General features: G+C 70.5%; 58 protein-coding genes (2 of these 58 running past the window's edge). 22 read left to right on the top strand and 36 right to left on the bottom strand.

Annotation, left to right across the window (positions count from 1 at the left end):
* Window positions 1-455, bottom strand: the 5' portion of a protein-coding gene (locus ABEA24_RS38725) for an intradiol ring-cleavage dioxygenase (protein ID WP_345437891.1). The gene continues 442 nt to the left of window position 1, outside the view; only the first 455 of its 897 coding nucleotides appear in the window; it begins with the start codon at window positions 453-455; the stop codon falls past the left edge of the window.
* A 203-nt stretch (window positions 456-658) separates the two neighbouring features.
* Here ABEA24_RS38725 and ABEA24_RS38720 point away from each other — a divergent pair, with 203 nt between their 5' ends.
* Window positions 659-1000, top strand: a complete 342-nt coding sequence (locus ABEA24_RS38720) for a YciI family protein (RefSeq protein WP_345437889.1) — start codon at window positions 659-661, stop codon at window positions 998-1000.
* Between the two features lies 1 nt (window position 1001).
* A complete protein-coding gene (locus ABEA24_RS38715) occupies window positions 1002-2216 on the top strand; it encodes an RNA polymerase sigma factor (protein WP_345437887.1) in 1215 nt (404 codons plus the stop codon).
* A 44-nt stretch (window positions 2217-2260) separates the two neighbouring features.
* On the opposite strand, the gene ABEA24_RS38710 is transcribed toward ABEA24_RS38715, so the two are convergent.
* Window positions 2261-3208 carry a LysR family transcriptional regulator gene (locus ABEA24_RS38710; RefSeq protein ID WP_345437885.1) on the bottom strand — a complete coding sequence of 316 codons (948 nt, stop codon included), beginning with the start codon at window positions 3206-3208 and terminating at the stop codon, window positions 2261-2263.
* A gap of 80 nt (window positions 3209-3288) precedes the next feature.
* Between ABEA24_RS38710 and ABEA24_RS38705 the strand changes: the two genes are divergently transcribed.
* Genes ABEA24_RS38705 through ABEA24_RS38695 form a run of 3 tightly spaced genes read left to right on the top strand, consistent with a single transcriptional unit; the run spans window position 3289 to window position 5370 of the window.
* Complete coding sequence (locus tag ABEA24_RS38705) at window positions 3289-4215, top strand: DMT family transporter (RefSeq protein WP_345437883.1); 927 nt, start codon at window positions 3289-3291, stop codon at window positions 4213-4215.
* 52 nt (window positions 4216-4267) lie between these two features.
* Complete coding sequence (gene nucS / locus ABEA24_RS38700) at window positions 4268-4927, top strand: endonuclease NucS (RefSeq protein WP_345437881.1); 660 nt, start codon at window positions 4268-4270, stop codon at window positions 4925-4927.
* A 47-nt stretch (window positions 4928-4974) separates the two neighbouring features.
* Window positions 4975-5370, top strand: coding sequence for a DUF3224 domain-containing protein (locus ABEA24_RS38695; protein ID WP_345437879.1), 396 nt, complete (start codon window positions 4975-4977; stop codon window positions 5368-5370).
* Between the two features lie 8 nt (window positions 5371-5378).
* Here the strand turns inward: ABEA24_RS38695 and ABEA24_RS38690 are convergent, their stop codons facing one another.
* Entirely contained in the window at window positions 5379-5933 is a 555-nt protein-coding gene (locus ABEA24_RS38690) for an SDR family NAD(P)-dependent oxidoreductase (protein ID WP_345438103.1), read from the bottom strand.
* Window positions 5930-6808: an oxygenase MpaB family protein gene (locus ABEA24_RS38685; RefSeq protein ID WP_345437877.1), complete on the bottom strand. Its 879-nt coding sequence runs from the start codon at window positions 6806-6808 to the stop codon at window positions 5930-5932. The genes ABEA24_RS38690 and ABEA24_RS38685 overlap by 4 nt, the downstream gene beginning before the upstream one ends.
* A 107-nt stretch (window positions 6809-6915) precedes the next feature.
* Between ABEA24_RS38685 and ABEA24_RS38680 the strand changes: the two genes are divergently transcribed.
* From ABEA24_RS38680 to ABEA24_RS38655, 6 genes are all read left to right on the top strand, one after another.
* On the top strand, window positions 6916-7491 hold the full coding sequence (locus tag ABEA24_RS38680) for a TetR/AcrR family transcriptional regulator (RefSeq protein ID WP_345437875.1): 576 nt from the start codon (window positions 6916-6918) through the stop codon (window positions 7489-7491).
* Window positions 7492-8289 carry a site-2 protease family protein gene (locus tag ABEA24_RS38675; RefSeq protein ID WP_345437873.1) on the top strand — a complete coding sequence of 266 codons (798 nt, stop codon included), beginning with the start codon at window positions 7492-7494 and terminating at the stop codon, window positions 8287-8289.
* Between the two features lie 85 nt (window positions 8290-8374).
* Window positions 8375-9220: an ABC transporter ATP-binding protein gene (locus ABEA24_RS38670; RefSeq protein WP_345437871.1), complete on the top strand. Its 846-nt coding sequence runs from the start codon at window positions 8375-8377 to the stop codon at window positions 9218-9220.
* Complete coding sequence (locus tag ABEA24_RS38665; protein WP_345437869.1) at window positions 9217-10029, top strand: ABC transporter permease; 813 nt, start codon at window positions 9217-9219, stop codon at window positions 10027-10029. The genes ABEA24_RS38670 and ABEA24_RS38665 overlap by 4 nt, the downstream gene beginning before the upstream one ends.
* Window positions 9987-11186 (top strand): sensor histidine kinase, encoded by a 1200-nt coding sequence (locus ABEA24_RS38660; protein WP_345437867.1) that lies wholly within the window; start codon window positions 9987-9989, stop codon window positions 11184-11186. The genes ABEA24_RS38665 and ABEA24_RS38660 overlap by 43 nt, the downstream gene beginning before the upstream one ends.
* On the top strand, window positions 11183-11809 hold the full coding sequence (locus tag ABEA24_RS38655; RefSeq protein ID WP_345437865.1) for a response regulator: 627 nt from the start codon (window positions 11183-11185) through the stop codon (window positions 11807-11809). The genes ABEA24_RS38660 and ABEA24_RS38655 overlap by 4 nt, the downstream gene beginning before the upstream one ends.
* A 14-nt stretch (window positions 11810-11823) precedes the next feature.
* On the opposite strand, the gene ABEA24_RS38650 is transcribed toward ABEA24_RS38655, so the two are convergent.
* Together ABEA24_RS38650 and ABEA24_RS38645 are read right to left on the bottom strand one after the other, a co-directional pair.
* Complete coding sequence (locus tag ABEA24_RS38650; RefSeq protein WP_345437863.1) at window positions 11824-12750, bottom strand: pyridoxamine 5'-phosphate oxidase family protein; 927 nt, start codon at window positions 12748-12750, stop codon at window positions 11824-11826.
* A 71-nt stretch (window positions 12751-12821) separates the two neighbouring features.
* Window positions 12822-13283 carry a VOC family protein gene (locus ABEA24_RS38645; protein ID WP_345437861.1) on the bottom strand — a complete coding sequence of 154 codons (462 nt, stop codon included), beginning with the start codon at window positions 13281-13283 and terminating at the stop codon, window positions 12822-12824.
* A 129-nt stretch (window positions 13284-13412) separates the two neighbouring features.
* On the opposite strand from ABEA24_RS38645, the gene ABEA24_RS38640 reads away from it, so the two are divergent.
* Together ABEA24_RS38640 and ABEA24_RS38635 are read left to right on the top strand one after the other, a co-directional pair.
* Window positions 13413-14012: a CGNR zinc finger domain-containing protein gene (locus ABEA24_RS38640; protein ID WP_345437859.1), complete on the top strand. Its 600-nt coding sequence runs from the start codon at window positions 13413-13415 to the stop codon at window positions 14010-14012.
* A 116-nt stretch (window positions 14013-14128) separates the two neighbouring features.
* Window positions 14129-15631 (top strand): aldehyde dehydrogenase family protein, encoded by a 1503-nt coding sequence (locus ABEA24_RS38635; RefSeq protein WP_345437857.1) that lies wholly within the window; start codon window positions 14129-14131, stop codon window positions 15629-15631.
* 113 nt (window positions 15632-15744) lie between these two features.
* On the opposite strand, the gene manD is transcribed toward ABEA24_RS38635, so the two are convergent.
* The 5 genes from manD to ABEA24_RS38610 form a co-directional block, all read right to left on the bottom strand.
* Window positions 15745-16953, bottom strand: a complete 1209-nt coding sequence (gene manD / locus ABEA24_RS38630; protein ID WP_345437855.1) for a D-mannonate dehydratase ManD — start codon at window positions 16951-16953, stop codon at window positions 15745-15747.
* On the bottom strand, window positions 16950-17936 hold the full coding sequence (locus ABEA24_RS38625) for a zinc-dependent alcohol dehydrogenase (RefSeq protein ID WP_345437853.1): 987 nt from the start codon (window positions 17934-17936) through the stop codon (window positions 16950-16952). Before ABEA24_RS38625 ends, manD begins: the two co-directional genes overlap by 4 nt.
* A 106-nt stretch (window positions 17937-18042) precedes the next feature.
* Complete coding sequence (locus ABEA24_RS38620; protein WP_345438101.1) at window positions 18043-19434, bottom strand: mannitol dehydrogenase family protein; 1392 nt, start codon at window positions 19432-19434, stop codon at window positions 18043-18045.
* A 47-nt stretch (window positions 19435-19481) separates the two neighbouring features.
* Window positions 19482-20912 carry an MFS transporter gene (locus ABEA24_RS38615; protein ID WP_345437851.1) on the bottom strand — a complete coding sequence of 477 codons (1431 nt, stop codon included), beginning with the start codon at window positions 20910-20912 and terminating at the stop codon, window positions 19482-19484.
* A 605-nt stretch (window positions 20913-21517) separates the two neighbouring features.
* Complete coding sequence (locus tag ABEA24_RS38610; protein ID WP_425551290.1) at window positions 21518-23104, bottom strand: GMC family oxidoreductase; 1587 nt, start codon at window positions 23102-23104, stop codon at window positions 21518-21520.
* Window positions 23105-23302: 198 nt separating this feature from the next.
* Here ABEA24_RS38610 and ABEA24_RS38605 point away from each other — a divergent pair, with 198 nt between their 5' ends.
* Window positions 23303-24802 (top strand): M20/M25/M40 family metallo-hydrolase, encoded by a 1500-nt coding sequence (locus ABEA24_RS38605; protein WP_345437847.1) that lies wholly within the window; start codon window positions 23303-23305, stop codon window positions 24800-24802.
* 78 nt (window positions 24803-24880) lie between these two features.
* Here the strand turns inward: ABEA24_RS38605 and ABEA24_RS38600 are convergent, their stop codons facing one another.
* A complete protein-coding gene (locus ABEA24_RS38600; protein ID WP_345437845.1) occupies window positions 24881-25759 on the bottom strand; it encodes a phage baseplate protein in 879 nt (292 codons plus the stop codon).
* A 238-nt stretch (window positions 25760-25997) separates the two neighbouring features.
* On the opposite strand from ABEA24_RS38600, the gene ABEA24_RS38595 reads away from it, so the two are divergent.
* Window positions 25998-26591: a cob(I)yrinic acid a,c-diamide adenosyltransferase gene (locus ABEA24_RS38595; RefSeq protein WP_345437843.1), complete on the top strand. Its 594-nt coding sequence runs from the start codon at window positions 25998-26000 to the stop codon at window positions 26589-26591.
* Between the two features lie 54 nt (window positions 26592-26645).
* Here ABEA24_RS38595 and ABEA24_RS38590 read toward each other — a convergent pair whose 3' ends face one another.
* The 12 genes from ABEA24_RS38590 to ABEA24_RS38535 form a co-directional block, all read right to left on the bottom strand.
* Window positions 26646-27086, bottom strand: a complete 441-nt coding sequence (locus tag ABEA24_RS38590) for a DUF2550 domain-containing protein (RefSeq protein WP_345437841.1) — start codon at window positions 27084-27086, stop codon at window positions 26646-26648.
* 33 nt (window positions 27087-27119) lie between these two features.
* Complete coding sequence (locus ABEA24_RS38585) at window positions 27120-27509, bottom strand: F0F1 ATP synthase subunit epsilon (RefSeq protein WP_345437839.1); 390 nt, start codon at window positions 27507-27509, stop codon at window positions 27120-27122.
* 27 nt (window positions 27510-27536) lie between these two features.
* Window positions 27537-28967, bottom strand: a complete 1431-nt coding sequence (gene atpD / locus ABEA24_RS38580; protein WP_345437837.1) for a F0F1 ATP synthase subunit beta — start codon at window positions 28965-28967, stop codon at window positions 27537-27539.
* 8 nt (window positions 28968-28975) lie between these two features.
* A complete protein-coding gene (locus tag ABEA24_RS38575; protein ID WP_345437835.1) occupies window positions 28976-29896 on the bottom strand; it encodes a F0F1 ATP synthase subunit gamma in 921 nt (306 codons plus the stop codon).
* Between the two features lie 3 nt (window positions 29897-29899).
* Complete coding sequence (atpA, locus tag ABEA24_RS38570; protein ID WP_345437833.1) at window positions 29900-31537, bottom strand: F0F1 ATP synthase subunit alpha; 1638 nt, start codon at window positions 31535-31537, stop codon at window positions 29900-29902.
* A gap of 37 nt (window positions 31538-31574) precedes the next feature.
* Complete coding sequence (locus ABEA24_RS38565) at window positions 31575-32390, bottom strand: F0F1 ATP synthase subunit delta (RefSeq protein ID WP_345437831.1); 816 nt, start codon at window positions 32388-32390, stop codon at window positions 31575-31577.
* Between the two features lie 3 nt (window positions 32391-32393).
* Window positions 32394-32954 carry a F0F1 ATP synthase subunit B gene (locus ABEA24_RS38560; RefSeq protein WP_345438099.1) on the bottom strand — a complete coding sequence of 187 codons (561 nt, stop codon included), beginning with the start codon at window positions 32952-32954 and terminating at the stop codon, window positions 32394-32396.
* Between the two features lie 35 nt (window positions 32955-32989).
* Window positions 32990-33238: an ATP synthase F0 subunit C gene (atpE, locus tag ABEA24_RS38555; protein WP_345437829.1), complete on the bottom strand. Its 249-nt coding sequence runs from the start codon at window positions 33236-33238 to the stop codon at window positions 32990-32992.
* Window positions 33239-33305: 67 nt separating this feature from the next.
* Window positions 33306-34094, bottom strand: a complete 789-nt coding sequence (gene atpB, locus ABEA24_RS38550) for a F0F1 ATP synthase subunit A (protein ID WP_345437827.1) — start codon at window positions 34092-34094, stop codon at window positions 33306-33308.
* An 82-nt stretch (window positions 34095-34176) separates the two neighbouring features.
* Complete coding sequence (locus ABEA24_RS38545) at window positions 34177-34395, bottom strand: hypothetical protein (protein WP_345437825.1); 219 nt, start codon at window positions 34393-34395, stop codon at window positions 34177-34179.
* Between the two features lie 60 nt (window positions 34396-34455).
* The gene (locus ABEA24_RS38540) at window positions 34456-34884 is read right to left on the bottom strand and encodes a Cg1360 family ATP-synthase-associated protein (RefSeq protein ID WP_345437823.1); all 429 of its coding nucleotides are present in this window, start codon (window positions 34882-34884) and stop codon (window positions 34456-34458) included.
* Between the two features lie 108 nt (window positions 34885-34992).
* Window positions 34993-36138 carry a glycosyltransferase family 4 protein gene (locus tag ABEA24_RS38535; protein ID WP_345437820.1) on the bottom strand — a complete coding sequence of 382 codons (1146 nt, stop codon included), beginning with the start codon at window positions 36136-36138 and terminating at the stop codon, window positions 34993-34995.
* A 960-nt stretch (window positions 36139-37098) separates the two neighbouring features.
* Here ABEA24_RS38535 and ABEA24_RS38530 point away from each other — a divergent pair.
* Window positions 37099-37617, top strand: coding sequence for a hypothetical protein (locus ABEA24_RS38530; RefSeq protein ID WP_345437818.1), 519 nt, complete (start codon window positions 37099-37101; stop codon window positions 37615-37617).
* A 131-nt stretch (window positions 37618-37748) separates the two neighbouring features.
* Entirely contained in the window at window positions 37749-38159 is a 411-nt protein-coding gene (locus ABEA24_RS38525; RefSeq protein ID WP_345437816.1) for a hypothetical protein, read from the top strand.
* A gap of 414 nt (window positions 38160-38573) precedes the next feature.
* Here the strand turns inward: ABEA24_RS38525 and ABEA24_RS38520 are convergent, their stop codons facing one another.
* The 5 genes from ABEA24_RS38520 to ABEA24_RS38500 all read right to left on the bottom strand — a co-directional run bounded on the left by ABEA24_RS38520 (window position 38574) and on the right by ABEA24_RS38500 (window position 42829).
* Entirely contained in the window at window positions 38574-39395 is an 822-nt protein-coding gene (locus ABEA24_RS38520) for an L-threonylcarbamoyladenylate synthase (RefSeq protein ID WP_345437815.1), read from the bottom strand.
* Between the two features lie 46 nt (window positions 39396-39441).
* Window positions 39442-40305, bottom strand: a complete 864-nt coding sequence (prmC, locus tag ABEA24_RS38515) for a peptide chain release factor N(5)-glutamine methyltransferase (protein ID WP_345437813.1) — start codon at window positions 40303-40305, stop codon at window positions 39442-39444.
* A complete protein-coding gene (gene prfA, locus ABEA24_RS38510) occupies window positions 40302-41357 on the bottom strand; it encodes a peptide chain release factor 1 (protein ID WP_345437811.1) in 1056 nt (351 codons plus the stop codon). Before prfA ends, prmC begins: the two co-directional genes overlap by 4 nt.
* 84 nt (window positions 41358-41441) lie before the next feature.
* Complete coding sequence (rpmE, locus tag ABEA24_RS38505) at window positions 41442-41669, bottom strand: 50S ribosomal protein L31 (RefSeq protein WP_345360043.1); 228 nt, start codon at window positions 41667-41669, stop codon at window positions 41442-41444.
* A gap of 125 nt (window positions 41670-41794) precedes the next feature.
* Complete coding sequence (locus tag ABEA24_RS38500) at window positions 41795-42829, bottom strand: fatty acid desaturase family protein (protein WP_345437809.1); 1035 nt, start codon at window positions 42827-42829, stop codon at window positions 41795-41797.
* A 222-nt stretch (window positions 42830-43051) separates the two neighbouring features.
* On the opposite strand from ABEA24_RS38500, the gene ABEA24_RS38495 reads away from it, so the two are divergent.
* Window positions 43052-44314 carry a sensor histidine kinase gene (locus tag ABEA24_RS38495; RefSeq protein ID WP_345437807.1) on the top strand — a complete coding sequence of 421 codons (1263 nt, stop codon included), beginning with the start codon at window positions 43052-43054 and terminating at the stop codon, window positions 44312-44314.
* Window positions 44315-44339: 25 nt separating this feature from the next.
* Window positions 44340-44987, top strand: a complete 648-nt coding sequence (locus ABEA24_RS38490) for a LuxR C-terminal-related transcriptional regulator (RefSeq protein WP_345437805.1) — start codon at window positions 44340-44342, stop codon at window positions 44985-44987.
* A gap of 20 nt (window positions 44988-45007) precedes the next feature.
* On the opposite strand, the gene ABEA24_RS38485 is transcribed toward ABEA24_RS38490, so the two are convergent.
* The 6 genes from ABEA24_RS38485 to thrC form a co-directional block, all read right to left on the bottom strand.
* Complete coding sequence (locus ABEA24_RS38485) at window positions 45008-47833, bottom strand: DUF4429 domain-containing protein (protein ID WP_345437803.1); 2826 nt, start codon at window positions 47831-47833, stop codon at window positions 45008-45010.
* 110 nt (window positions 47834-47943) lie between these two features.
* Complete coding sequence (locus tag ABEA24_RS38480; protein ID WP_345437801.1) at window positions 47944-48591, bottom strand: response regulator; 648 nt, start codon at window positions 48589-48591, stop codon at window positions 47944-47946.
* Window positions 48592-48639: 48 nt separating this feature from the next.
* A complete protein-coding gene (locus ABEA24_RS38475; RefSeq protein WP_345437799.1) occupies window positions 48640-49938 on the bottom strand; it encodes a sensor histidine kinase in 1299 nt (432 codons plus the stop codon).
* Between the two features lie 261 nt (window positions 49939-50199).
* The gene (gene rho / locus ABEA24_RS38470; RefSeq protein ID WP_345437797.1) at window positions 50200-52146 is read right to left on the bottom strand and encodes a transcription termination factor Rho; all 1947 of its coding nucleotides are present in this window, start codon (window positions 52144-52146) and stop codon (window positions 50200-50202) included.
* Window positions 52147-52482: 336 nt separating this feature from the next.
* Complete coding sequence (gene thrB / locus ABEA24_RS38465; RefSeq protein ID WP_345437795.1) at window positions 52483-53397, bottom strand: homoserine kinase; 915 nt, start codon at window positions 53395-53397, stop codon at window positions 52483-52485.
* 20 nt (window positions 53398-53417) lie between these two features.
* Window positions 53418-54458: a threonine synthase gene (gene thrC, locus ABEA24_RS38460; RefSeq protein WP_345437793.1), complete on the bottom strand. Its 1041-nt coding sequence runs from the start codon at window positions 54456-54458 to the stop codon at window positions 53418-53420.
* Window positions 54459-54568: 110 nt separating this feature from the next.
* On the opposite strand from thrC, the gene ABEA24_RS38455 reads away from it, so the two are divergent.
* The 3 genes from ABEA24_RS38455 to ABEA24_RS38445 are packed head-to-tail and all read left to right on the top strand — an operon-like array spanning window position 54569 to window position 56357.
* Window positions 54569-55213: a hypothetical protein gene (locus ABEA24_RS38455; RefSeq protein ID WP_345437791.1), complete on the top strand. Its 645-nt coding sequence runs from the start codon at window positions 54569-54571 to the stop codon at window positions 55211-55213.
* The gene (locus tag ABEA24_RS38450; protein WP_345437789.1) at window positions 55210-55848 is read left to right on the top strand and encodes a hypothetical protein; all 639 of its coding nucleotides are present in this window, start codon (window positions 55210-55212) and stop codon (window positions 55846-55848) included. The genes ABEA24_RS38455 and ABEA24_RS38450 overlap by 4 nt, the downstream gene beginning before the upstream one ends.
* Entirely contained in the window at window positions 55845-56357 is a 513-nt protein-coding gene (locus ABEA24_RS38445) for a hypothetical protein (RefSeq protein ID WP_345437787.1), read from the top strand. Before ABEA24_RS38450 ends, ABEA24_RS38445 begins: the two co-directional genes overlap by 4 nt.
* Here the strand turns inward: ABEA24_RS38445 and ABEA24_RS38440 are convergent.
* Window positions 56290-56656, bottom strand: partial view of a hypothetical protein gene (locus ABEA24_RS38440; protein ID WP_345437785.1) — the end only. Its footprint extends 923 nt past the window's final position; 367 of the gene's 1290 nt are visible here — the last part of the coding sequence; its start codon lies beyond the right edge, outside the window; the stop codon is at window positions 56290-56292. The genes ABEA24_RS38445 and ABEA24_RS38440 overlap by 68 nt on opposite strands.

Raw genomic sequence — 56656 nt, 5'->3', positions numbered from 1 at the left:
GGCGGCGTCGGCGTGCCGGTGGGCGGGGTGCCGCCGCCGGGACCTCCAGGGCCGCCGCCGTTCGCGCCGCCGACGCCCATGGCCGTGTAGCCGGAGTACTCGCCGAGGGCGTCGCAGTGCCAGATGTCCAGCGCGGCCCTCGGGATGGGCGCGCAGGTGGTCGCGTCGACGACGGTGGCGCGCAGGATGAGGGGCACGCCGTCCTTGTGCTCGGTGATGTCGCGGCGGAAGAGGTCGTAGTCGAGGTAGTAGGGGCCCTCGACCATCTCCGGCGCCAGCACGCAGGCCGGCTTCGGACCGGTGGGTCCGTGGGTGGTGGAGGCGCCGGCCGCCGCGCGGCCCAGCGCGACGATTCCGGCCGCTCCGAGGCCCGCGCCGCCGAGGGCGGTCAGCGCGGCGCGGCGGTTCACCGCTCCGGATTCGGGCGACTGCGTGTGGTCTTCGCGTTCGGTCATGCGTTCGCCACCTTGGGTTGACAACGGCTATGACGATCAGTCGTCCCCCGTGTCGAGCGACGCTAGCCGTGCCCCATGAAGATTGGATGAGAACGATCTGAGAACCGTGAGATGTTCGACGCCGCCGTCTGTCGATCCAGCCGGAGGTCATTCGTATAGAGGGTGAGAGCCGGCAGAGGGCCGGTCCGGAAGAGGAGCCCGCGATGAAGCAGTACCTGCTCAGTGTCTACCAGCCCGAGGGAGAGCCCCCGGCCGACCTGGACCGGATCATGCGTGAGGTCGAGGCCTGGCAGCAGGAGATGAAGGCCGCCGGCGCGTGGGTCTTCACCGGACGCCTGCACGCTCCGAGCACGGCCACGGTCGTACGGCTCCGCGACGACGAGGTGCTCACGACCGACGGCCCGTTCGCCGAGGGCAAGGAGTACGTCGGCGGCTTCACGGTCGTCCGGGCGGCCGACCTCGACGCCGCGCTCGAATGGGCAGCGGCCTTCACCCGCATCGCCTCCCTTCCGGTGGAGGTGCGGCCGATGCTGGGCGAGGACTGAGGTGTCCGCCACCGCGCAGGTCGAACAGATCTTCCGCGAGGAGTACGGCCGCGCGGTGGCCGTCCTGGTCCGCGGCTTCGGCGACATCGACCTCGCCGAGGAGGCGGTCCAGGACGCCTTCGCCGAGGCGCTGCGGCGCTGGCCGTCGGCGGGGCCGCCCCCGAGCCCGGCGGGGTGGATCATCACCACCGCCCGCAACCGCGCGATCGACCGGCTGCGCCGTGAGGCGTCCCGTACGGACCGGCACGCGCAGGCCGCGCTGCTGCGGACCGCCGACGAACCGGCCGAGGAGGGCCCGGTGCGCGACGACCGGCTACGCCTGATCTTCACCTGCTGTCACCCCGCGCTGGCACCCGCCGTACGGGTCGCGCTGACGCTCCGGCTCCTGGGCGGGCTGACCACCGCGGAGATCGCCCGGGCGTTCCTCGTGCCCGAGCCGACGATGGCCCAGCGCCTGGTCCGGGCCAAGGGCAAGATCCGCGACGCGCGCATCCCGTACCGCATCCCGAAGGAGGCGGACCTGCCGGATCGCCTGCGGGCCGTGCTGGCCGTCATCTACCTGATCTTCAACGAGGGGTACGTGGCCGGCTCGGGCGACCGGCTGATCCGCGCGGAGCTGTGCGCGGAGGCGATCCGCCTCGGGCGGCTGCTGGCCGAGCTGATGCCCGACGAGCCGGAGGTGACGGGCCTGCTCGCGCTGATGCTGCTGGTCGAGTCGCGGCGGGCGGCGCGGACCGGCCCGGACGGTTCGCTGGTCCCGCTGGCCGAGCAGGACCGGAGCCGGTGGGACCGCGAGCTGATCGCCGAAGGGCAGGCCCTCGTCCGGCGATGTCTCCGGCGCGACCGGCCGGGGCCGTACCAGATCCAGGCCGCGATCAACGCGGTGCACAGCGACGCGCCGGACGCGGCCGCCACGGACTGGCGGCAGATCCTGGAGCTGTACGACCTGCACCTCGCGCTCGCCCCGAGCCCGGTCGTGGCCCTGAACCGCGCCGTGGCCGTGGCCGAGGTGGAGGGTCCCGGGCCTGCGCTCGCCCTCGTCGACGGCCTGGACCTCGACCGGCACCACCTGTACCACGCCATCCGGGCCGACCTCCTGCGGCGTCTCGGCCGAACCGCCGAGGCGGCCCTGGCGTACGAGGCGGCGATCGCCCGCACCGAGAACACGGCCGAACGCGACCATCTACGACGCCGCCATGCGGCGCTCGGCCGGTGACGACGGAGATCGAACGGCGCGGGAGATCGACGGCGTCGAGCAGCTCACCCGTTACGAGGACCGAACTCGACATCCGGCTGCGGTGCGTGGGGGTCTCGGCTCTGGATGGCGGCGGCGACGCGGCGCAACTCGGCGAGGACGGTCTGGACGGCCTTTCGTGCGGTGCGCTCGGGGCGGTGGAGGACATCGATATGGCGTTCGGCGTGTACACCGCTCAGCGGCCTCAGGACGACCGCGGGGTGCGGACGCGACGTCCAGCGGGGCATCAGGGCCAGGCCGCCGCCGGCGGCCACGGCCTCGGCGACCACTGAGAATTCGTTGATGCGGTGGACGACGTCGAGTCGGCGGTTGGCGACGGCGCCGATGGCCTCGATGGTGGCCATCAGCGGGAAGCCGTCGTGAACGGTGATCCAGGGCTGATCGGCCACGTCGCGCGGGAACAGCTGCCGCTTCGAAGCCAGCGGGTGGTCGGTCGGCAGCGCGACGTCGAGCGGCTCACGCAGTAGCGTCGCAGCGGTCACGGTGCGCGGCCACGCCGGAGCATGGTCGAGCCGGTGAGCGAGCACAAGATCGTAGTCCCGGGTGAGACGGGGAAAGCGGTCCTGCGCCACGTCCTCGTCGGCCAGAGTCACGCGGGGACGCTCCGGCCCGGCGAGACCGTGCAGCAGGAGCGGGAAGAACACCGCGGCCGCGCTGTGGAAAGCCGCGACCGACACGTCACCGTCTGGTCGCTCGGCGAAGTCGGTGACGGTGTGGCGCGCCCGGGCGAGGGCGGTCTCCACCTCGATCGCCGCACCCGCCAGGGCCTGCCCGGCGTCGGTGAGCACCATACGTCGCCCAGCGCGTTCGGTGAGCGGGACGGGGCTCGAGCGTTGCAGCAACCGTAGCTGCTGTGAAATCGCCGAGGGCGTCACGTGCATGGCCTCGGCGACCGCGCTCACGCTGCCCAGCTCTCCCAGTTCACGCAGGATCCGCAACTGCCGTACGTCCACTCCGTAAGTGTAGGTCAGCTAAAGGTTCGTTTCAGAAGTTGGTGGTTGGCTTCATCGTCCTGGTCGTGCACCGTGGGGACGTGCCTGATGCTCGCCGTACCGACGTCGTCCTTCTGCTCGTCGCGCTCGTCTGGGGTTCCAGCTACCTGGCGGCGAAGACAGCCGCCACCGCCATCCCCGTCCTGGCGCTCCTCTTCGCCCGGTATGCGATTTCTGCACTCGCCTGTGCCGTGGTGGTCGCATCTCGTCGCGGATTCCGCCGCTGGACCCGTGCGGAGACCCGCGCCGGGACACTGCTGGGAGTCACCCAGGCCGCCGTTCTCGTGCTGGAGACCTACGGGGTTGCGCACACCAGCGCCGCCAACGCCGGGCTGATCATCAGCCTGACCATCGTGCTGACGCCGTTGCTGGACCGTGCCGGCGGCCGCGGCAGGCCGCCCCTGCGGTTCTTCGTCGCCGCCGGCGTCTGCGCCCTGGCCATCGGGCTTCTCATGTCCGGCCGCGAACTGCACACCCCACGGGTCGGCGATGCGCTGATGCTCGCCGCCGCGGTGGTGCGGGCGGGACACGTCGCGCTCGTCGGGCGGCTCACCGCGGTCCGCTCCATGGATCCGCTGCACCTGACGACCGCCCAGACCGTCGTCGGCTCGGCGCTGTTCTCGGCACCCGCCATCGCCGGCCTGCCGGAGCTGGTCGGCAGCAGTGCCACCACCTGGGCCCAGCTGATCTATCTCGCCCTGTTCTGCAGCGTATTCGCCTTCCTGGCCCAGACCTGGGCGGTGCAACGCACTTCTGCCAGCCGGGCGAGCCTTCTCCTGGGCACCGAACCGATCTGGGCCGTGATGGCCGGGATCAGTCTTGGTGGCGAGCGGCTCACCATCATGGCCGCCCTCGGTGCCGCGCTCATGGTCGCCGGAACCTACTGGGGCCAGGCCATCGAACGTGCCCACCGCACCACCGTGAAAGAGGACACCCCCTGCCCGGCAACGGCGCTCACCAGCACCTGACATCATCCTTAAGGGCCACGGCCGGCACGCGCTGCGGCTAAGGTGGGCGACCGTGCGCCTCGTCATCGCCCGTTGCAGCGTCGACTACGTCGGCAAGCTCACCGCCCACCTGCCCCTGGCCACACGGCTGGTCCTGATGAAGGCCGACGGCAGTGTCTCGATCCACGCCGACGACCGCGCGTTCAAACCGCTCAACTGGATGAACCCGCCGTGCAGCGTCAAGGAGGAAGAGGGCCGCTGGACGGTCACGCACGGCAAGTCGGGCGAGCAGCTGATCCTGACGATCGAGGAGATCCTGCACGACTCCAGCCACGAGCTGGGCGTCGACCCGGGACTGCAGAAGGACGGCGTCGAGGCCCACCTGCAGGAGCTGCTGGCCGAGCACATCACGACGCTGGGCGAGGGCTGGAAGCTCGTCCGCCGGGAGTACCCCACCGCGATCGGCCCGGTCGACATCCTGTGCCGGGACGATACGAGCGCGACCGTCGCCGTCGAGATCAAACGGCGCGGGGAGATCGACGGCGTCGAGCAGCTCACCCGCTACCTCGAGCTGCTGAACCGCGATCCGCTCCTGGCGCCCGTCCGCGGGATCTTCGCCGCGCAGGAGATCAAGCCGCAGGCGCGGGTGCTCGCCGAGGACCGCGGCATCGGCTGCGTCACCCTGGACTACGACGCGCTGCGCGGCATCGAGCGGGACGGCACGCTCTTCTAGCGGAGTACCTGACAGAAGGTGGCAGCCTTCGCCGCCATGCTGGTCGCATGAGCAAGCGAGCAGAAGGCACCTTCACCCTCGACGTCTGGGACGCGGAGAAGCCGTACGACGAGCGCGACGGGATCACGTTCACGCGGGTCCACGTCGACAAGACGTTCAGTGGCGGTCTCGCCGGCACCAGCAACGCCGAGCTGATCACTGTTGTCACCGAGAACCCCGCCGCGTACGTCGGGATCGAACGGTTCCAGGGCACGCTGGACGGGCGCACGGGCGGGTTCGTGCTCCAGCACAACGCGGGCGGCGAGGACGGCAAGCCGTGGCTAACCTGGAAGATCGTAGAGACGAGCGGCACCGGCGACCTCGAGGGGATCAAGGGCGAGGGCCAGATCATCATCCACGAGGACGGCGGTCACTCCTACACGCTCGACTACGAGCTGGACTGAGGACGCTGTCAGCGCTTCTCGCGCTGGCCCTCGGCGAGCGCACGGGTGAGTTTGTCCGCGCCGCCCCGCCGCTGAATCCTGGCGAACAGGCTCGGAGCCAAGGCACCCAGCGTCACCCCGACGCGGACGGGCAGCGGGGCGACGTCGGCCTCGCCGCGGTCCTGTTCGATGACACGGGCCACCGCGCGGGCGACGTCGCCGGGCGAGCTGGTGCCCACGCCCGGCGGCAGCTCCACCCCGGCGTCGGCGAACATCCCGGCCTCCCGGATGAATCCCGGGTAGATCACCGAGACGCCGACGCCGTGCGGGTGCAGGTCCTCGCGGAGGCCGAGGGCGAGACCCCGCAGCCCGAACTTGGTCGCGTGGTACAGCGCCGTGCCTCCGAACGCGACCTTGCCCGCGATCGACGACATGAAGACCAGGTGCCCGCGCCCGCGCGAGGTCATCTGCTCGGCCGCCAGGCGGGCCATGACGATCGGCACGCGCAGGTTGACGTCCAGGGCACGGTCGATCTCCTCAATGGAGAAGTCGGTGAGAGGCCCGGCGGCATCGTGCCACGTCAGAGCGTTGTTTCCACGGATGTCGCGGCGCAGCGCGCCCGTGCCTCGTCGATCATCCGGTACCGCACGCCGTACCGGAGCGTGCGGATGAGGGCGTGGCCCGCGATCCGGGTCGCGTGCGGAAAGGGCGGGCGCCCGCCGAGGAGGGTGAGCGCCCAGTCCGGGAGCAGATCGGTCGCGACGCGGGCGAGGAGCGCGCTGGAGATCCGGGTCGCGGGGCTCGCCCCCTTCGGCCGGCGCAGGAACGCGACCGCCTGCAGCACCTCCTCGCTGACGGTCAGGCGGGGCCGCACGGCCGCGAAGTAGTCCTCCGCCTCGGCGAGCGTACGGGGCGAGTCGGGCGCGCCGAGCATCTCGTTGATCACGGCGTACTCGGCGAAGTACCGGTCGAGGTCGCGGCCTCGCAGCGGGCGCGGGTGGTACGCGACGTGGGCGCGGGCGGCGGAGTACGCCTGGGTGATCCCGACCCAGACGATGTCGTCCGGGTCGGTCGCGGAGAAGGTCCGGCCGTCGGGCATCGCGCCCTGGACCCGCTGGTGCATCGCCCGGACCGTGCCGGCGAGCCGTTCCGCGACGGGCGTCGAGCCGTACGTCATGCCGAGCACGAACGACGCGGTGAAGCCGAGCCGTTTGATCGGGTCCTGGAGGTAGTCGGAGAAGCGGTTCGTGCCGTGGGTGACGGGCTCGTTGAGCGTGCCGAGGATGAGCCCGGAGACACCGCCGAGGACGCCGGAGACGTCGCCGTGGACGTGCCAGATGGCCGAGTCCGGCCCGAACAGCCCGGGGTCGCCGGGCGGGTCGGTGTACTGCTCGCCCGGCAGGTGGGCGGCGGCCATCATCGCCCAGAACGCCTCGTCGATGGACGTACGCGGATTCATCCGGCCTCCGGGTGGTTCAGGGTGCGGCGACCACGTTACGCCGTTTGCGACAAGACGCAATGTTTGTCTCATGTGTCGCGTCTCACGGGACCGGTACCCTGCGAGGCATGCCGCAGGCCACCACCGACGTCCGGGAGCGGATCGTCAACGCCGCCGAGCACTGCTTCGCGCGGTACGGCGTCGGCAAGACGACCATCGAGGACATCGCGGCGGCGGCGGGGCTGTCCCGAGCGACCGTCTACCGCAGCTTCGGCGGTGGGCGCGACGAGGTGATCCTCGCCGTGCTCCTCCGCGACCTGCGCCGCTTCCTCGATCGGCTGGCCGCCCGGCTCGCCACGCAGGCCTCGGTCTCCGACGGCGTCGTCGAAGGGGTCGTCGACGCGGTCGCGTTCGTGCGCGGCGAGCCGCGGGTGGCGGCCCTGCTCACCCCGGAGGCCGCCGGTCACACCCAGACCGCCATCGCCGGGGCCGCCGAGCACGTCCTGCGCCTGTGTGCCGACCGCGTGCGGCCGTACTTCGCGATGGCCCAGCGTGAGGGTCTGCTCCGCGCGGACATCACGGTGGAAGGCGCGGTGGAGTTCCTCTTCCGGATCATCTCCTCGATGATCGCCCTCCCCCGCGACGGGGACCCCCGGGAGTTCCTGCGCACCTATGTCGTCCCCGCCCTCGTAGAGAGCAGATAGATGTCCGATGTAAGCGCGGTGCGGTCCTCCGTGCGGCCCAGCCCAGCGTTCCTCTTCGTCCTCGGCCTGTTCGCGCTGTCCGGCCTGGCGGTCTGGCGGTACGGCATCAGCCCGGACCGGACCGCCCGGCTGTTCCTGTTCCTGTTCGTCGTCAGCGGCTGGATCGTGTCGCTGTGCCTGCACGAGTTCGGGCACGCGTTCTTCGCCTGGCGGTCCGGCGACCGGAGCGTCGCGACCAACGGCTACCTGACGCTGAACCCGCTGAAGTACGGCGACATCACGCTGAGCTTCCTGCTGCCGGTGCTGTTCGTGCTGCTCGGCGGGATCGGCCTGCCGGGCGGCGCCGTCTACATCGACCGCGGGGCGATCCCCGGGAAGATCCGGCACAGCCTCATCTCGGCGGCCGGGCCGATCGCCAATCTCCTGTTCGCGATCATCCTTGGCGTCGTCATCACCAACCTGGCCAAGGACCCGGCGCACCTGCTGTTCTGGACCGGCGCGGCGTTCCTGGCGTTCCTGCAGGTCACCGCGGCCGTGCTCAACCTGCTGCCGGTGCCCGGCCTGGACGGCTTCGGGATCGTCGAGCCGTACCTGCCGCGCCGCTGGGTCGCGCAGGCGGACCGGGTCGGCGGCTACGCGTTCATGGCGCTGCTCGCCCTGCTGTGGATCCCCGCGGTCAACGAGCAGTTCTTCTCCCTCGTCTATCACCTCACGGACCTGTTCGGCATCGACCAGGACCTCGTCTCGGTCGGGCACGGGCTGTTCCGGTTCTGGCAGAGCGTCAGCTTCGGAGGCTGACGATTCCGGTGTCCACCGATCGGTGGACACAGGAATCACCGGACCGCCGATCCCGGACAGGCCCCGCCGCCACGACGCTGGAGGCATGAACGATACGGCGGTGCGGGTCCGCGGCCTGCGCAAGCGATACGGCGACGTCGACGCGGTGAACGGCGTCGACCTGGACATCTTCCGCGGCGAGGTGTTCGCCCTGCTCGGCCCGAACGGAGCGGGCAAGAGCACCACGGTCGAGATCCTGGAAGGGCACCGGCGGCGGACGGGCGGCGACGTCTCCGTCCTCGGGGCCGACCCCGGGAAGCCGACGCGGGAGTGGCGCGCCCGGCTGGGCATCGTGCTGCAGACCTCGAACGAGCAGCCGGAGCTGAGCGTCCGGGAGATCGTCCGGCACTTCGCGGGCTACTACCCCCGGCCCCGGGACGTCGACGAGGTGATCGAGGCGGTCGGCCTCACGGAGAAGGCCGGGGCGCGCCTCGCGCAGCTGTCCGGCGGCCAGCGCCGGCGGGTCGACGTCGCGCTCGGCATCATCGGCGGCCCCGAGCTGCTGTTCCTCGACGAGCCGACGACCGGGTTCGACCCGGACGCGCGCCGGCAGTTCTGGAGACTCATCGAAGGTCTCGCAGGCGGCGGCACGACCATCCTGCTGACCACCCACTACCTGGACGAGGCGGAGGCGCTCGCGGACCGGGTCGGCGTCATCACCGGCGGCCGGGTCCTCGAGGTCGGCTCGCCGATGGAGCTCGGTGGCCGCGCGACCGCCACGGCGCGCGTGAGCTGGCTCGGGCCCGAGGGGCGGCAGTCCCTCGAGACGGACTCCCCCACGCAGGTCGTCGCCGAGCTGAGCCAGAAGTTCGACGGTGAGGTGCCGGAACTGACCGTCGCCCGTCCCACCCTCGAGGACATCTACCTCACGATGATCGGAGAAGGCCGATGACCACCGCCGCCCTGCCGTCCCCCGTGCGGATCGGGCTGTCCCGCGGAGTGCTGGAACTGAAGGCCTTCTTCCGGGAGAGATCGGCCGTGGTCTTCACGGTCGCGATGCCGATGATCCTCATGCTGATCTTCGGCACCATCTTCAAGGGCAAGGTCCACGATACGAACGTGGACTTCCGGCAGTACTTCGCGGCCGGGATCATCGCGAGCGGCATCATGTCGACGACGTTCGTGAGCCTGGGCGTGGCCATCGCCCAGGAGCGCGACGACGGAACCCTCAAGCGGCTGTACGGCACGCCGCTGCCCAAGGCGGCGTACTTCATCGGCAAGGCCGTTCTGGCGCTGGCACTGTCGGTGCTGGAGACCGCCGTCCTGTTCGTTCTCGGGAATGTCCTGTTCGGCCTGAAGCCCCCGAGCACGCCGGAGCGCTGGCTCACCTTCGCCTGGGTCTTCGTGGCCGGGGTCGTCGTCTGCACCCTGCTCGGCATCGCGGTGAGCAGCGTCCCGCGCTCGGGCCGCGGCGCCGCGGCCGTGCTCAACATGCCCTACCTCGTCCTGCAGTTCATCTCCGGCGTGTACTTCCCCTTCGACGGACTGCCGTCGGGTGTGCAGCAGGCAGGCGCGCTCTTCCCACTCAAGTGGATGAGCCAGGGCCTGCGGTCGGCACTGCTCCCGGACACACTGCTGCCCGCCGAGCCCGCCCACTCCTGGGAGCACGGCCGTACCGGGCTGGTGCTGGCCGCCTGGGCCGTTGCAGGCTTGGCCCTGTGCCTGACGACCTTCCGCTGGAAACGGCGCCGCGACGGATGAAGACCAAGGACGCGTGGGACTGGGGCCTGGGCCGATGGGAGGCGTACTTCGGCCTGGTCCTGGTCTCGACGGCGATGTACGCGCTTGTCGGGGAGCCCTGGGGCCGGGGTGTGGTCGCCACCGCCCTCCTGCTCGCCATGGTGCCCTGGTACGTCTTCCTGGGCCGCCGGCTCATCGGGCGCGACCGGACCGACGCCGCCGTCTACGTTTACATCGCCGGCCTGATCCTGCTCTGTGACGCGGCCATTCTGGCCGCGCCGCAGAGCTCGCTCGTGCTGTTCGCGGCCTCCCCGCAGTGCTTCATGCTCGTGCGGTGGCAGTACAGCCTGGTCGCGCTGGTGCTGCTCAACGCGGTCCCGGCGATTCGCTTCCTCGGGAGCGACCCCGACACCGGGGCGATCGTGTCGTTCGCGGTGTGGACGGCGGTCGTGATCGGGTTCTCGATGTTCTTCGGCATCTGGATCGACCGCATCATCGATCAGAGCCGCGAACGCCGGGAACTCATCCAGCAGCTGGAGACCACGCGGGCGGAGCTGGCCGAGGTCAGCCGGGAGGCCGGCGTGATGGCCGAGCGGGAGCGGATGGCCGCGGAGATCCACGACACGCTCGCGCAGGGCTTCACGAGCATCCTGATGCTGCTGCAGGCGGCCGACGCGTACATCGGACGCGACCCGGAGTCGGCGCGGCGGCAGGTCGGCCTGGCGGCGCGCACCGCGCGGGAGAACCTCGCCGAGGCCCGCGCGCTGGTGGCCGCCCTGCCGCCCGCGCCGCTCGGGGGTTCGTCGCTCGACGAGGCCGTGGGACGCCTGACGGAGCGGCTCCGCGAGGAGCTGGGGGTGGCGGCGGACTACACGCTGACCGGGGAGCGGCGACGGCTGAGCGCCGGCGCGGAGGTCGTGCTGCTGCGCGTCGCCCAGGAGAGCCTGGCGAACGTCCGCAAGCACGCGAAGGCCGACCGGGTGGAGGTCGGCCTGGCGTACGCGGCGGAGTCGGTGCGCCTGGAGATACGCGATGATGGCGTCGGTTTCACTCCCGGCGCGTCGCACGGGTTCGGGCTGCACGGCATGCGCGAGCGCGTCGGCCAGGTCGGCGGATCCCTCGACGTACGGAGCGAGCCCGGAGCGGGAACGGCCGTCGTGGTGGAGGTGCCGGCGTGATCAAGGTGTTGCTGGTCGACGACCACCCGGTCGTCCGCGAGGGGCTGCGCGGCATGCTGTCGGCCGAGGACGACCTGACGGTCGTGGCCGAGGCCGGGGGCGCGGCCGAGGCGGTCGCGGCGGTGCGGGCGCACGAGCCGGACGTCGTGCTGATGGACCTGCGCATGCCGGGCGGCGACGGTGTCGAGGCGACCGCGCGGGTGCTCGTCCAGCGGCCGCAGACCCGCGTCGTGGTGCTGACGACGTACGACACGGACGCCGACATCCTGCGCGCCGTCGAGGCGGGCGCCGCGGGCTACCTGCTCAAGGACGCGTCGCGGCACGACCTCGCCCAGGCCGTACGCGCGGCGGCGCGCGGCGAGACCGTCCTCGCCCCGTCGGTGGCCGCCAAGCTCGTGTCGCGGATGCGCTCACCGGTCGAGCTGTCCCGGCGGGAGATCGACGTGCTGCGGCTCGTCGCCCGCGGCCGCACGAACGCCGAGATCGGCAAGGAGCTGCTCATCAGCGAGGCGACGGTCAAGACCCACCTGCTGCGGGCGTTCGGCAAACTGGGCGTCTCGGACCGGACCGCCGCCGTGACCGCGGCCATCGAACGCGGCATCCTCCCCTCCCCCGGGCGGTGACCTCAGGCCGGGCCTCATCCGCGGGGAAGTGTGGCGGACACCGTACCGACGGGAGGGTTGGCACGTGAGAACTCCGGGTCGCCCCAGCGAAGCGGAACCGCCGCCGCCACCTCGATGACGTCGGTGACGGCCAGGTCGACCAGCCGCTGCGCGCCGGACGTCGCCGCCACGCGCTCCGGATCCCATTCCGTACGGGCCGTGCCGGAGACGTACAGGAGCGTGCCGGTCGTGAAGTCGGGGAAGAGCAGCCCGGCGGCGGGGTTGACGTCGAGGTTGCCCAACGTCATGAACATCGCGTTGCCCACGTAGTCCGGCCAGCGCAGGCGCGTCGGGGAAAGCACCTGAACGAAGCCGGGATCCCCGCCGCGGTGCGAGGCGTCGGCGTGGCCCTGGTCGTCGGCGGTGGCCACGAAGAAGGTGTCGGCGGCGGAGATCCGACGCCGCTGGTCCGGGGTGAGCTCGCTCCCGTGGACGGCCGTGGGCCGGGCGGCCTCCCCGCGGGCGTCGAGGAGATGGCGGCGCTGGATGTACTTGGGGCAGTTGGCGTACACCTGGTCGGCCGTGATCCGCAGTCCGTCCGCGTCCGGGACGGACACGCCGTTGACCCGCATGCGGCGCCGCCGGGCCGGGTCGATCGCGATCGTTCCCACCGTGGCCGCGTCGCCGAGCGCCCCGGCCAGCGGATCCCACGGCTCGGGCCGGGCGGCGACCCGCACGGTGGCGGGTCCGGCGGCGTGCACGAAGCCGGGTGGGCCGGTGAGCAGCGAGGCCCACACGTGTCCGGCCTCGTCGGCGGCCCCGATGACGATCATGGGCTGCTCGGCGAGGAACGCGGCCGCCACCACCGGGATCTGCGCGCGTACGGCGCGTCCCCCGTGGTCGGCCTGGTCGGCGAGGCCGGCTCGGACCTGCACGGCGCGTTCTCCACGATGCCAGGTCATCGGACATCTCCCTTCGACGGTGGTCCGGCTCGGCGAGGCGGCCGCCGCACCGGACGGCGGCCGCCGGTTTCTTAGAAGAACCCGCAGGTCGGAGCGGATCCGTTGGGCGTGGTGCCGCCGTCGGCGCCGGTCGGCGCGTAGATCTCCAGCCGGATTCCGTCGGGGTCCTCGAAGAAGATGCCGCCGGACGTCGCGCCTTCGGAGTGCGGCACGACCCCGTCGTAGGCGAAGACGGCCGACAGCGCGCGCAGCCGGTCCTCCGCCGCCCGGACCTCCTCGACCGACTCCACCTGGAAGGACAGGTGGTGCAGGCCCGGACGGCCGGTCGCGAACCGGCCGTCGCTCTGCTGCCACAGCGTGACCAGGAGGCGTCCTTCGCTGGTCAGAAATGCGAAACGCCGGCCCGGCTCGGCGCCCTGGGCACCCACCTCGAAGCCGAAGACCTGGGTGTAGAAGGCGATCGAGCGGTCCAGGTCGCTGACGTTGAGCCCCACGTGACCGGTCTGAAGAGCCGGCGAGACGGCGGTGGGCATGGCGGAACCTCCTGGAGAGAAGCGATCTTCTAACGGAAAAGCTTCAGTTTGACGTTAGGAGGCTACCCATAGAATCTAACGGAGGCAACGTCGGATTCCGTTAGAAGTGCCGGTGCGGAGGAGGTACGGGTGAACGAGCTGCTGGCGCTCGAGCTGACCCGGACGATCCGGATGACCCAGGACGGGCCGGCCGACACGATCGCGACGCCGGAGGGCCTCGCCACGTGGATTCGCGAGCACGCCCCGGAGCTGTCCGACGATCTACGGCAGGAGGAGCCGGTCGCCGACGAGGACCTGCGGCGACGTGTCGTCGCGGTACGCTCCGCCGTACGCGCCCTGTTCGCCCGCGCCGTTGCGCCCTCCCGCCCCAGCGCCGCCGACGCCGGACGCCTCCCCGATCCCGATGACGCCCTGGCGCTGCTCAACGAGGTCGCCGCCCTCGCCCCGGTCACGCCCCGTCTCGACTGGCCGGTCGGCGAAGCGCCGCTGGTCCGGCAGGTGCCCTCGGCACCCGACCCGGGCGACCGGCTGCTCGCGGCCCTCGCCCGCGCGGCCATCGGCCTGCTCGGCGGACCGCTGCGCGCGCAGCTGCGCACGTGCCTGGCTCCCCGCTGCGTGCTGTATTTCGTCAAGGAGCACGGCCGGCAGGAATGGTGCTCGACCGCCTGCGGCAACCGGGCGCGGGCCGCCCGTCACTACGAGCGTCACCGCGCCGGCCGCGTCCGCTGAGAGCATCCGGCGCACGACGCGGTCGCGGTTCTGGCAGCGTTCCGCGCCATTCCCACGCGGCGCGTGAGCGATAGATTACGGGGAAACCGAACCTCGTTATGGACCGGGTGACGCCGATGACCGCGACTGCGAACGAGAAGACCGCCGAGACGTTCCGATCCCTCAACCCGGCGACCGGCGAGCTCGTCGGCGAGCATCCCGTCCACGACGAGGCCGCGGTGAACGCTGCCATCGAGCGCGCCCGGACGGCGCAGATCTGGTGGGCGGGCCTCGGCTGGAAGGAGCGCAAGGTCCGGCTCCTGAACATCAAGGGCGCCCTGACCCGCGCGCTGAACCGCGTGGCGACCGCCATCCACCAGGAGACCGGCAAGCCGGTGGCGGACGCCCAGCTCGAGACGGTGCTGGCGATCACGCACCTGGACTGGGCCGCGCGCAACGCCCAGAAGGTCCTCGGCCCGCGCGGCGTCTTCCCCGGCATCGTCGCCGTCAACCAGAAGTGCGTCCTGGAGTACCAGCCGCTCGGCGTCGTCGGCGTGATCGGCCCGTGGAACTACCCGCTGTTCACGCCCGTCGGCTCCATCGCGTACGCCCTGGCGGCGGGCAACGCCGTCGTCTTCAAGCCCTCGGAGTACACCCCAGGCGTCGCTCTGCTGCTCGCCGAGATCATCTCCGGAGTCATCCCGGAGGAGCCCGTCTTCCAGGTCGTGACCGGCTTCGGCGACACCGGCGCGGCGCTCGCCCGCGGCGCCGTCGACAAGATCGCCTTCACCGGGTCGTCGCCCACCGCCCGCAAGGTCATGGCGGCCTGCGCCGAGCGCCTGACCCCCATCGTCGCCGAGTGCGGCGGCAAGGACGCGTTCATCGTCGACGCCGACGCCGACCTCGACGAGGCCGCCGATGCGGCGCTGTGGGGCGCGATGTCCAACGCCGGCCAGACCTGCGCCGGTGTCGAGCGGGTCTACGTCGTCGACAGCGTCTACGACGCCTTCGTCGCCAGACTGACCGCGCGGGCCCGGACGCTGCGGCCCGGCGAGGACCGCACCGCCGCGTACGGCCCGATCACCATGCCGGGCCAGCTGAACGTCATCCGGCGGCACGTCGACGACGCGCTCGCCCGGGGCGGCCAGGCGCTCGTCGGAGGCGCCGACGCGGTGAAGGAGCCCTACGTCGAGCCGGTCGTCCTCGTCGACGTCCCGGACGACTCCGCCGCGGTCTGTGAGGAGACGTTCGGCCCGACCATCACCGTGCACCGGGTCAAGTCCGTGGACGAGGCCGTCACCCGCGCGAACGCCACCCCGTACGCCCTGGCGGGCGCGGTCTACTCCAAGAGCCGCTCGACGGCCATGGACGCGGCGCGCCGGCTGCGCGGCGGCATGACCTCGATCAACGCGGTGATCGCCTTCGCGGCCGTCCCGGCCCTGCCGTTCGGCGGCGTGGGCGACTCCGGCTTCGGCCGCATCCACGGCGCCGACGGCCTGCGGGAGTTCGCCCGCGCCAAGGCCATCACCCGGCAGCGGTTCGCCCCGCCGATGAACCTCACGTCGTTCGAGCGCACCGACAAGGACATGGCCAAGCTGCTGCGGCTCGTCAGTTTGCTGCACGGCCGCCGCTACCGCTGACCCGCGGCCCGCCGCCGCCCGTGCGCTGCCGGGGTCGTCCACGCCGCCCACGCGGTATTGCCGCCAAGGCGTCCGGCGCCACGCGGACAGGTTCTCCGCGCGGCGCCGGGCGCTCACCAGTCGTGCATGCCGCCGTCGGCGAGCCGCGCGACCGGCAGGTACTTCGGGTCGTACGGGTACCGCCGCGCGGCCTCCTCGTCGACCTCGACGCCGAGGCCCGGCCGGTCCGACAGCCACAGCATGCCGCCCTCGTACCGGTAGCCCCAGTCGAAGACCTCACCGGCCGGATCGCGGTGCCCCATGTACTCCTGGATCCCGAAGTTCGGGATCGCCAGGTCGAGGTGCAGGTTGGCGGCCATGCCGATCGGCGAGATGTCGCCGGGGCCGTGACAGCCGGAGCGCACGCCGTACAGGTCGGCCAGGTCCATGATCCGGCGTACGTGCGAGATCCCGCCCGCGTGCGTGACGGGCGTCCGGATGTAGTCGATGAGCCGCTCGCTGATCAGCTGCCGGCAGTCCCAGATCGTGTTGAACACCTCGCCGACCGCCAGCGGCGTCACCGTGTGCGAGCGGATGAGGCGGAACGCCTCCTGGTCCTCGGCCGGGGTCGCGTCCTCCAGCCAGAACAGGCGGTACGGCTCCAGCGCGCCGCCGAGCCGGGCCGCCTCGATCGGGGTGAGCCGGTGGTGGACGTCGTGCAGCAGGTGGAAGCCGTATCCGAACTCGTCGCGGACCCGCTTCATCATGGCCGGGACGAAGTCGAGGTACGCGGCGGTGTTCCAGGTCTCCTCCGTCGGCAGCGCGCCGGAGGCGGGCTCGTAGATCTGCGCGCCGGTGTGCGTCCCGTACGTGGAGTCCATCCCGGGGATCTTCGCCTGCACGCGTACGGCGGTGTACCCGAGCTCGAGGTGCCGGGCGACGTCGGCGAGGAGGCCGTCGACGTCCGCGCCGCTGGCGTGCCCGTAGACGGTGAGCGCCTCCCGGGCCTTGCCTCCGAGCAGCTCATGCACCGGCAGGCCCGCGACCTTGCCCTTGATGTCCCACAGTGCCTGGTCGACCGCGGAGATCGCGGTCATCGTGACCGGGCCGCGCCGCCAGTACGCGCCCTTGTAGAGGTACTGCCACGTGTCGCCGATCCGGGAGGCGTCCCGGCCGGCCAGCAGCGGCAGCACGTGCTCGGTCAGGTAGGCGGCGACGGCCAGCTCGCGGCCGTTCAGGGTGGCGTCCCCGTAGCCGACGACACCGTCGTCGGTGACCAGCTTGAGCGTGACGTAGTTGCGGCCCGGGGCCGTGACGATGACCTGGGCGTCGGTGATCTTCATGCGTTCTCCGGGTCGAGCAGCAGTTTCATCGCGGTCCCCGCCCGCAGCCGCTCGACGGCCTTGGCGGCGTCGCGCAGCGCCACGACCTCGGTGACGAAGCGGGACACGTCGACGCGGCCGGACGCGATCAGCTCGATCGCGGCGAGGATGTCCTGGCGGGTGTAGATCCGCGTGCCGACGAGCGTCAGCTCGGCGAACATGATCGACAGCAGGGCGGTCGGCTGCGGCGCCGGAGGGTAGGCCCCGACCAGGACGATCCGCCCGCCCGGACGTGCCCAGGAGGTGATCTCGGGGGCCGCCGCCGGGTGCCCGGTCGCGTCGAAGACGACGTCGGCCGCCGGTGTGGCACCGCCCTCGACAATGGTCAGGCCGAGCGCCGCCGCCTGCTCCCGGCGGAACGCCGACGGCTCGGACACGGTCACCTCGACCGCCCCGGCCATGCCCGCCAGCAGGCCCACGATGCAGCCGATCGGGCCCGCGCCGATGACGTGCACGCGGTCGCCGAGCCGTACCTCACCCCGCCGGACGGCACGGACGCCGACGGCGAGGGGCTCCACCAGGGCGGCGTCGACCAGCCGCATCGCGGGCGGCAGCGGGTACAGCCCGTAGTCCGGCACGACGACCTCCGGGCAGGCGGCCCCGGGATAGTCGATGCCGACCGAGGTCAGGGACTGGCAGATGTTCACCAGGCCGCGTGAGCAGGCGTCGCAGACGCCGCAGTGCACCATCGGGTTGACGAACACCGGCGTGCCGGCCGGCAGCCCCGCGGCCGGTTCGGTGAGGGTGCCGACGAACTCGTGGCCGATGACGGTTCCCGGCTTGGCCCGGATGTGCTCGCCGGCCAGGATGTGCAGGTCGCTGCCGCACAGCCCGGCGTACCCGACGCGTACACGGGACCAGCCCTCACGCGCCTCCGGCCGTGGCACCTCGACGACGGCCGCCTCGGTTCCGCCCTGCCAGATCAGCGCCGGAAGTGTCGTCATGTTCCCTCCATGCTGAATTGCGCTCGCTCCGCGAGCGCGGTTCGCGGCGCCCAACGCGCGCTCACGCTGCCGTCGCTCCTCAGTCCGGACGACGCGCGTCGCTCGCTCACGGTGTCACCTCGGCCGCCGCTGCGCGTACGCCGCCTTTGCGCAGGACGCCGAGGAGGTCTCCGACGGCGGTGACGAAACGGGGGTCCGCCGTGCTGCCGCCGCCGAGCAGGCGCTCGTCGGCGAGGACCGCGCGGGCCAGGTCCTCCGGACCGGACGTGCGCTCCGCCAGGGCCGTCAGCCGGTCCGCCGCCGGTTCGACCGGCCGGCCGACGGCCGGGTCGGTGACGCTGCCGGGCTCGCCGACGGCCCGGATCCAGGCGGCGACGAGCAGGGCGAGCGTCCGGGGCGTGTGCCCGTGCTCCAGGTGCCAGGAGACGGCCGCGGGCACGCGCTGGGCGAGCTTCAGCGAGCCGTCCGAGCCGACCTGCCGTGTCAGATGGCCCAGCGGGCGGTTGGCGAAGCGCTCGAACAGGTCGTCGCGGTAGTGGTCGAGGTCGAACCCGGCGGGGACCGTGACCGTGGGCCGGTACTCGTCGCCGAGCCGCCAGGCGGCCGCCGCGATCGGCTCGTCGGCGACCGCGTCGGCGATGAGCGGGTGGCCGGCGAGCATGCCGAGGTAGGCCAGCAGCGAGTGCGTGCCGTTGAGGAACCGCACCTTGATGGCCTCGTAGGCGGCGACCTCGTCGGTGAGGATCGCCCCGGCCCGCTCCCAGGCGGGCCGCCCGGCCGCGAAGCGGTCCTCCATCACCCACATCCGGAAGGGCTCCGCCGGGACCGGGACGCGGTCGTCGAACCCCGCCGCGGCCGCCTGTGCCCGGTGCTCGTCCGTCGTCGCCGGGACGATGCGGTCCACCATCGTGTTCGGGAAGGTCACCGCGTCGTCGAGGTAGCGCGTCAGCGTCTCGCCCTCCGGGCCGGGCAGGGCGCCGGCGAACTCGGTCAGCAGGCCGCGCAGGACCGTGCCGTTCGCGGCGAGGTTGTCGCAGCTGAGCACGGTGAGCGGGGCGCCGTCTCCCTGGGCTCGGCGCAGGAGGCCGCGGGCGAGCCGACCGACGGTCGTGCGCGGCGCGGGATCCCGCAGGTCGTGGGCGACGCCGGGGTCGTCCAGGTCGAGCCGCCGGCTCCCCGGAAGATAGGTGTAGCCCTTCTCGGTGACGGTGAGGGTGACGACCGAGGTACCCGGGTCGGCGAGCAGGTCGACGACGCGGGCCGGTTCGTCGGCCGCCGTGAACGCGTCCGTGATGACGTCGATCGGGTCGACCCGGATCCGGTCGGGGGCGATCGTGAGCACGGTGTACCGCATGTCCTGCGCCCGGAGGGCGGCCACGACGTCCCGGTTCGTGGTGGCCACGCCGGTGAACCCCCACGGCTCCGCCGGGTCCTGGGCGTCCGCCGTGTAGACCGCCTGGTGGGCGCGGTGGAAGTTGCCCAGACCGAGGTGGACGATCCGGCGGCCCGTACGGGCCGCCGCATCGCGCCGCGCCGCTTCGGAAGTCAGCTCGCCACCTCCGGGCCCGTCTCGCGGACCGTCGTCGTCCCGGACTTCTCGGTGCCGTTCTCCTGCTCAACGTAGCCGTACACCTCGGGGAGGATGAAGGTCGCGGCGAGGTACCCGGTCAGGGAGAGCAGCGAAACGACGACCGTGGCGAGCGGCACGCCCAGGTGGTCGAACAGCACGGGGAACAGGTAGATCGTGAGGAACGACGCGAGCTTGACGAAGATGTAGCCGAAGCCGGACGCCGTCGCCTTGTACCGGGTGGGCGCCACCATCGACGCGATCGTCATGCCGTTCGAGGCGTCCCAGTAGTGGCCCCACATGAGGCCGGCCGCGGCGATCGGGACGAGCCACTTCCACTCCAGGTGGAGGAAGAGCGCCGCGAGCAGCAGGGAGACGAAGGCCATCCCGAAGCCCCAGCGGGCCACGCCCCGGTGCCCCAGCCTAGGGGTCACCATCGGGGCGACGAAGCCGCTGATGGTGGCGACGATATAGATACCGCCGGTGACGAAGTTGGTCGCGCCGACTCCGGAGACTCCGGTGAGCACGAGGATGGTCGGCAGGTAGAACGCGAACGCGGAGAACTCCGCGCCCTGCATGGCGTTGGAGATCCAGGCGAAGACGCTGGCCCGGCGGCGGGTGCGGTCGCTCCAGATGCTCTTGAGGAAGTCGCTCGTACGGGGCCGGTCGATCTCGTGGTCCTCGTCGGGGAGCATCTCCAGCGGGTCGCCGAACATCTCCATCGAGACCTTCTTGGCCTGCCGGAACTTACCCCGCTGGATGAGCCAGAGGGCCGTGTCCGGCACGTGGAGCCGGCCGAGCAGCAGCACCAGGGCGGGCAGCGCGCCCAGGGCGAGACCGACGCGCCACAGGAGGCTGTGGTCCATGCCCGACAGGTACATGACGGTGATCACCGCGATGGCGACGACCTCGCCGATGCCGAACATGCCCTGCCAGCGGTTGCCCATCACCTCACGCTTGCCCTTGGGCATCGCCTCCATGATGTAGGCGTAGCCGGAGGAGATGTCACTGCCGAGGGGGAACCCGAGCAGGAAGCGGATGATGACCAGCTGCCAGATGTCGGTGGCGAACCCCTGTGCGGTGGCCAGGATGATGAACAGCACCATCGTGCCGATGAAGACCTTGCGGCGACCGATGCGGTCGGCGATCCATCCGCCGAGAAGGGCGCCCAGCAGGGCGCCGGCCTGAACCGCGGCCGAGGCCAGCGCCAGCATGTCGGTGCTGGGGTGGAAGTCCTTCTTGATGAAGATCAGCAGGAAGGAGATCGAGTAGAGGTCCCAGGCCTCGATGAGGATCGTCGAGATCATCAACCAGCCCGTACGGCGCCCGCTGTCGGTGCCCTGGCTGCTCATCACGTGGTCGACGGCGCGTTCGGACAGCCTTCGTAGTTCCGGTTGGGTGATCGCCACGCTACCTCCCGGGGCTCGATCGTTCCGCCGGACGGAACGCCATTCAGCTTTCGCGGATTACGGGGACGTTAGCCGCTGATGTCACGCGGCGTCAATGGACCGAAACTCTGGATAAGGATCACCAGTAACCGGGACGACACCGTGGAACCCCCTCGCTCAGGGCGACTTAGACGTCTCACCGCCCCATGCGGCATGGCTTAGTCGGCTCGCCCTACCCGATGGCGGGACTTAGTCGGCACCGGCCGCGGACCGGCCGTGAGGATGAGGCATTGTTCCGATGCCCCACCCACCGCCTTAGGACGAATCTTGTCAATGCGAGGCCGGATCGGCCGGCCCGCACGGCAAGGAGCACGAACGATGCACCCGGACATCATCAGGGCCATCATGGACGAGCGCGGACGCGAGCGGCTCGTCGAGGCGCGGCAGGAGAACCGCATCCGCCGCCTGCTGCGCGGCCGTACCCGGTGACCGCGCGGCGTACGTGGTGACCGCACGGATCTCCCCAGGGATCTGTGCGCCCACGCTGAGTCCCGCCCGTACAGGCGCCCTCCATCCGGGCGGGACTCAACGCGGGCGCACAGCTCCGAAAGACACCACTCCCCCGGTCAGGCGAACTCGACCGTGGGCAACAGCGGGCCGCCGGCGATGAGGTCGGCGGCCCGTTCGGCGATCGCGATCGTCGGGGCGTTGGTGTTGCCCCGGGACACCGCAGGCATGACCGACGCGTCGACGACGCGCAGCCCGTCCACGCCGCGCACCCGGAGTTCGGGATCGCACACCGAGTCCTCGGCCCCGCCCATCGCGCACGTGCTGGTCGGGTGGTACAGGGTGACCACCTCCCGGCGGACCCATTTGGCGAGGTCGCCGGCGTCCTCGCCCGGGGCGTACTCCCCGCCGACGATCCGGGCCATCGGGCCCGTCGCGGTGATCTCCCGGGCCTGGCGGACGCCCGCGACGAGGACGTCCAGGTCCGCCGTCTCGGCCAGGTAGTTCGGGTCGATCAGCGGCTTCCACCGCGGGTCGGCGGACCGCAGGGTCACGCTGCCCCGGCTCGCGACGGCGACGGTGGTGGCGAACACCGAGATGATCCGCTTGTTCGGCTCGGTCAGGCCCTGGTCGAGGAACGGCGTGGGCAGCACGTGGTACTGCAGGTCCGGCGCCGGCAGGTCGGGACGGGTCCGTACGAAGCCACCGGCCTCGGCGACGTTCGAGGCGTACGGGCCGCGCCCCAGGCCCTGGTACGTCAGGAGGGCGCGCGTGTTGGCGCCCTCCCACAATGCCTTCTTTCCCGGGGTGTGCCACATGACGGGCACCATCGGGTGATCCTGCAGGCCCCGGCCCACGGCGGGCAGGTCGACCACCACGTCGATGCCGAACGAGCGCAGATGGTCGGCCGGGCCGACCCCGGACAGCATGAGGACCTGCGGTGAGTTGACCGCGCCGCCGGACAGGATGACCTCGCGCCCGGCGGCGGCCCGCTGCTCCGCCCCGCCACGCAGGTAAGCGACGCCCGTCGCCCGGCCGTTCTCGATGACGACCCGGGTGACGAGCGCGTCGGTGAACACGGTGAGGTTGGGACGCTCCTTGGCCCGGGCGAGGTAGGCGTCGGCCGTCGACCAGCGGCGGCCGCGCCGCTGCGTCACCTGATAGAACCCCACCCCGTCCTGCTCGGCCCCGTTGAAGTCGTTGTTGGCGGGCAGGCCGAAGGCCGTCGCCGACTCGACCCAGGCGCGGGTGAGCGGATGCTTGTAGCGCAGGTCCTCGACGCGGAGCGGCCCGCCGGCGCCGTGGTAGTCCGACGCGCCGCGCTGCTGGTCCTCCGCGCGCAGGAAGTACGGGAGCAGGTCGGCATACCCCCAGCCCTTGCAGCCGTAGTCGTCGCGCCAGGTGTCGAAGTCGTGCCGGTGCCCCCGGATGTAGATCATGGCGTTGGTCGACGAACTGCCGCCGAGGGTCCGGCCGCGCGGCCAGTAGACGGTACGGTCGGCCGCGTTCGACTGGGGCGTGGTCGTGTAGTCCCAGTCGTACTGGCTCTTGAACAGCGCCGAGATCCCCGCCGGAATGTGGATCTCCGGGGCATCGTCGGGCGGTCCGGCCTCCAGGAGCAGGACCCTCGTCCCGGGGTCCGCACTGAGCCGCTCGGCGAGCACACAGCCCGCGCTGCCGGCACCGACGATGACGTAGTCGTACACGGCCGCCTCCACGCCTTGAGAGCCCTGCGCGAAAACCCTATCGATCACGGACGATCCCGGACAGTGCGCCGAATCACGTTCCGGCGAACCCCGACCTCGATCTTCGGCAACGAGTCGATCTCATGTGTGGCGGCGGGGCGGCCGTCGGTGCCACGATTCGTCCCATTACCTCCGCTTTACCGTTAGAAGGGCAATTCGTTGCGCAAACTGGCCATCGGTACCCTCATCGGGCTGGCCGCCGCCTCGATCGGGGCGGCGACCCCGGCGGACGCGGCAGCACAGCCGCGCCTCGACAAGCTGGTGAAGCTCAAGGACATCCGCGGGCACCAGAAGGACCTGCAGACGATCGCCACCTACAACGGCGGCACCCGCGCGGCAGGCGAACCGGGCTTCGAGATCTCCACGAAGTACGTCGTGAAGCAGCTCAAGAAGGCGGGCTACCGCCCGACGGTGCAGGACTTCCCGTTCGACTACTACAAGGAGAAGTCGCCCGCGGTCTTCGATCGGCCCGGCGGCCCCTCGTACGTCTACGGCACCGACTACGCGACCCTGGACTTCTCCGGCTCCGGTGACGTCACCGCCATCGCCACGGCGGTGGACGCGGCGGGTGCCGGGGTCGGCAGCGGCTGCGAGGCCGACGACTTCGCCGGCTTCCCCAAGGGGAACATCGCCCTGGTCAAGCGCGGCGGCTGCAACTTCTCGGTGAAGGCGGGCAACGCCCAGAACGCCGGCGCCGCCGCCATCGCGATCTACAACGACGGCGCGTCGCCCGAGCGCATGGGCCCGGTGCAGGGCACCGCCAGCACGCCGTGGAAGATCCCGGTGATCGGCCCGACCTACCAGCTCGGCACCGACCTGGTGAAGGCGTCGGCGTCCGGAACGCTGAAGCTGCACATCAAGACCGACACGTTCAGCGAGCAGCGCACCGCGCACAACGTCCTCGCCGAGACCAAGCGCGGCCGCGCCGACAACGTCGTCGTCATGGGCGCGCATCTCGACAGTGTCACGGCCGGTCCCGGCATCAACGACAACGGCAGCGGCACCGCCACGGTCCTCACCATCGCCGAGCAGATCAACAAGCTCGGCAAGGGCATCAAGAACAAGGTGCGGTTCGCGTTCTGGGGCGCCGAGGAGGAGGGCCTGCTCGGCTCGGAGTACTACGTCGCGCACCTGACCGCCGATCAGAAGGCCAAGATCGCCCTCAACCTCAACTTCGACATGCTCGGCTCGCCCAACGGCGTGCGCGGCGTGTACGACGGTGACGACTCCGAGGGCGCCGGCACCAACCCGCCCGCCGGCTCCGGCGCGATCGAGAAGGTCTTCCTCGACTACTACGGCAAGCGGAAGCTGGCGACCTCGCCGAGCGAGTTCAACGGGCGCTCCGACTACGGGCCGTTCATCGAGAATGGCATCCCGGCCGGCGGCCTCGACTCCGGCGCGGAGAAGCTGAAGACCGCCGACGAGGCGAAGATCTACGGCGGTGAGGCGGGCAAGGCGTACGACCCCTGCTACCACCAGGCCTGCGACACGTACAGCAACGTCAACACCACCATCCTCGACCAGCTCGCGGACGGTGCCGCGCACGCCGCCCAGGTGTTCGCGGGCAGCACCCTCCCGGTCAACGGCGGCCGCGTCGCCGCCCCGAAGGCGGCCCGCGCCCACGCGAAGCACGCGCCCGCCGGCCGCTCGCTGAGCTGATCGCGGGGTCCCGCCGGGCCGAGCAGGTGGTCGACCGCTCGCCCGGCGGGCCCTGGCGGCTTCGGCCGGCGGCGGACATCACACCGGTCTGACCTTGGCGTATACGGTGAAGAGCCGGGTCTTACCGGTCGCCGTCGCCGTGGAGGAGAAACCGATGCACACGCGCGGCACGCCGTTCACCACCTGGATCGCCAGTCCCTCCGGCTCCCGTACGTACAGCGAGTAACCCACCGTTGTCCGCACCTGCCGCTGTTCGACCCGGCCGGTGGCGAGATTCACCGATGTGAGCACGGTGTTCCCCTTTCCCGAACGCGGGTTGCCGGTCCCGTACGCGGTGCCCTGGACCATGTAGAGACGACGGCCGTACGTCGTGTAGCCCTGAAAGTCCGGAGCCTTCATCCACGAGGGCTCTTTGACGTCCGCGTAGACCTTCGTGAAGACGTGCTTCTTCTGGAAGGCGGTCAGGTCGTACGTCGCGTAGTGCGTGCCCGTCGCGTTGAAGTACCGAAGAATGATCCGCTTGTAGGTCTGGTCGATCGACACCGTCTCGGCCTTCGCTCCCGGAACCGGGGCGAACTTCCGCAGCGCGGATGACGTGCTGGTCAGCGTCCGGCCGGCGACGTACTTGAAGCGGGCGATGTGGCGACCACGCCCGGTCTTGGGATCGACGTCCACCTCGGTCCACAGGTACGGCGTGGAGCCGTTCACCTCCAGGCCGATCGACACGCCGTGGCCGAACCCCTTGAGCGTCATGTGCCCGAGCCGCTTACCGGACCAGTCCAGCTGGTTGAGGTAGAGGTTGCCGTCGGATGTGGCGCCAGACCCGCGTTGGGCGACATAGATACGCCGATGAGCGTTGTCGAACGCGAACGACTGCGCCGCGCGCGAACCGGTCAGCGGCTTGTTCCGGAACAGCAGCGTCGGCGACGCCGCCAGTCCGGACCTGTTCGCGAACACCGCCGATGGCTCCGCCGCAGCCGGACTCGGCCCGTCGGCCCCAATGGCCGCCGTCGCGGCCAGAACCACACCGCATCCGGCGAGGACTACCCCGCGTTTCACTCGATTCCCCCGGTTTGCCGTACGGGATGGGAAAGTGACCTTATCGCCGCGGGGCATCCATGACGCTGATCCGCCCGCACGGCACACGACCTCAGCTGCCGCAGGTACCGCGATCGCCCCTCGTTAGGGTTACGGCATGGCGAAAGAGCGCGACGACCAGCCCGTCGTCCTGTCGAAGATCTACACGCGGACCGGCGACGACGGCACGACCAACCTCGGTGACATGAGCCGTACGGCCAAGACCGACCCGCGGCTCGTGGCGTACGCCGACGTCGACGAGGCGAACAGCGCCATCGGCGTCGCCCTCGCGATGGGCGCACTGCCCGAGGACATCGCCACCCTGCTCACCCGGGTGCAGAACGACCTGTTCGACGTCGGCGCGGACCTGTGCGTGCCGGTGGTCGCCGAGCCGGAGTTCCCGCCGCTACGGGTCACCGAGGACTACGTCACCCTGCTGGAGCAGGCCTGCGACGAGCACAACGCCGACCTGCCCAAGCTCCGCAGCTTCATCCTGCCCGGCGGCACCCCGGGCGCCGCGCTCCTGCACGTCGCCCGTACGGTCGCCCGGCGCGCCGAACGCTCGGCGTGGGCGGCGCTCGCGACGCACGAGGACATGAACCCGCTGACCGCGAAATACCTCAACCGGCTGTCCGACCTGCTCTTCATCCTCGCCCGCAAGGCCAACGCCGAGCACGGCGACGTGCTGTGGAAGCCGGGCGGGGAACGCTGACCATAGGTGATCGACGAGCCGCCAGGGTGACGGGCGGGCCGCCCGGCAGGCGCCTCAGGCGATCGGCGAGCCCGGTGGGGCGGCCTCGAGCCAGGCGAGGAACCCGGTCAGTGCCGCCCCGCTCATCGCCAGCTCGACGATGGTGCCGTTGCCGTCCTTGAGCTCGACGATGCCGGCGTCCGGCTGGAGGGCGGCCTCCTCGCCGGCCTCCGGCTTACGGCGGCCGGAAACGACGAGGCCCCGGCGGTGTACGACCCGCCGGGGCCTCAGCCGAATGCCGAAAATCGCGAACCAGAGCAGCTCGTCGCCGTTGTAGCGGCCGATGCCGAGCCGCCATACGCCACGGCCATGGGGGTCACGCAGACTGCACTCGACCGTGCCGCCGCGGCGTTCGAGCAGCCAACGCCGCAGCGACAGCAGGGCGAACGCGGCGAGCACCGCCACCAGGACGACAACGACCAACTCGCCGATGTCCCAAGCCAGGTGCTCGCTCACTCCCCCCTGCTTCCCCCAAGCAATCCGTGACGGTCAGATCTCTTCGCCGGCGGCCCGCAGCCGCGCCCGCGCGCGACGCTGCGCGACCGCGGCCTCCTCGCCCTCCAGCCCGGAGACCCGCTCGTACTCCTCACGAGCGGCGGCGAGATCGATCTCGCCGCCCAGCTCGGCGTACTCGGCGAGTACCGAGACCTCGTCGGAGGCGACCGAGAAGAAACCGCCGGAGACCATCGCGGAGATGACCGCCGACTCGTCGGCGGGCTTGATCCGCACGACGCTGCCGTCCACCAGCAGGCCGAGGACCGGCGCGTGACCGGGCAGGATGCCCATCTCACCCTCGATGGTCTTGGCGACGACCATATCGGCTTCGCCGGCCCAGATCTCACGCTCCGGTGAGACGAGCTCGACGTGCAGCTTTGCCACTTGTTCTCCTCCGAACGCCCCGCGGCGTTACTTCTGCAGCTCCTGGGCCTTCTTCTCGGCCTGCTCGATGTCGCCGACCATGAAGAACGCCTGCTCCGGGAGGTGGTCGTACTTGCCCTCGGTGATCGCCTTGAAGGAGGCGATCGTGTCGCTCAGCGGCACGTTCTCGCCCACCTGACCGGTGAAGGCCTCGGCCATGTACATCGGGTGCGACAGGAACCGCTCGATGCGCCGGGCGCGCTCGACCGTGACCTTGTCCTCTTCCGCGAGCTCGTCGATGCCGAGGAGGGAGATGATGTCCTGCAGCTCCTTGTAGCGCTGCAGGATCCGCTTCACCGACTGGGCGACGTCGTAGTGCTCCCGGCCGAGGATCACCGGGTCCATGATCCGCGAGGTGGAGTCGAGCGGGTCCACCGCCGGGTAGATGCCCTTCTCCGTGATCGCACGCGAGAGCACCGTGGTGGCGTCGAGGTGCGCGAACGTGGTGTGCGGAGCGGGGTCGGTGATGTCGTCCGCGGGCACGTAGATCGCCTGCATCGAGGTGATCGAGTGACCACGGGTCGAGGTGATCCGCTCCTGCAGCTCGCCCATCTCGTCGGCGAGGGTCGGCTGGTAACCCACGGCGGACGGCATACGGCCGAGCAGCGTGGACACCTCCGAACCCGCCTGGGTGAACCGGAAGATGTTGTCGATGAACAGCAGCACGTCCTGGTTCTGCACATCGCGGAAGTACTCCGCCATGGTCAGCGCGGACAGGGCCACCCGCAGACGGGTGCCCGGCGGCTCGTCCATCTGGCCGAAGACGAGGGCCGTGTCCTTGAGGACGTCGGCCTCCTTCATCTCCAGGAGGAGGTCCGTGCCCTCACGGGTGCGCTCACCGACGCCCGCGAACACCGACGTACCGCGGTGGTTACGGGCGACACGGGTGATCATCTCCTGGATGAGCACCGTCTTGCCCACGCCCGCACCGCCGAACAGGCCGATCTTGCCGCCCCTGACGTACGGGGTGAGCAGGTCGATGACCTTGATGCCGGTCTCGAGGATCTCGGTCTTGCTCTCGAGCTGGTCGAACGCCGGCGCGTGCCGGTGGATCGGCCAGCGCTCGGTGACCTCGAGCGACGAGGTCGGGACGTCGAGGGACTCGCCGATCGTGTTGAACACGTGGCCCTTGACACCGTCGCCGACCGGCACCGAGATCGCGGCGCCGGTGTCGACCACCGGGGCGCCGCGGACGACGCCGTCGGTGGGCTGCAGCGAGATGGCGCGGACCATGTTGTCGCCGATGTGCTGGGCGACCTCGAGGGTCAGCGTCCGGGTCTGGCCGCCGATCGTGACCTCGATCTGCAGCGCGTTGTAGATCTCCGGCATCGTCTCGACGGAGAACTCCACGTCGATGACGGCGCCGGTGACGCGGGCGACACGGCCCGTCGCCGTGGCTGTTTCTACCGAAGCAGTCATGGTGACTCTCACTCACTCCCCGCGGAGCTCTCGGCGAGCGCGTTCGCGCCACCGACGATCTCGCTGATTTCCTGCGTGATCTCGGCCTGACGGGCCTGGTTCGCCACTCGCGTCAGGTTCTCGATCACATCGTTGGCGTTGTCGGTCGCCGACTTCATCGCCCGCCGTCGCTGCGCGTGCTCGGAGGCGGCCGCCTGGAGCAGCATGTGCCAGATCCGGCTCTCGATGTAGTTCGGCAGGAGGGCGTCGAGCACGGTCTCGGCCGACGGCTCGAACTCGTACGCCGGCAGCACGCCCTGGGACTGTTCCTCCGGGGCCTGCTCGGACTCCTCGATCTCCAGCGGCAGCAGGCGGCGGACCTGCGCCGTCTGCGTCAGCATCGACACGAACTCGGTGTAGACGACGTGGATCTCGGCGACCCCGCCCTCCTCGGCGGGCTTCTCGAACTCCGCGACGAGGGTGCGGCCGATGGCCTCGGCGTTCGCGAACCGCGGGTTGTCGCTGAAGCCGGTCCACTCGCCCGCGAACTCGCGCTCGCGGAAGCGGTACCAGCCGACGCCCTTGCGCCCGACGATGTACGGGACGGGCTCCTTGCCCTGCTCCCGCAGCAGCGTCATCAGCCCCTCGGCCTCACGGATGACGTTGGCGTTGTAGCCGCCGGCGAAGCCGCGGTCGCTCGTGATGAGCAGCACGGCGACGCGGTTGCTGTCGGTCCGCTCGGTCAGCAGCGGGTGGCCGACACCGACGTTGTGGCTGACCAGCGCGGAGATCGCCCGCGTGATCTGCCGGGCGTACGGCCCCGACTCCCGCACCCGCTGCTGCGCCTTGACGATCCGGGAGGAGGCGATGAGCTCCTGGGCGCGCGTGATCTTCGCCATCGACTTGGTCGTGGCGATCCGGCGCCGGATCGTCCGAAGCTGGGCACCCATGCCTTACTTCTTCCTCACGCGGGTGATCTTCTCCTGCTCGACGTCACCCTCCTCGATCGCCTCGACCGGCTGCTCCTGGAGCAGCAGGCCGTGGTGGGTCGTCTCGAAGCCCTTCTTGAACTCCGCGATGGTGTCCTTCAGGGTCGCGATGGCGTCGTCGTCGAACTTGCCGCTCTCCCGGATGTTGTCCAGCAGACCCGACTGGTTGCGCTTGACGTGGTCGAGGAGCTCGTCCTCGAACCGGCGGATGTCCTCGATCGGCACGTCGTCGAGCTCACCGCTGGTGCCGGCCCAGATGGAGATGACCTGCTGCTCCATCGGGAACGGGTTGTTCTGCGGCTGCTTGAGCAGCTCGACCAGGCGGGCGCCGCGGTCCAGCTGGGCGCGCGACGCGGCGTCGAGGTCCGAGGCGAAGGCGGCGAACGCCTCCAGGTCACGGAACTGCGACAGGAACAGCTTGAGGTTCTTCGTGGCCCCGCGCATCGCCTTGGTCATCGCCGCGCCGCCGACGCGGGACACCGAGATACCGACGTTGATCGCCGGGCGGACGCCCTGGTTGAACAGGTCGGTCTCCAGGAAGACCTGGCCGTCGGTGATCGAGATGACGTTGGTCGGGATGTACGCCGAGACGTCGTTGCCCTTGGTCTCGATGATCGGCAGACCCGTCATCGAGCCGGCGCCCATGTCGTCCGACAGCTTCGCGCACCGCTCCAGCAGCCGCGAGTGCAGGTAGAACACGTCGCCGGGGTAGGCCTCACGGCCCGGCGGGCGGCGCAGCAGCAGCGAGATCGCGCGGTACGACTCCGCCTGCTTCGACAGGTCGTCGAACACGATCAGGACGTGCTTGCCCTCGTACATCCAGTGCTGGCCGATGGCCGAACCGGTGTAGGGGGCGATGTACTTGTAGCCTGCGGGCTCGGACGCGGGAGCCGCCACGATCGTGGTGTACTCCAGCGCGCCGGCCGCCTCGAGCGTGGCCCGCACCTGCGCGATCGTCGAGCCCTTCTGGCCGACCGCGACGTAGATGCAGCGGACCTGCTTGGTCGGGTCGCCGGTCTCCCACGCCTGCTTCTGGTTCAGGATCGTGTCGATCGCGACCGTCGTCTTGCCGGTCTGCCGGTCACCGATGATCAGCTGCCGCTGACCACGGCCGATCGGCGTCAGGGCGTCGATCGCCTTGATGCCGGTCTGCAGCGGCTCGCCCACCGGCTGGCGCTGCATGACGCCCGGCGCCTGCAGCTCCAGCTCGCGGCGGCCGGTCGTCTCGATCGCGCCCTTGCCGTCGATCGGGTTGCCCAGCGAGTCCACGACGCGGCCGAGGTAGCCGTCGCCGATGGGGACCGACAGGACCTCGCCGGTCCGGCGGACCTGCTGGCCCTCTTCGATCTTCGAGAAGTCGCCCAGGATGACGACACCGATCTGCCGAACGTCAAGGTTCAGCGCGATGCCGCGCGTGCCGTCCTCGAACTCAAGGAGCTCGTTCGCCATGGCCGAGGGCAGGCCCTCGACGAAGGCGATGCCGTCGAAGCACTCGACGACGGTCCCGACCTCCTCGCGCGCGGCGGTCTCCGGCTCATAGGCCTGGACGAAGCGCTCGAGCGCGCCCCGGATCTCCTCCGGCCGGATCGTCAGCTCCGCCATGTCTTCTTCGTCTCTCTCCGTGAGTCCGATGCTTGGTTCAGCTCGCCCGTTCGATTCGCCGGCGGACGTCTTCCAGCCGGCGAGCGATGGTGCCGTCGATTTCCTCGTCCCCGATCTGAACGGAAATACCGCCCAAAACCGTGGGATCTACCTCGATGTTCAAGTGAACGTCGCGGCCGTACTGCGCCGAAAGCGCGGCCTGCAGCCGGGTCCGCCGCTGGTCGTCGAGCTCGACCGCCGTGCGGACGACCGCGACCACCCGGTCCCGGCGCTCGGCCGCGATCCGGCCGTAGGTCTCGAGCGCTCGCTCCAGACTACGTCCTCGCGGATGCGTCACGGCCTCGGTGACCAGGCGCAACGTCGCCGCGGTGGTCTTGCCCTCCAGCAGCGTGGTCAGCAGCTCGGCCTTGGGCTCGCCCGGCACGCGCCGGTCGACGAGCGCGCCCCGCAGCTCCGGCTGCGCCTCGACGATCCGCCCGAACCGGAAGAGCTCGTCTTCCAGGTCGTCGATCCGCCCCTGCTGCTCGGCACCCGCCGCGACGGCGGTCACCGCGAGCTCCTCGACCGCGTCGGTCAGCTCGATGGAGCGGGCCCACCGCAGCCGTACGACCTCGGCGACGAAGTCGCGGACCGCCGGGGAGACCTTGCCGTCGAGCACCGCGGTGGCCAGCTCGGCCCGCCGCTCGGCCGGCTGGGCCGGGTCCGACAGGGCCCGGCGCAGCACGTGCTCACGGTCGAGCAGGTGCAGCACGGCGAACAGCTCGTCGCCGAACGCCGCCGGATCACCGGCGGACAGCACGGCCTCGAGCCGCTCCCTGGCCTCGACGAACGAGGCCCTGCTCGCGCCGATCATCGGTTACGCCCCCGCCCGAGCGCGGTCCTCGAGCTCGTCGAGGAACCGGTCCACGGTGCCGCGACGCCGACTCTCGTCCTCCAGGGACTCGCCGACGATACGGCCGGCCAGCTCGACCGAGAGCTGCCCGATCTCCGCGCGGAGCTGGGTGAACGCCAGCTGCCGATCGGCGTCGATCTGGGCGTGCGCCTGATCGATGAGCCGCTGCGCCTCGGCCTGGGCCTGGTCGCGCAGCTCCGCGATGATCTGCGCGCCCTGCTCGCGCGCCTCCTCGCGGATCCGCGCGGCCTCCTGCCGGGCCTCGGCCAGCTGCGTCTGGTACTGCTCGAGCGTCCGCTGAGCCTCGGCCTGTGCCTCCTCGGCCCGCTTGATCCCGCCCTCGATCGCATCAGTGCGCTCTTCGAGCGTCTTCTGGATGCGCGGCACGAGGATCTTGCCGAGGAAGAACAGCACGACGAGGAACGCGAAGATACCGACGATCATCTCCGCCGCGTCGGGCAGCAGAGGGTTCGGGTTCTCCGTGTTCTCGGCGAGTAGCCCGGCGGCGCGTTCGGCCAAAAACATGGCGTGCACAGCCTTCCGTCAGAAGTGAGCCTGGGTCACTTGGCGTAAATGAAGGGCGCGACCAGACCGATGAGGGCGAGCGCCTCGGAGAACGCGAAGCCCAGCAGCATGTTGGTCCGGATCACGCCGGTCAGCTCCGGCTGGCGGGCGATCGCGTTGACGCCCTGGCCGAAGACGATGCCGACGCCGATGCCCGGGCCGATGGCCGACAGGCCGTACCCGATCGACTTCAGGCCAGGGTTGATGTTGACCTGGTCGGCGGCGGCGACGAGGATCTGCGACATTCCATTTCCTTTTCACTCGGCCGGCGGTACGCCCGCCGGTCATGTCGTGGGGTAGTGGGGTTCAGTCTCAGTGGTCGGCGTGCAGGCCGGCGCTGATGTAGAACGCGGCCAGCAGCGTGAAGACGTAGGCCTGCACCGCCTGGATGAACAGCTCGAAGGCGGTCATGGCGATCGTGAGGACCACGCCGAGCACGCCGACCCCGAAGCCCTGGGGGGTGACCTTCTCCCACAGGAAGTGGAAGCCGACGGTCGCGAACAGCGCGATCAGGATGTGACCCGCGAACATGTTGGCGAACAGCCGGACCGCGTGGGTGAAGGGCCGGATGAAGAAGACCGACACGAACTCGATCGGCACGACGATGAGGTACAGCGCCGCAGGCAGGTCCGGCGGCATCGTGGAGTTCTTCAGCAGGCCGAAGAAGCCCTGGTTCTTGACGCCGACGACCCAGAAGGTCAGGTAGATCAGGACGGCGAGGACCATTGGAAACGCGATCCGAGAGTTCACCGGGAACTGGGCGACCGGGATGACCGACATGAGATTGCCGATCCAGACGAAGAAGAAGAGCGGCACCAGCAGGCGCAGCCACTTCTCGGTGTCCTTGCCGAGGAACGGCCGGCCCATCTCGTCCCGGACGAAGATGTAGGCGACCTCGCCGAGGTTCTGCACGCCGCGTGGGACGAGCTTCGGCTTGGCGAACGCGGCCCAGAAGAAGCCGACGACGATCACCATCACGAGGAGGCTGAGCACCATCGGCTTCGCGACGGCGAACGAACCGATGTGGAAGAGGGGCTTCCACTGGAAGAGCCAGAGCCCAGGGGCTTCGAAGTCCTTGGCGAGGACGTGCGGCGCACTCACCCGGCATTCCTTTCGCAGTCGTAGCTCATCAAGGCGGCAACCTTGCTGTCGTCTCGGTGGGCTACGGCTCCGCCTGACGCGCTCAGCGTCCGTAGCGGGCGTAGACCAGGTAGCCAGCGAGGACCAGGCCGAACACCAACCCGATGGGGAACAACGCTGACAGGTGCAACCAGCGAGCGAGCAACCAGCCCGCACCGCCATAGACCAGCATCCCACCCACGATGGTGGCAGGTGCGGCCGACACGTCGTTGGCGAACTTGCGGTTCTCCGCTTCGCTGGGCTGACGCCCATTCCCGGTCATCGCGTCTCGGACGATAGCAGGCCACCTCCCGCATAGTCATATTGGAGTAGTCCATTGTCATCATCCGCCCGACTTCTCCTGGTCGCGCGACCGGGGGGCGGTTTCCGTGTACGGCGTCTTCGCGTTGATCGTGGCGTTCGTCTCCGCGGCGAGCCAGACGAGCGTGAGGGCGAGGACGGTCCAGCCGAAGGCGTGCGCGTTCCAGGCGGTCACGCCCTTGAACGCCGCGATCAGGGCGAACACGGCGATGAACTTGATCAGGAAGCTGATCAGGCCCGCCATCATCATCAGCTGCTGGGAAATTTTCGTGACATAGCTGACGACAAGCAGCCCGAGGGTGAAGAATACGAGAACAACCGCGACACCGATCGCGGAGCCGAGGGCTCCCTTCGCCCCGGCGAGGGCCAGGCCGGCGAGGATGGCCACCAGCCCGACGATGCCAGTCGGGATCGCGGCGCCACGGAGGATCCGGGCGTCGTTGGAGTGCATGAGTGCTCCAAGGTGTTCACGGTGGGTGTTCGGTTGCCCGTTCGTGAAAGCTATCACAAGCTTCTCACAGGTTGGAATTACCTGCCAAGTAACGGTAAAGTCCGCAGGTCAGGCGGCCTGTCGAGGGCGCTTGTCCGAGGGGGTCTGCGGCGTACGATGCCGCCTCCCGTGCGGCCTCAGTTGCGGGAACGCCATCACGACGAGCGCGGCGATCGCCACGACGCTCGCGGCGGCCAGCACCACCAGCGGTGACTTGAACGCGGACAGCGCGACCACCCCGAAGGAGAAGAGCGCCGTCCAGAGGTACATCACCAGCGCGGCGCCCCGGTGCGAGTGGCCCAGGTTGAGCAGCCGGTGGTGCAGGTGCTTCTTGTCCGGCGCGAACGGCGACCGCCCGCCGTACGTCCGGCGGACCACCGCCATGAGCATGTCGGCGTACGGCACGACGAGGATCGCGACCGGCAGGAGCGGCAGGATCGTCGGGAACCGGTTGATCGACCCCTTCAGCGCCGCCGGGTCGAACCCCGACACGGTGATCATCGACGTGGCCAGCAGCAGCCCGATCAGCATGGACCCGGTATCGCCCATGAAGATCCGTGCCGGGCTGAAGTTGTGCGGGAGGAACCCGACGCACATCCCGGTGAGGACCGCCGCGATCAGCGCCGGAGCGCTCTGGTGATCCAGGTGCGCCACGACCGTGACCAGGTAGGCGTACACGAAGAAGGCCATCGCCGAGACGCCCACGATGCCGGCGGCCAGGCCGTCGAGCCCGTCGATGAAGTTCACCGCGTTGATGGTTGCGACCACGATGATGATCGTCAGCGGCACACCGTACGACGGCGGCAGCGCGAGCGTCTTGCCGGGCAGCGGGATCCACAGCAGCTGGACGCCGTTCATGATGAGCAGCCCGGCCGCCGCGACCTGACCGGCCATCTTGGTCAGCGCGTCGATCTCCCACCGGTCGTCGGCGATGCCCACGACGACCAGCAGCCCACCGGCCGACAGCAGGCCGATCCAGGTGGAGTTCTCGGTGAACACCTTGTGAAGATGGGGCAGGCGGGAGGCCATCAGCATGGCCGCGCACAGCCCGAAGAACATCGAGAGGCCGCCCATCCGCGGCGTGGGGATGGCGTGCACGTCCCGGTCGCGCACCGGCGTCATCGCCTTGAAGGCGATCGCGAACTTCCGCACCAGGGGGACGAGGAGGTAGGTGACGATCGACGCCGTCAAGAACGTGAGGATGTACTCCCGCACCGCCCACCTCCCTTCGCCGTCGCCGAGCCTGCCGTGCGGGACCCAACTCTATTGCGGATCAGCAAGCGACGAGGCTCACTCGCACTCTCGCGTCGCCGATCCGGACCCGCTCGTCGCCCAGTGTTCACCTTCGCCCGAAACAGACGAACCCGTCCTTCTGGGACTGCTACCGTCCGTGATCGTCAACCCCCCGTACCCAACACGGAGGATCAGTGCGTCGCATTGCGACTCATCTCGCCGCCGGGGGCGCCGCGGCCGTCGCCCTCCTGGCGGCACCGGCCACCGCCGCGACACCCGCGAACGGTGACGGGCACTTCGGAGCACTCGGCCGCTCTTCACGATCGAGGCCCTGAAGCCCCACAAGTGGAAGACCAGCCGCTCATACGGTGTCGCGGGCGCGGCCGCCAAGGGCACCTGGGCGCGCGTCACGAAGAAGGGCAAGACCAAGGTCACCCTCTACGTCGAGCTGAGGGACACCACGCCGAAGGACAAGCTGAAGCCCGCCCTCGGGATCAAGCTCCCCGGCCAGAGGGAGTACTTCCTCTTCCTGTACCCGGGCGACAACCTCGGCAAGGGCACCATTACCTTCACCGCCACCAGCGTGAAGGTGCGCGAGGCGGTCGGGACTCCGGTGTCGTCCGACTACTTCCGGCCGGCCAAGGTCGGCGAGAAGTTCATGAAGCTCTTCTGAGCACCCTGCTTCACGGAAGGGCCTCGCGGCGCGACGGGGCCCTTTCTGCTTCACAGAACAAAGGGTTACATCTTAGAGGCCACATCTCAGCTCCGCGTCCCACGGGTGCCCGGCGACGGCAGACTCCACGCTCTCACGTTAGAGCCCGACACTCCCCCAGCGGTTCCGTCCTTTTGCGGCCAATAAGTCGGTTAAAACAAGTTAAACATGATCTTCCCGGAAGTGCTACGGTCCTTGATCGTTCATCCCACTTCCATCACGGAGGATCAATGCGTCGCATCGCGACTCTTGTCGCAACGGGGGCCGTCGCAGCCGCAGCCGCCATCACCTTGGCGGCGGCACCCGCCAGCGCCGCCAGCGCTGGTCAGAAGGCCGTCATCGGCCGAAGCCTGCCGTCCGTCAGCGCCACCGGGGTCGAGGCGGCGATCAGCTACCACTACTGGCAGATCGGCGGCACGAAGAAGGCTGGCGTCAAGTACTGGGGCAAGGGCTACGACGTCGCCGGCGTCTACACCCACGGCAAGTACGGCACGTACAAGGGGAAGCTCGTGCTGTACGTCTACGGCACGGACACCAAGAAGGACGGCAAGTCGGCCGGCATCGAGATCAAGGGGATCCCCGGCGACAAGTACCCGAGGGTCTACACCCCGAAGAAGGGCAAGAAGACCTTCTCGGCGGTCGGCAACACCGGCGCGAAGTACGTGTACATCCGCGAAGTGCTGGGCCACAAGAACGGCGCGTACTTCGACGTCACGAAGGCCGGGAAGTGGAAGCAGATCTCCGTCTGAGTCGATAGTTCCACCGAAGGCTGACCACGAAGGGCCCTGCGGCGCGGCAGGGCCCTTCTGCTGATCTTGAGCAAAGCAGTCAAACTGCTAAGATCACCGCTCGTACCGCCCAAGCGATCCTGGAGGGATCAATGCGGCGAATCGCGACGGCGACCCTCGCGGCCGGCATCGTCATCACGGCGTTCTCCCTGACCGCGACGCCTGCGGACGCGGCGGCCGGTTTCTGGCGGACGGTGGGACTGTCCGGTGTCGATGCCTTCGGCATCTACAACGACGAGGCGACAAAGGTCACGCTGAACTTCGACCTCAAGGACACGAAGAAGGACGGCTACAGCGCCGCGCTCCGCTTCACCTTCACCGGCACCAAGAAGCAGAAGGACGACGTACGCGTCGTCGCGCTCCAAGGCGACCGTGTCCAGGACAAGTGGCAGACGGTGACGTCCACCCGCCTCAAGCACCTGTACGTCCAGGAGTGCCGGGGCACCTGGAAAAAGGGCAAATTCACCATCAAGAAGTGCGCCGGCTGGCGGCAGCACTATTGATCCCTTCGCCTCGACGACCCCGTGGACGAGCTGAAGACCATCAGATCGACCAGCCTGCCGACCCTCTCTGCGACGCTGGTACGGACCTCCTGATCGATCTTCTGGGATGAGCACTAGGGAGCCGCATCCTGGGCCACGGAGGTCACCGGGAGCGACCCACTCGTCTACGAGAGCGACGTTGACGAAAACGGCGACTGGGAGTCGACGGGTTTCACCCTGACCAAGTTCCTGCTCTACGTCGCCGTGTCAGAAATGGTTTCGGCCAACAGACCGGAAGCCCTCCAGCGACTTCCCCAGGGAATGTTCCGCTAGCGATTCTCGCCGAGGGTTCGCGTTGCTATGACAACGCGAACCCTCCGCGCGAAGACCTTGCAGAACTTGCAGGCGCGATCGTCCCGGGAGGACGGGGACGCGTCAGCGGTCGGTCGGCGGTGCGTCTTTGTCGGCGGCCGTACGCTCCGGTGAGCCGGAGGTCTTCACATCCGCCTCGACCGCCGCCGAACGGTCGTCCTGCGCGCTCTCAGTGCTCTTCGCCGCGCTCGTAAGGTCATCGTCCGCGCTCTCGTCGGCAGGCTCGGGCTCCGGCTCGTCCTCGTCGCTGAGGAGGACGCCGCAGACCTCGCGGAGGCGCTCCTCGGAGATGGCGCCGGCGCGCAGCAGGCGCGGGACCGCGCCCGTCAGGTCGACGATCGATGACGGCATGGCCTCGCCGCTCGGGCCGTCGTCCAGGTAGACCGCGACCGAGTCGCCCAGCTGGGTCTCCGCCTCCTCCGCCGTGCGCGCCGGGGCGGCGCCGGACCGGTTGGCGCTGCTGACGGCCATCGGGCCGGTCTCCTTCAGCAGCTCCAGCGTGAGCTGGTGCAGCGGCATCCGGATGGCGACGGTGCCCTTGGTGTCGCCGAGGTCCCAGGCGAGGGTGGTGTTGGCGCGGCACACGATCGTCAGTGCGCCGGGCCAGAACTCGTCGATGAGGTCCTGGCCGTACGTGCCGAGGTCGTCGACCAGCGCCTGCGCCGCGCGTACCGATCCGACCAGGACGGGGGCGGGCATGTCGCGGCCTCGGCCCTTGGCATCGAGCAGGCCGGTCACCGCCGAAGGCGTGAACGCGTCGGCGCCGATGCCGTACACCGTGTCGGTGGGCAGCACCACCAGCTCACCTCGGCGGACCACCGAGACGGCGTCCGCGATCCCCTTCGTCCGCTCCAGCGGCTCCGAGCAGTCGTATCGTCGGCTCACGCCCGCCATTCTTCCACCGCCGCGCCCGGCCCCGGACCAGGACGGGTCAGTCGGTGCCGAGGCGGGCGGTGACGAAGCGGTCGCGGCCGGTGAGGTCCTTGTGGTTGCGGACGTCGCGCCAGCCGAGCTCCTCGGCGAAGATCCAGTAGACGGGGTGGCCCTGGAGGTCGCTGTGCTCGACGGCGCTCCAGCCGCCGGAGCGCAGCAGCCGGCGGGCGGTGTGCTCGACGATGCGCATGGCGTCGAGGCCGTCGTCTCCCCCGCCCCACAGGGCCGCCGCCGGGTCGAACTCGCGGACGTCCTCCGGGACGTACTCCCACTCTGACATGGGGATGTACGGCGGGTTGCTGACGACCAGGTCGACCTTGCCGTCCAGCTCGTGCAGCGCGTCGCCGAAGTCGCCGAGGTGCAGCTGGACGCGGCCGCGCTCGTCGAGGTCCTCGACGTTGCGGGCGGCGTGGACGTAGGCCTTCGGGTCCTTCTCCACCGCGTGGACGCGGGCGCGGGGGACCTCCTGGGCGATGGACAACGCGATCGCGCCGGAGCCGGTGCCGAGGTCGACGACCAAGGGGTCGCCGACGTCCATCTTGTGGAGCGTGTCGATGGCCCAGCCCGCCATGACCTCGGTCTCCGGGCGGGGGACGAAGACGCCCGGCCCGACCTTCAGCTCGAGGTAGCGGAAGAACGCCCGGCCGGTGATGTGCTGCAGGGGCTCGCCCGCCTCACGCCGCGCGATGCCCTCCCAGAACCGCGCGTCGAAGGCGGCGTCCGGCACGCTGTGCAGCTCGGCGCGCTTGACGCCGTGCACGAAGGCCGCCAGCTCCTCGGCATCGGCGCGCGGGGACGGAACTCCCGCGGCGGCCAGGCGTGCCGTCGCGCGGGCGATCTCGTCGGAGAGCAAGTGGGTCATGTGGCTTCGGCGAGTCTTTGCTCCATGTCGGCGTCGACGAGCGCCTGCGTGACATTGTGCAGGTCCCCGTCAAGTACCTGGTCGAGGTTATATGCCTTGTAGCCCACGCGGTGGTCGGAGATGCGATTCTCCGGAAAGTTGTAGGTACGAACCCGCTCGGAACGGTCGACCGTGCGCACCTGGCTCTTACGCTCGGCGGACGCGGCGGCCTCGGCCTCCTCCTGCGCGGCGGCGAGCAGCCGGGCGCGCAGGATGCGCATCGCCTGCTCCTTGTTCTGGAGCTGGCTCTTCTCGTTCTGGCAGGAGACGACGATCCCCGTGGGCAGGTGGGTGATGCGGACGGCCGAGTCGGTGGTGTTGACGCTCTGGCCGCCGGGGCCGCTGGACCGGAACACGTCGACGCGCAGGTCGTTCGGGTCGACCTGGACGTCGATCTCCTCGGCCTCGGGCACGACGAACACGCCCGCCGCGCTGGTGTGGATGCGGCCCTGCGACTCGGTGGCGGGGACCCGCTGGACGCGGTGCACGCCGCCCTCGTACTTCAGGCGCGCCCAGACGCCCTCCTCGGACCCGCGGGACTTCACCGCGACGGTGACGTCCTTGTAGCCGCCGAGGTCGGAGTGCTGGGCGTCGATGATCTCGGTCTTCCAGCCGGCGCGCTCGGCATAGCGGAGGTACATCCGCAAGAGGTCGCCGGCGAACAGCGCGGACTCCTCGCCGCCCTCGCCGGCCTTGATCTCGAGGATGATGTCCTTGTCGTCGTTGGGGTCCCGAGGCACGAGCAGCCGCCGCAGCGTCTCCTCGAGCTCGGTGATGCGCTCGTCCAGGTCGGCCGCCTCCTGCGCGAAGGCGGGGTCCTCGGCGGCCAGTTCGCGGGCGGCGGCCGCGTCGTCCTGGGCGGCCCGCATGTCGCGGGCGGTCTCGACGATCGGGCGCAGCTCGGCGTACCGCTTGCCCAGGCGGCGGGCCGCGGCCTGGTCGGCGTGCACCGACGGGTCGGCGAGGCGCTTTTCGATGTCGGCGTATTCGCCGGTCAGATCGTCGAGATTCACGTCAGGTCCTCGGTTGGCGTAGTCGGTCGCAGACAGCCGTAACGCCGGCCGGAAACGTGCCTCCGGCCGGCGCAGCGGTCTGACCTACTTCTTGTTGCCGCCCGCGGCCTTCTTGCCGAAACGCTTCTCGAAGCGCGCCACGCGACCACCGGTGTCGAGGATCTTCTGCTTGCCCGTGTAGAACGGGTGGCAGCTCGAGCACACGTCGGCGTGGATCACGCCGTTCTGGGCGGTGCTACGGGTCTGGAAGGTGTTTCCGCACGTGCACGTCACGGTCGTGACGACGTAGTCCGGGTGGATCTCAGGCTTCACTACTTCTCCTCGCTTCAGGCGGTCGCCGGGTCATCCCAGAGGGAATTCGGGGATGTGAACCGGTACCACAGCGCGTACCAGTGTGCCAGAGATGACAACATGCCGAGGCCACCGGGCATTCCCGCTCAGCGCAGGGGCGCGCCGACGTCCTGCAGGTGGCCGAGCGCGTGGGCGTAGGACTCGATCAGGCCCTCTTCGGCGTACGGGAGGCCGAGGCGCTCGCAGTGCTCCCGTACGAGGGGCTGCGCGCGGCGCAGGTTCGGGCGCGGCATGGCGGGGAACAGGTGGTGCTCGATCTGGTAGTTCAGCCCGCCCAGGAACCAGTCGGTGACGAGGCCGCCGCGGACGTTCCGGGAGGTGAGGACCTGCTTGCGGAGGTGGTCCCAGCGCTCGTCCGGGCCGGGCATCGGCATGCCCTTGTGGTTCGGGGCGAACGAGCAGCCGAGGTGGACGCCGAGGACCGCCTGGTGGATCAGGATGAAAAGGACCGCCTTGCCCGGCGACATCACGCTGAACACGAGGCCGAGGTAGCCGACGAAGTGCAGGGCGAGCAGCAGCGCCTCGATGAGCGCCAGCCGCCGCTGCCGGTCCCCGCACCGACCGCGCGCGGCCGCGATGACCGACTGGACGCTGGAGACCTTGAGGTTGAACCCTTCGAGGAGCAGCAGCGGGAAGAACATCCGTCCCTGGTTGCGGGTGAGCCACCGGATGAAGGCGCCCTGGCGGTCCGCGGCCTGCTCCTGGGTCCAGACGAGGACGCCGACGCCGACGTCGGGGTCCTTGTCGACGTGGTTGGGGTTGGCGTGGTGCCGGTTGTGCTTGTCGGTCCACCAGCCGTAGCTGAGGCCGACCGAGAGGTTGCCGATCAACAGCCCCATGAGCCGGTTCACGCGGCGGCTCCCGGCGATCTGGCAGTGACCCGCGTCGTGCCCGACGAAGTACAGGCGAGTGGTGAGGATGGCGGCGGGCACGGCCAGCGCGAGCTGCCACCACGAGTCGCCGACGAGGACGACCAGGGCGAACGCGCCCCCGTACAGCAGCAGGTCGAGCCCCATGGTGACGGCGTAGCGCCGGGCGCGCCGCTCCAGGAGACCGGCGGCGCGCACCTCCTGGATCAACGGCGCGAAATCGCTCCTGGACGCGGTGACGGTCTCGGGCATGCGGGAGTCTCCTCGCGGTCGTCGGGATCCGTACTGACTGTCACGTGACGCTATGGACCTGCCGACGCCGCTCCCAGCCGGTAAGCACCCTAGTGGTTGGAGGTATGCCCCCGGTAAAAGGTGGTGCTGGCACCACCATCCTCCGGTCCGCAGACCCAGTGACCGGAACGTCTCCCCCCGGCACGCTCGACGGTGAATGATGGAGCTTGATCGGGAGGGAACATGAAGATCGGTGCCGCCATGCTCGCGGCCGTCCGGGGGTTGGCACTGGCGCTGCTGGCGATGCTGGGCTCGCTGGTGTTGTTCGTGTTCTTCGTCGTGTCCTTCGTGCTGTCGATCCCCGGCCTCGGGATCTTCCTCGTTCCGGTGGTGACCGCGGCCGTACGGGGTTACGCGAACCTGCGGCGGCGGCTGGCGTACGAGTGGTTCGGCGTGGAGATCAAGTCGCCGTACAAGCCCCGGCCGCGCTTCCGCCGCGGGCCGATCGGCGTCGTGCAGCGGTACCGCTGGATCGTGTCCGACCCGGCGACCTGGCGGGACGTGCTGTGGCTGATCGTGGACGCGACGGCGGGCTTCGCGCTGGGGATCTTCGCCTTCGCCCTCCCGATGTACGGCCCGTACGGCTGGGTGCTCTGGGCCGGCGTCTGGAAGCCGATCTTCCACGCGGGCGGCGGGGACTGGTACACCTTCGTCCACGTCACCAACCAGGACACGGCGAACAAGGCGGCCGTGCTCGGCGTCGTGTACTTCGCGCTCGGGCTGCTGCTGGCCCGGCAGGTCATGCGCGCGAGCTCCGTGCTGGCGCGCGGGCTGCTCGCGCCGACGCGGGAGCGGGAGCTGGAGCTGCGGGTCGCGCACCTGACCGAGTCCCGCTCGGACGCCCTCGACACGCAGGCGGCCGAGCTGCGGCGGATCGAGCGCGACCTGCACGACGGCGCGCAGGCGCGGCTGGTCGCCATGGGCATGAGCCTGGGCGCCGTCGAGCACCTGATGGAGCGCGACCCGGAGAAGGCCAAGCGCCTGCTCGCGGAGGCGCGCGAGTCGTCCTCCAAGGCCCTCACCGAGCTGCGGGACCTGGTCCGCGGCATCCATCCCCCGGTGCTGGCCGAGCGCGGCCTCGGCGACGCCGTACGCGCACTGGCCATGGCGAGCCCGCTGCACACGGAGGTCACGGCGGAGCTCCCGGGTCGGCTCGAGGCGCCGGTGGAGTCCGCCGCGTACTTCGCCGTCTCCGAGGTGCTCACCAACGCTGCCAAGCACTCCGGCGCCCAGCGCGTCTGGATCGACATGCGGCACGAGGCCGACCGGCTGCGGATAGTGATCACCGATGACGGCCGGGGCGGCGCGGACCTGTCCGGTGGCACAGGACTACGCGGAATCGAGCGGCGGCTCGGTACATTCGACGGTGTCCTCGCCCTCAACAGTCCCGTGGGCGGCCCGACGATGGTCACGATGGAGTTGCCGTGCGTCCTGTCCTCCCCCTGACGTCGACCCGCCGAGAAGGAATGTGATGCGGGTCGTCATCGCCGAGGACCTGTTCCTCCTGCGCGACGGCCTGATCCGGCTGCTCGAGGCGTACGGCTTCGAGATCGCCGCGGCCATCGACAACGGCCCGGAGCTGACCCGGGCGCTGCCGTCGATCAAGCCCGACGTGGCCGTGGTCGACGTACGCCTGCCGCCGTCCTTCACCGACGAGGGACTGCAGGCGGCGCTGCACGCCCGGCGGGAGGTCCCGGGCCTGCCCGTGCTCGTCCTGTCCCAGCACGTCGAGCAGCTGTACGCCCGGGAGCTCCTCGCCGACGGCAGCGGCGGCGTCGGCTACCTGCTCAAGGACCGGGTGTTCGACGCCGACCAGTTCGTCGACGCCGTACGGCGGGTGGCGGCGGGCGGCACCGCGATGGACCCGCAGGTGATCTCCCAGCTGCTGGCCCGCAACTCGCGGAACCAGCCGCTGGGCGGGCTGACGCCCCGCGAGCGCGAGGTGCTGGAGCTGATGGCCGAGGGTCGGTCCAACGCGGCGATCGCCCAGCGCCTCGTCGTCACCGAGCGGGCCGTCGCCAAGCACACGTCGAACATCTTCGCCAAGCTGGACCTGCCGCCCTCCGACGACGACAATCGGCGCGTCCTCGCCGTGCTGGCCTTCCTCAACGAGTCCTGAGCGAGGCCGTCCGGCCCGGCTCAGCGACGCCGCAGCTCCGCGCACTTGGCCAGGAACTCCTCGGCGGTGAGCAGTCCATCCGCGCGGAGCCCGGCGAGCTCGCTCAGCTTCTCGGCCAGGTCGGCGATGCGGTCCACCCAGGCGGTCACCTCGGACGCGCTGGGCGTCCTTCGCCGTCGGGCGGGGCCGGCCGAAGCGGGCACGGCCGACCTCGCCGGCGCGCCGGCGAGGAACGCGTCGACCTCCGCCTCGAGCCGATCGGCCTCCTCCAGGAGCGCCGCGCACTTGGTGTCGAGCTCCGACTCGGTCAGCAGCCCGCTCTTGTGGGCCTTGATGAGCTGGACGATCCGGCCGGCGATCTCGCTCAGCCGGCGGAGCCGGTCGAGGACGTCGGACAGCCTGTCGAGCCCGTGCGGGTGTCCCGGGCCGACCGGAGCCGGCCCGTACGGGTCTCCGGGGCCGGCGGGCACCGGCTGGTACAGGCCTCCTGGACCGGCCGGCGCCGGCCGTACGGGCGAGCCGGAGAGGATGGCGCCGATCGCCGTCTCGAACCGCTCGCCGCCGTCCAGCCGGAAGACCACGTCCGCCCGGCCGTGCCCGAGTTCCAGCGACAGGTCCTCGCCGCCACGGCGGTCCCACTTGTAGTTGTCCACGCCCGCGATCGCGGTGAGAGGAATGCGCCGCAGCCCGCCGGGACCGGCGAACACGATCGCTTGCCCGGTCAGCGCGAGCAGGCCGCTCTCCCCGGCGAACATCGCCGACTCCAGCTCATGCACCTGGTCACCGTGCCCGAGCGCGGCACCGAGCAGGCGGATCTGGTGCGCGTCGGCCCGGCCACCGGCCCGCGAGCGGGACAGTGCCGCGGCGACGTCCGGCCGCCGCAGGACGTCGTCCGGTGAAACGCCGGCGGGCGTCGGAATCCGCTCCGGTGGGCACTCCCGCATCGCGTCGATGGCCTGCCTGAACCGTTCGGGCTCGCGCAACCAGGTGAACTCGATGGTGTCCCAGTCGTTGTCCTCGACGACCAGCTTGCCCGGCCCGCCGTCATAGTCGGTGTCGCAGCTGACGTAGTGGATGTCGGTGAAGGCGAGCGCGTTCAGGCCGCCCTCTTGATCCGCGAAGACGATGCGCCGGTCGGTGAGCGTCAGCAGCCCCTGCTTGCCGCCCCACCGCCCGGGTTCCACCTCCTTGACGGGCTCGCCCGCCTCGAGAACACCCAGCAGCGCGGCCAGCTCGCGCTGGAACGGGCCCACGTCGCTCCTCGTCCGGCTCAGGGCGGCCGCGACGTCGGGCCGCTGGCCCGGCCCCTGCGGCGGGGCAGGTGGCATGGGGGGTGCCGATTGGGGTCCCGCCACCGGTGCCGCGGCGTAGGCGGGCGCCGGCGCCGCCGGCTCCTGTGGTCCGTACGCGCCGAACCGGAGGGCGCGGAAGGTCTGCTGGAAGCGGACCGGGTTGTAGATGCCGTGGAAGGGCAGCTCGTCGCCGTCCTCGGCGGCGATCCACACCAGGTTGCCCTCGTGCGTCTCGTTCCAGGTCGCGCGGACGTCGGCGAACTCATGCAGCGGCACCGCCGTGTGGCCGCCGAGGTCGTCGTCGGGGCCGAAGCTGAGCAGGTGCCGGTCGGTGAGGACGAAGACCAGGACGCGTCGGCCCACGGCCAGCTCGATCTCCCGGACCTTCTCGCCGGGTTCCAGCGCCGCCGACAGGGCCGCCAGCTCGCGCACCATGGTGCGGACGCGCGCGCTGGCCCGGGCCAGCGCCTCGCCGATGTCCGGGCGCAGGCCGGCGGTGTGCAGGAGTTCGGGGTCGGGGGCGCGGGTCACGCCCTGCAGCGCCCGGGTCACCTGCAAGGTGAACTCCAGCGCCGCCGGGTCGTTGTTGTGCAGCACCGCGTCGACGTCCAGGGCGGGGTCGGGGGCGGACGGGCCGGCCGCGCCGGCGAGCCGGACGCGTACGTATCCGACGCCGCCGTTCGCCTCGACGAGCTCGACCTGGTCGATGGCGGACAACGGGATCGTGCGACTCATGCCCTGGCTGGTCACGAGCACGCCGGCACCGTCGAACTCGGCCCGTCCGTGCAGCCCGTGCAGGACGACGCCGGCGCCACCAGGCTGCCCCGGGCCGGACAGCCCGTGCGGGAGGCCGCCCTCGGCCGGTGGGGTGCTCATCTCCAGGTGCCCGCTGCGCAGCGCGGTCGCGACGCCCGCGGCGAAGAGGAGCGCTTCGGCGCGCTCGGACGCGAAGGACAGGCAGCGCTCACGGTCGGGAACGAGGTCGTTCTGCTCGCCGACTGCGCGGAACCAGAGGAGGTCGCCTCCCCTGCCCCGGCCGGGCACCCAGGTGACCGCGTCGAGGGCCGCCAGCGGGATGGTCCGGTCCTCGCCACCCGCCCTCCAGGTCAGTCGGACGTTCCGGCCGTCGAAGTGACCGGTGCCGTCGTAGGTCTCGACCGCCGCCGGCCAGCGCGCCTCGACCATGAACTCGCGCGCGGCGGCCTGGGCCACGCCGGTGGACAGGACGGCCGCGTGCAACGCCTCCGCGAGCCGTCGCGCGTCCATCTCGCGCTCCGGCGGGAACTCCACGAAGAACGGGTGATCGTCGGCCGAGATCGCCGCACCGGCCACCGCGTAGAACGGATCCGCGCCCTGACGCAGGACGAGGGTCAGCCGTCCCTCCCTCCGCCGTCCCGGAGGCATCAGCTGGACGCCTGCCAGCGCGGTCACCGGAAGGGCGAGCCGCCCCAGCCGACGGCGCAGCCAGCCGCTGGAAGATGGTGAATAGTCCAGGCGGCACTGCCGCCCATCGAACGCCAACTCGGCGTCGATCCCCGTCAACCCCGTGATCACATTGCGGACATTAGCAACATGTGCGACATTTCGCCGCACGGGTCTGCATGTTCGGCCCGCAACTGCACGGAGCGTCGGGGACGACTCTGCCCCGAGTTCGGCCTGTGGTCTCAGCTCTGCCCGAGGTAGGCGAGCACGGCCTTCACCCGGCGATGGGTGCTGTCGGTGTGCTGCAGGTCGAGCTTGAGGAAGATGTTGGAGATGTGCTTCTCGACCGCGCCGTCGGTGACGTACAGCTTTCTGGCCACCGCGGCGTTCGACAGGCCCTCCGCCATCAGGCCGAGCACCTCCCGCTCACGCGGTGTCAGCGACTCCAGGCGGTCGCCCCGGCGTCGCCGTCCCAGCAGCTGCGCGATCACCTCGGGATCGATGACCGTTCCGCCGTCCGCGACCCGGCGTACGGCGTCGGTGAACTCCGCCAGATCGGCGACCCGCTCCTTCAGGAGGTAGCCGACGCCCTCCGCGCCGTCGCCGATGAGGTCCGTCGCGTAGCGCTCCTCGACGTACTGCGAGAAGACCAGGATCGGAGTGCCCGGCACCCGCCGCCGCGCCTCGAGCGCGGCCCGCAGGCCCTCGTCGGTGAACGACGGCGGCATCCGGACGTCGACGATGGCGAGGTCGGGACGGTGCTCCTCGACGATCCTGACCAGCCCCGGGCCGTCGCCGGCCGTCGCGACCGTCTCGATCTCCTCGTCGGCGAGCAGGCGAATCAGCCCCTCGCGCAACATCACCGCGTCCTCCGCGATCACCACCCGCACGGGGTTCAGCGTACGGGAAAACGAGCGCGCCGGTCCGATTCGGGCCGGTCACCAGACGCAGGGCAGGTCCGCGCGGATCACGGTCGGCCCTCCGGCGGGGCTGTTGACGGTCAGGATGCCGTCGATGCCGGCAGCGCGGTCCGCCAGGCCCGCGAGCCCGCCGCCGGGCGCCGCGGTGGCCCCGCCGACACCGTTGTCGGAGACCTCGACGACGACCCAGTTCTGGTCACGTGTGATGCGCACGTACGCCTGCGTCGCGCGGGCGTACTTCGCCGTGTTGGTGAGCGCCTCGGAGACGATGAAGTACGCGATGCTCTCGACGGCCGCGGGCGGCCTGGTCGGCAGGTCGATCTCCACCTCGACGGGGACCTGGGCGCGGGCCGCGACCGCGGAGATCGCCGCGTCCAGCCCGCGGTCGGTGAGGATCGCCGGATAGATGCCCCGCGCGAGGTTGCGCAGCTCGGCGATGGCCTCCTTGGCGCCCGCATGGGCCTGCTGGAGCAGTTCCTGAGCGGCCATCGGGTCGGTCTCCAGCTTGGCGCGGGCGCGGCCGAGGTCCATGGCGACGGCCAGCAGTTGCTGCTGAGCGCCGTCGTGCAGGTCGCGCTCGATCCGCCGGCGCTCGGCCTCCGCGGCGTCCACCCCGCGCGCCCGGCTGGCCTGTAGTTGCGCCGTGCGGGCCCGCAGCGCCTGGGTCTCGCTCGGTCCAAGGAGGTACCGGGCGATGGCCCCGTGCGCCGTGCCGACGATCCGGACGGCGTACATCGCGACGACGGCGACCGCCAGCCCGATCGGCACCGCCGGCAGGGTCGTGATCGGGTTGTCCAGCCAGATCTCGTGGTTCCCGATCGTGATGTACGGGTACCCGCTGTGGTCCGAGAGGATCCAGACGGGCATGGTGATCAGCGACAGGGCCGTCGTCCACAGGACGATGGACATGATGAACTCGGCCAGGCCGATCGGGAAGGCCAGAAGCAGGTAGACCAGGTCCTTCCAGGTCGCCGGGTCGGCGGCCATCGCCCTCCACTTGCGCAGCAGGTTGGTGCCCTCCGGCAGCGCGCGGTACGGGCTCGGGATCCGCACGCCGAAGGCGAGGTACGCGAGCCGGCGCTCCAGCACGGCCGCGAACCGCCAGAGGATCATGGTCAGGGCGAGGCCGAGGACGCCCACCCAGATCACGAGGGTCCCGACCGAGACCGACAGCAGCACGGTGAGGCCGACGAAGTAGGCCAGGCCCACGGGGAAGTGGAGGGCCAGGTAGGCGGCCGACCGCCAGGTCAGCGAGTCCTTCAGGATCCGCACTGGACCGAATCGCCGCGAGGACGATGTGTCGACGGTGCCGTTCACCGGCGTCCCTCCTGCCGAATGCGTGTACGGATCAAGCATCCTGAACGGCGAGGTGTCCCGCCATGGAGCATCCCAGTCTTCGGCAGGTAGGGCTATCCCCACCTCATGACCGGACGACCCGGACCGGCCCCGGGCATGGAGGCGATCTCGCCCCGGCCACGGACACACAGACGGCCTCATCCCGGTCACGGGCCGGGAGAACCCGCCGCGGACATGACGACGCCCCGGAGGCGGGCCTCCGGGGCGTCGGTCTGCCGTGCGTCAGTCGTTCAGCGTGGTCTTCTGCACCTGCAGCAGGAACTCGGCGTTCGACTTGGTCTCCTTCATCTTCTCGATGAGGAGCTCCAGCGCCTGCTGGGTGTCGAGCGCGTGCAGCACCCGGCGGAGCTGCCAGACGATCCGCAGCTCCTCCGGAGCCAGCAGGATCTCTTCCTTACGGGTGCTGGAGGCGTCGACGTCGATCGCCGGGAACACGCGCTTGTCGGCGAGCTCGCGGCGGAGGCGGACCTCCATGTTGCCGGTGCCCTTGAACTCCTCGAAGATGACCTCGTCCATCCGCGAGCCGGTCTCGATCAGCGCGGTGGCCAGGATCGTCAGCGAGCCGCCGTTCTCGATGTTGCGGGCGGCGCCGAAGAACCGCTTCGGCGGGTACAGCGCCGTGGAGTCCACACCACCGGACAGGATCCGGCCGCTGGCCGGGGCCGCGAGGTTGTAGGCGCGGCCGAGACGGGTGATCGAGTCGAGCAGCACGACGACGTCGTGGCCCAGCTCGACGAGCCGCTTGGCCCGCTCGATCGCCAGCTCGGCGACCATCGTGTGGTCGTCGGCGGGACGGTCGAAGGTCGAGTGGATGACCTCGCCCTTCACCGACCGCTGCATGTCGGTGACCTCTTCCGGCCGCTCGTCGACGAGGACGACCATGAGGTGGCACTCGGGGTTGTTCTTGGTGATCGCGTTGGCGATCGCCTGCAGCACCATCGTCTTACCGGCCTTCGGCGGCGAGACGATCAGACCGCGCTGGCCCTTGCCGATGGGGCTGACCAGGTCGATGATCCGCGTGGTGAGCTGGCCCGGCTCGGACTCGAGGCGCAGCCGCTCCTGCGGGTACAGCGGGGTCAGCTTGGAGAAGTCGACGCGGCCCTTGGCCTGCTCCGGCTCCATGCCGTTGACGGTGTCGAGGCGGACGAGCGCGTTGAACTTCTCCCGGCGCTCGCCCTCACGGGGCTGGCGCACGGCACCGGTGATCACGTCGCCCTTGCGCAGGCCGTTCTTGCGGACCTGGGCGAGGGAGACGTAGACGTCCTGCGGGCCGGGCAGGTAGCCGGTGGTCCGCACGAACGCGTAGTTGTCCCGGATGTCGAGGATGCCGGAGACCGGGATGAGGACGTCGTCCTCGCTGATCGTGGGCTCGGAGTCGCCGAAGCGCTCCCGGCCGCCGCGGCCGCGGTTGCGCTCGCGGAACCGGCCACGCCGGCGCCGGCCGCCGTCCTCGTCGTCGGAGTCGTTCTGCTGCCGCTGGTTCGGACCACGCTGGCCGCGGTCGTCGCCGCGCTGGCCACGGTTGTCGTCCCGCGCCGCGCGGTTGTCCTCGCGCTGACCGCGATTGTCGTCGCGGTTGCGGTTGTCGTCGCGCTGACCGCGATTGTCGTCCCGCGCCGCGCGGTTGTCCTCGCGCTGACCGCGATTGTCGTCGCGGTTGCGGTTGTCGTCGCGGTTGCGGTTGCCCCGCTGGCGCTGACGCTGCTGGCCGCCCTCGCGGCCGGCGTTGTCCCGGGCCGCGGCGTCGCCGACGGAGTCGGCCTCGACCTTGATCTCCTGCTGCTCCTGCTGCGCGGCCGCCGGGGCCTCTTCGCGCCTGGCGGAGCGCTCGCGCTGCGGCTTCCGCTCCGTGGCGGAGGCGGTGGGGGCCGCCGCGGCGTCCTGTGCGGCGGAGGTCTCGCCGTCGGTCTTGGCGGCGGGCGCCGAGTCACCGCCTCCGGAGCTCTGCGCCTGCCGCTCTTGGATGGCGGCGATGAGCTGGCTCTTCCGCATTCCGCCGGTACCGCTGATCCCGAGGCTCGAGGCCAGCGCCTTGAGCTCGGGCAGCACCATCGCCGACAGGCCCGTGCCCGAGCGGCGGCGCCGCGGGGCAGCCGTCTTCTCGGCGGGAGCCTCGTCAGTCGCCGTTGTGGCTGCTGCGTCCGAGAGGAGTTCGGTGGATTCGCTCACTAAGGGTCCTTCCCAGGGAGCGGGTGTGGCCGCCGTCGGCCAGGCAACCCGGTCGTGCGAACCGGCGGGGGCGCCGGATCAGTCGAGCTCTGCTGATCTTCATGTGATCGGAGCAGAGTTTCGGCCACATCCAGATGATGGAGGCAGGTTCTCGCGAGAGATCCCCGATCCCGATACGTCCGTAGTTTTGATTGAACGCTGAACAACGAGCGGTTTCGTTGCCGGGGAACCACATCCGCGTCACACGGCCGACGTAAGCCGGAGTGGCTGACGAGCCCACGCCCCCGAGCGGGGCATCTGGTGCGGCACTTAGCCTAACATCACCTGGGCACACTGCTATTCCCCGGAGACTCGCGTTTCCTGATTGATCGGCTGAACGCATGCGCCGTGGGGGTCAACGTTCAGCGGGTGTATGTGCCACGAAGTACCCACTTCCGAGCCGATCGAATCTCCCTCGCCGTCCGAGACGAACGCGAGGACCGTCGGCCCGGCCCCCGAGATCACCGCAGGCACGCCGCGGGCGCGCAGCCGCTCCACCAGCGCGGCCGACTCCGGCATGGCCGGGGCGCGGTACGCCTGGTGCAGCCGGTCCTCAGTGGCGTCCAGCAGCAGCTCCGGGCGGCCGGTGAGCGCGGCGATCAGGAGCGCGGCACGACCGGAGTTGGCCGCGGCGTCCGCGTGCGGCACGGTCTCCGGGAGAAGGCCGCGGGCGCGCTCGGTGGCGAGCCGGTGCTCGGGCACGAACGCCACCGGCCGTACGCCCGCGGCGACGTCCAGCCTGGTCGTACGAGGCCCGGCGCCGGTGTGCCACGCGATGGTCAGCCCGCCCATGAGGCACGGCGCGACGTTGTCCGGGTGGCCCTCGATCCGCGTGGCCAGGGCCAGGACGTCCGCGTCGGTGAACCGTCCGCCCTCCGGGTGCAGGGCGCGAGCGGCGAGGATGCCGACGACCGTCGCCGCCGAGGAGGATCCGAGGCCGCGCGCGTGCGGGATGCGGTTGACGCAGCGGATCCGCAGCCCGGGTGGCGGCGCCCCGCCGATGAGGGCGTACGCCTCCCGGAACGTCCGGACGATGAGGTGCTGTTCGCCGCGTTTGGCGGTCTCCTCACCCTCGCCCGTGACGCCGATCCAGAGGCCTGAGTCGGCCAGTTCGACCTCGACGTCGTCGTACAGGGTGAGCGCCAGGCCCAGGGCGTCGAAGCCCGGGCCGAGGTTCGCGCTGGTCGCGGGCGCCCGCACATGCACGGCCACGGACGGGTCGTGCCGCGCCGTCAAGCGAGTTCCAGCGCGGACGCGGCAGCGTGCGCGTCGACGGGCACCGTGATGGGCGCGGGCGCGCCCGAGATGGCCCAGTCGGGGTCCTTGAGGCCGTTGCCGGTCACCGTGCAGACGACCCGCTCACCCGGCCGTACGAGACCCTCGTCGCGGGCCTGCAGCAGCCCGGCAACGCTCGCCGCCGACGCCGGCTCCACGAACACGCCCTCCTCGCGGGCGAGCAGGCGGTAGGCGGCCAGGATCTGGCGGTCGGTGACGGCCTCGATCGCTCCCCCGGACTCGTCGCGCGCCTTGAGCGCGAGGTCCCAGGAGGCGGGGTTGCCGATGCGGATCGCCGTCGCGATCGTCTGCGGCGACGTCACCGGCTCGCCGCGCACGATCGGCGCGGCGCCGGCCGCCTGGAAGCCCAGCATGCGCGGGCGCGCGTCCGACTCGCGGTAGCCCATCCAGTACGCGCTGATGTTTCCGGCGTTGCCGACGGGAAGGCAGTGCACGTCCGGGGCCTCGCCGAACGCGTCGATGATCTCGAAGGCGGCGGTCTTCTGGCCGTGCAGCCGGAACTTGTTCACCGAGTTGACCAGCGCCACCGGATAGTCGACGGCGAGCTTGCGGGCGAGTTCGAGGCAGTCGTCGAAGTTGCCGTCGATCTGCAGCAGCTTGGCGCCGTGCACCAGCGCCTGCGCGAGCTTGCCCATCGCGATCTTGCCGCGCGGCACGAGCACCGCGCAGACCATCCCGGCGCGCACGGCGTACGCGGCCGCCGACGCGGACGTGTTACCGGTCGAGGCGCAGATGACCGCCTTGGCGCCCTCCTCGGCGGCCTTGCTGATCGCCATCGTCATGCCCCGGTCCTTGAACGAACCGGTCGGATTGGCGCCCTCGACCTTGAGGTACACGTCGCAGCCGGTGAGCTGCGAAACCCGCGTCGCGGGGAGCAGGGGCGTGCCACCCTCCAGAAGGGTGACGACCGGCGTCCCGGCCGTCACGGGGAGCCGATCGCGATACTCCTCAATGACGCCACGCCATGCCCTGCTCACGAGTTCCTCCTGACCTGCGCTGTCGTCCAGCGAGTCTACGGGCCGACGACCGTGCGTCTCGACGTCGTTCCACATCCTGGACGCATTCCATGCGATTACCATCATGGCCCGTGCACCCCCGAGCACGCGTCGCCGGCTGCGCAGCGGCCGCCGTCCTGATCATCGTCGGCGCCCTGTGGGCCACCGGCGGCCTCGACCCGGCCGACACGCCCGCGCGCGTCGCGCCGGGCAAGGAGGTCGACCAGCACCTCTTCCGGACGAAACTCGTCGGCGCCCAGGTCACCACGATCAAGAAATTCGGCCAGACCACGCGGATACTGGTCATCAACGCGTGGGTGACCAACCCGACCCGCGAGACACAGGGGACGTACGCCCTGGACGACAACGTGTTCGCGCACGGGATGTTCCTGCACTGGAAGACGCAGGACGGTCCCCGCCCGAAGCCGGTGGACGCCCAGGGCATCGCCGGGGACACGCTCTTCCGGGCCCTGCAGCCGCGGCTTCCCACGTACGTCGCCGTGCAGTACGAACTGGCGTCCGGCACCCGAGTACCGGATCATGTGACGGTGGCCCTGGCGGACTACCAGTACACCGAGTCCGGCGTCCTCGACCCGCGCGGCTACTGGTCGTGGAGGGCACGCGGATACGAGACGAGGTTCGAGACGAACCCGCTGACGCACAAGTCCGGCCAGGTCACCCACATCATCCCCGTCCTGGTCGCCAATGTGACCCTGCCGGTGACGGTGAAGCGGTGAGGCGGGCCCTGTCCGCGCTCCTCGCCGTGGGGCTCGCCTGCGCGGCGGTGGCACTGCAGAACACGCACTGGAGTTACACGCGGGCGTACGGGCCGTTCGTGAAGAACGGGCGGGTCGGCCAGGCCATCACCGAGCCGCTCTTCACGATCCGGGTGGAGCCGGTCGAGGCGGCCCGCACGATCCTGGTCCCGGCGACCTCGTACTCGAAACCCCAGGAGATCCCCGCGAACGGCGTGTTCATCGTCGTGATCGCCACCGTCGAGGCCCGGCGCTCCCCGATCTACGCCGGGCAGGCCCGGCTGCACACCCGGTACGGCGACTACTCCCCGACCGACAAGTTCGGCGGCGGAGGCGGGCTGACGACGCCCGTGGTCACGCCGCTGAGCTACGTGCGCTTCCAGCCGGGGATGCCGCGCCGGGGCGCCTACGTCTTCGACGTGCCGCGCGAGGCCGTGACCGGCGCGCGGCTCTACGTCAGCGACCACGACGCCGAAGAGGCGCAGTTCGGCTTCTACCGCAACGACCCGCGGCGGTTCGCCGACGAGGTGCACGTCGACCTCGGTCTCGACACCCGCGAGGCCGCCCGGCTCACCCGCACGGCGGCGGCCGGCTACTCGGTCCCGGAGCCGTCGTGAGGCGCGCGGCCCGGATCGTCGCACTGCTCGCGCTCATGGGCACGGCGATCTACCTGCCGTTCCGCCAGGAGTGGGCGTACTACCGCAAGGACGTACCCGCCACGCACACCCGGACGGTGCGGCCCGGGCGGCCTGCGGTCTTCCAGCAGATCCGCTGGACCCTGCTCGGGTACGGCCGGGCCGTGCTCAAGCCCGGCGACCTGCCCGCCGAGGGCATCGGCTCGCCGCAACGCCCCGGCGAGACGCTCGTGCTGGCCACGCTGCGGGCCGAGCCGCTCACCAAGAACCCGCGCGACTTCGAGATCGACTACTCGCTGCGCGACCGCGCCGGCCACAGCTGGAGCGCCTTCCAGTGGCACACCACGATCATCCAGGGCGGCAAGGACCCCGCCTACGTGATGGGGCTGGTGCCCGACTGGGCGGTCGGAACGTTCGAGCTGGTCATGCGTCACCAGCATCAGGATCTGTCGTCGGCGCTGGGCGGTCCGGAGCTGGTGTTCCGTCGCTGACGCCCGCCGACGCCGGGCGGTCCGGAGCCGGTGCTCCGTCGCCGACGCGGCGCATCACGAGGTCGAACGTCGCCGCCAGCAGGGCCAGCCGGAGGATCTCCCCGGCCATGCGGTGCCCGAACTCCACCGGCACCAGCACGAGATTCCAGAACCGCACGGTGTGGTCGGTGCCGAAGAGCGCGATCACGCCCCGCTGCAGCGGGTCCAGCAGCACGCCGATCGCCACGTAGCAGAGGCAGAACCAGGCGAACACCGGCGCGCCCGCCCGGTGCGCCAGCCGCACCGCGTGCGCGACCGGC

This window comes from Actinoallomurus vinaceus (assembly GCF_039542055.1).
Taxonomy (GTDB): Bacteria; Actinomycetota; Actinomycetes; order Streptosporangiales; family Streptosporangiaceae; genus Actinoallomurus; species Actinoallomurus vinaceus.
The sequence above is the reverse complement of the archived record's forward strand: the minus strand, read 5'-3'. Positions and strand labels throughout refer to the sequence as shown.

Coding starts and splice junctions, on each gene's coding strand:
- ABEA24_RS38720 (WP_345437889.1), top strand. CDS start 659: ATGAAGCAGTACCTGCTCAGTGTCTACCAGCCCGAGGGAGAGCCCCCG.
- ABEA24_RS38695 (WP_345437879.1), top strand. CDS start 4,975: ATGAGCAAGCGAGCAGAAGGCACCTTCACCCTCGACGTCTGGGACGCG.
- ABEA24_RS38685 (WP_345437877.1), bottom strand. CDS start 6,808: ATGAATCCGCGTACGTCCATCGACGAGGCGTTCTGGGCGATGATGGCC.
- ABEA24_RS38680 (WP_345437875.1), top strand. CDS start 6,916: ATGCCGCAGGCCACCACCGACGTCCGGGAGCGGATCGTCAACGCCGCC.
- ABEA24_RS38675 (WP_345437873.1), top strand. CDS start 7,492: ATGTCCGATGTAAGCGCGGTGCGGTCCTCCGTGCGGCCCAGCCCAGCG.
- ABEA24_RS38670 (WP_345437871.1), top strand. CDS start 8,375: ATGAACGATACGGCGGTGCGGGTCCGCGGCCTGCGCAAGCGATACGGC.
- ABEA24_RS38665 (WP_345437869.1), top strand. CDS start 9,217: ATGACCACCGCCGCCCTGCCGTCCCCCGTGCGGATCGGGCTGTCCCGC.
- ABEA24_RS38650 (WP_345437863.1), bottom strand. CDS start 12,750: ATGACCTGGCATCGTGGAGAACGCGCCGTGCAGGTCCGAGCCGGCCTC.
- ABEA24_RS38645 (WP_345437861.1), bottom strand. CDS start 13,283: ATGCCCACCGCCGTCTCGCCGGCTCTTCAGACCGGTCACGTGGGGCTC.
- ABEA24_RS38635 (WP_345437857.1), top strand. CDS start 14,129: ATGACCGCGACTGCGAACGAGAAGACCGCCGAGACGTTCCGATCCCTC.
- manD (WP_345437855.1), bottom strand. CDS start 16,953: ATGAAGATCACCGACGCCCAGGTCATCGTCACGGCCCCGGGCCGCAAC.
- ABEA24_RS38625 (WP_345437853.1), bottom strand. CDS start 17,936: ATGACGACACTTCCGGCGCTGATCTGGCAGGGCGGAACCGAGGCGGCC.
- ABEA24_RS38595 (WP_345437843.1), top strand. CDS start 25,998: ATGGCGAAAGAGCGCGACGACCAGCCCGTCGTCCTGTCGAAGATCTAC.
- atpD (WP_345437837.1), bottom strand. CDS start 28,967: ATGACTGCTTCGGTAGAAACAGCCACGGCGACGGGCCGTGTCGCCCGC.
- ABEA24_RS38575 (WP_345437835.1), bottom strand. CDS start 29,896: ATGGGTGCCCAGCTTCGGACGATCCGGCGCCGGATCGCCACGACCAAG.
- atpA (WP_345437833.1), bottom strand. CDS start 31,537: ATGGCGGAGCTGACGATCCGGCCGGAGGAGATCCGGGGCGCGCTCGAG.
- ABEA24_RS38565 (WP_345437831.1), bottom strand. CDS start 32,390: ATGATCGGCGCGAGCAGGGCCTCGTTCGTCGAGGCCAGGGAGCGGCTC.
- ABEA24_RS38560 (WP_345438099.1), bottom strand. CDS start 32,954: ATGTTTTTGGCCGAACGCGCCGCCGGGCTACTCGCCGAGAACACGGAG.
- atpE (WP_345437829.1), bottom strand. CDS start 33,238: ATGTCGCAGATCCTCGTCGCCGCCGCCGACCAGGTCAACATCAACCCT.
- ABEA24_RS38545 (WP_345437825.1), bottom strand. CDS start 34,395: ATGACCGGGAATGGGCGTCAGCCCAGCGAAGCGGAGAACCGCAAGTTC.
- ABEA24_RS38540 (WP_345437823.1), bottom strand. CDS start 34,884: ATGCACTCCAACGACGCCCGGATCCTCCGTGGCGCCGCGATCCCGACT.
- ABEA24_RS38530 (WP_345437818.1), top strand. CDS start 37,099: ATGCGTCGCATCGCGACTCTTGTCGCAACGGGGGCCGTCGCAGCCGCA.
- ABEA24_RS38525 (WP_345437816.1), top strand. CDS start 37,749: ATGCGGCGAATCGCGACGGCGACCCTCGCGGCCGGCATCGTCATCACG.
- prmC (WP_345437813.1), bottom strand. CDS start 40,305: ATGACCCACTTGCTCTCCGACGAGATCGCCCGCGCGACGGCACGCCTG.
- ABEA24_RS38500 (WP_345437809.1), bottom strand. CDS start 42,829: ATGCCCGAGACCGTCACCGCGTCCAGGAGCGATTTCGCGCCGTTGATC.
- ABEA24_RS38495 (WP_345437807.1), top strand. CDS start 43,052: ATGAAGATCGGTGCCGCCATGCTCGCGGCCGTCCGGGGGTTGGCACTG.
- ABEA24_RS38490 (WP_345437805.1), top strand. CDS start 44,340: ATGCGGGTCGTCATCGCCGAGGACCTGTTCCTCCTGCGCGACGGCCTG.